The 57,671-nt window shown below is 63.1% G+C and carries 49 protein-coding genes and 2 tRNA genes (1 of these 51 running past the window's edge); 34 read left to right on the forward strand and 17 right to left on the reverse strand.

From position 1 onward, the window contains the following. From ACYP01_RS17460 to ACYP01_RS17485, 6 genes are all read left to right on the forward strand, one after another. Positions 1 to 248: acyl-CoA dehydrogenase family protein (locus tag ACYP01_RS17460; protein WP_459681477.1), on the forward strand; the 248-nt coding region annotated here is incomplete at its 5' end. Between the two features lie 166 nt (positions 249 to 414). Beyond that, positions 415 to 2,094: an energy-dependent translational throttle protein EttA gene (gene ettA / locus ACYP01_RS17465; protein ID WP_007730925.1), complete on the forward strand. Its 1,680-nt coding sequence runs from the start codon at positions 415 to 417 to the stop codon at positions 2,092 to 2,094. A 4-nt stretch (positions 2,095 to 2,098) separates the two neighbouring features. After that, entirely contained in the window at positions 2,099 to 2,518 is a 420-nt protein-coding gene (locus ACYP01_RS17470; RefSeq protein ID WP_003944475.1) for an acyl-CoA thioesterase, read from the forward strand. Between the two features lie 99 nt (positions 2,519 to 2,617). Beyond that, positions 2,618 to 7,465 carry an NAD-glutamate dehydrogenase gene (locus tag ACYP01_RS17475; protein ID WP_459681480.1) on the forward strand — a complete coding sequence of 1,616 codons (4,848 nt, stop codon included), beginning with the start codon at positions 2,618 to 2,620 and terminating at the stop codon, positions 7,463 to 7,465. Continuing rightward, positions 7,462 to 7,881, forward strand: coding sequence for an acyl-CoA thioesterase (locus ACYP01_RS17480; protein WP_029255682.1), 420 nt, complete (start codon positions 7,462 to 7,464; stop codon positions 7,879 to 7,881). Before ACYP01_RS17475 ends, ACYP01_RS17480 begins: the two co-directional genes overlap by 4 nt. Next, on the forward strand, positions 7,874 to 8,560 hold the full coding sequence (locus ACYP01_RS17485) for a hypothetical protein (protein WP_373936782.1): 687 nt from the start codon (positions 7,874 to 7,876) through the stop codon (positions 8,558 to 8,560). The genes ACYP01_RS17480 and ACYP01_RS17485 overlap by 8 nt, the downstream gene beginning before the upstream one ends. Before the next feature lie 28 nt (positions 8,561 to 8,588). Here ACYP01_RS17485 and ACYP01_RS17490 read toward each other — a convergent pair whose 3' ends face one another. After that, complete coding sequence (locus tag ACYP01_RS17490) at positions 8,589 to 10,187, reverse strand: glycoside hydrolase family 13 protein (RefSeq protein ID WP_050654620.1); 1,599 nt, start codon at positions 10,185 to 10,187, stop codon at positions 8,589 to 8,591. Between the two features lie 170 nt (positions 10,188 to 10,357). Between ACYP01_RS17490 and ACYP01_RS17495 the strand changes: the two genes are divergently transcribed. Then, entirely contained in the window at positions 10,358 to 10,786 is a 429-nt protein-coding gene (locus ACYP01_RS17495; RefSeq protein ID WP_232509016.1) for a cupin domain-containing protein, read from the forward strand. A 4-nt stretch (positions 10,787 to 10,790) separates the two neighbouring features. Here ACYP01_RS17495 and ACYP01_RS17500 read toward each other — a convergent pair whose 3' ends face one another. Beyond that, positions 10,791 to 11,198: a globin gene (locus tag ACYP01_RS17500; protein ID WP_003944464.1), complete on the reverse strand. Its 408-nt coding sequence runs from the start codon at positions 11,196 to 11,198 to the stop codon at positions 10,791 to 10,793. Between the two features lie 182 nt (positions 11,199 to 11,380). Here ACYP01_RS17500 and ACYP01_RS17505 point away from each other — a divergent pair, with 182 nt between their 5' ends. From ACYP01_RS17505 to ACYP01_RS17515, 3 genes are all read left to right on the forward strand, one after another. Next, positions 11,381 to 12,079: an HNH endonuclease gene (locus tag ACYP01_RS17505; RefSeq protein WP_003944465.1), complete on the forward strand. Its 699-nt coding sequence runs from the start codon at positions 11,381 to 11,383 to the stop codon at positions 12,077 to 12,079. 118 nt (positions 12,080 to 12,197) lie between these two features. Next, the gene (gene ctaJ, locus ACYP01_RS17510; RefSeq protein ID WP_007730943.1) at positions 12,198 to 12,461 is read left to right on the forward strand and encodes an aa3-type cytochrome oxidase subunit CtaJ; all 264 of its coding nucleotides are present in this window, start codon (positions 12,198 to 12,200) and stop codon (positions 12,459 to 12,461) included. Further along, the gene (locus ACYP01_RS17515; RefSeq protein ID WP_003944512.1) at positions 12,448 to 12,927 is read left to right on the forward strand and encodes a DUF5130 domain-containing protein; all 480 of its coding nucleotides are present in this window, start codon (positions 12,448 to 12,450) and stop codon (positions 12,925 to 12,927) included. The genes ctaJ and ACYP01_RS17515 overlap by 14 nt, the downstream gene beginning before the upstream one ends. A gap of 71 nt (positions 12,928 to 12,998) precedes the next feature. Here the strand turns inward: ACYP01_RS17515 and pepN are convergent, their stop codons facing one another. Next, positions 12,999 to 15,578 carry an aminopeptidase N gene (pepN, locus tag ACYP01_RS17520; RefSeq protein WP_459681485.1) on the reverse strand — a complete coding sequence of 860 codons (2,580 nt, stop codon included), beginning with the start codon at positions 15,576 to 15,578 and terminating at the stop codon, positions 12,999 to 13,001. Positions 15,579 to 15,643: 65 nt separating this feature from the next. Then, entirely contained in the window at positions 15,644 to 16,879 is a 1,236-nt protein-coding gene (locus ACYP01_RS17525; protein WP_158170132.1) for an NAD(P)/FAD-dependent oxidoreductase, read from the reverse strand. A 166-nt stretch (positions 16,880 to 17,045) separates the two neighbouring features. On the opposite strand from ACYP01_RS17525, the gene ACYP01_RS17530 reads away from it, so the two are divergent. Further along, positions 17,046 to 17,669, forward strand: a complete 624-nt coding sequence (locus ACYP01_RS17530; RefSeq protein WP_003944541.1) for a DsbA family oxidoreductase — start codon at positions 17,046 to 17,048, stop codon at positions 17,667 to 17,669. Here the strand turns inward: ACYP01_RS17530 and ACYP01_RS17535 are convergent. Next, positions 17,657 to 18,535 (reverse strand): M48 family metallopeptidase, encoded by an 879-nt coding sequence (locus ACYP01_RS17535; protein WP_054826987.1) that lies wholly within the window; start codon positions 18,533 to 18,535, stop codon positions 17,657 to 17,659. The two genes, ACYP01_RS17530 and ACYP01_RS17535, sit on opposite strands and share 13 nt — an antisense overlap. Before the next feature lie 100 nt (positions 18,536 to 18,635). Here ACYP01_RS17535 and ACYP01_RS17540 point away from each other — a divergent pair, with 100 nt between their 5' ends. Both ACYP01_RS17540 and ACYP01_RS17545 read left to right on the forward strand, forming a co-directional pair. Then, a complete protein-coding gene (locus ACYP01_RS17540; RefSeq protein ID WP_003944571.1) occupies positions 18,636 to 19,109 on the forward strand; it encodes a ribose-5-phosphate isomerase in 474 nt (157 codons plus the stop codon). Between the two features lie 15 nt (positions 19,110 to 19,124). Further along, complete coding sequence (locus ACYP01_RS17545; RefSeq protein WP_003944531.1) at positions 19,125 to 19,922, forward strand: Fpg/Nei family DNA glycosylase; 798 nt, start codon at positions 19,125 to 19,127, stop codon at positions 19,920 to 19,922. Here the strand turns inward: ACYP01_RS17545 and ACYP01_RS17550 are convergent. Continuing rightward, positions 19,919 to 20,686, reverse strand: coding sequence for a DUF1542 domain-containing protein (locus tag ACYP01_RS17550; RefSeq protein ID WP_314676466.1), 768 nt, complete (start codon positions 20,684 to 20,686; stop codon positions 19,919 to 19,921). The two genes, ACYP01_RS17545 and ACYP01_RS17550, sit on opposite strands and share 4 nt — an antisense overlap. A gap of 194 nt (positions 20,687 to 20,880) precedes the next feature. Then, positions 20,881 to 20,954: transfer RNA gene (locus ACYP01_RS17555), tRNA-Gly, on the reverse strand. Between the two features lie 408 nt (positions 20,955 to 21,362). Here ACYP01_RS17555 and ACYP01_RS17560 point away from each other — a divergent pair. The 5 genes from ACYP01_RS17560 to clpX all read left to right on the forward strand — a co-directional run bounded on the left by ACYP01_RS17560 (position 21,363) and on the right by clpX (position 26,070). After that, a tRNA-Pro gene (locus tag ACYP01_RS17560) sits at positions 21,363 to 21,436 on the forward strand. A gap of 132 nt (positions 21,437 to 21,568) precedes the next feature. After that, positions 21,569 to 22,942, forward strand: a complete 1,374-nt coding sequence (gene tig / locus ACYP01_RS17565) for a trigger factor (RefSeq protein ID WP_007730958.1) — start codon at positions 21,569 to 21,571, stop codon at positions 22,940 to 22,942. A gap of 216 nt (positions 22,943 to 23,158) precedes the next feature. Then, positions 23,159 to 23,746, forward strand: a complete 588-nt coding sequence (locus ACYP01_RS17570) for an ATP-dependent Clp protease proteolytic subunit (RefSeq protein ID WP_007730960.1) — start codon at positions 23,159 to 23,161, stop codon at positions 23,744 to 23,746. Positions 23,747 to 23,794: 48 nt separating this feature from the next. Beyond that, positions 23,795 to 24,457 carry an ATP-dependent Clp protease proteolytic subunit gene (locus tag ACYP01_RS17575; RefSeq protein ID WP_003944539.1) on the forward strand — a complete coding sequence of 221 codons (663 nt, stop codon included), beginning with the start codon at positions 23,795 to 23,797 and terminating at the stop codon, positions 24,455 to 24,457. A gap of 332 nt (positions 24,458 to 24,789) precedes the next feature. Then, positions 24,790 to 26,070, forward strand: coding sequence for an ATP-dependent Clp protease ATP-binding subunit ClpX (gene clpX, locus ACYP01_RS17580; protein WP_003944582.1), 1,281 nt, complete (start codon positions 24,790 to 24,792; stop codon positions 26,068 to 26,070). Positions 26,071 to 26,171: 101 nt separating this feature from the next. On the opposite strand, the gene ACYP01_RS17585 is transcribed toward clpX, so the two are convergent. The 3 genes from ACYP01_RS17585 to ACYP01_RS17595 all read right to left on the reverse strand — a co-directional run bounded on the left by ACYP01_RS17585 (position 26,172) and on the right by ACYP01_RS17595 (position 30,681). Further along, positions 26,172 to 27,509 carry an MFS transporter gene (locus ACYP01_RS17585; RefSeq protein ID WP_003944496.1) on the reverse strand — a complete coding sequence of 446 codons (1,338 nt, stop codon included), beginning with the start codon at positions 27,507 to 27,509 and terminating at the stop codon, positions 26,172 to 26,174. A 203-nt stretch (positions 27,510 to 27,712) separates the two neighbouring features. After that, positions 27,713 to 29,935: a glycoside hydrolase family 3 C-terminal domain-containing protein gene (locus tag ACYP01_RS17590; RefSeq protein ID WP_459681492.1), complete on the reverse strand. Its 2,223-nt coding sequence runs from the start codon at positions 29,933 to 29,935 to the stop codon at positions 27,713 to 27,715. Between the two features lie 71 nt (positions 29,936 to 30,006). Then, on the reverse strand, positions 30,007 to 30,681 hold the full coding sequence (locus ACYP01_RS17595) for a TetR family transcriptional regulator (RefSeq protein ID WP_019749082.1): 675 nt from the start codon (positions 30,679 to 30,681) through the stop codon (positions 30,007 to 30,009). 127 nt (positions 30,682 to 30,808) lie between these two features. Between ACYP01_RS17595 and aroQ the strand changes: the two genes are divergently transcribed. Genes aroQ through ACYP01_RS17610 form a run of 3 tightly spaced genes read left to right on the forward strand, consistent with a single transcriptional unit; the run spans position 30,809 to position 34,046 of the window. Beyond that, on the forward strand, positions 30,809 to 31,258 hold the full coding sequence (gene aroQ / locus ACYP01_RS17600) for a type II 3-dehydroquinate dehydratase (protein WP_003944454.1): 450 nt from the start codon (positions 30,809 to 30,811) through the stop codon (positions 31,256 to 31,258). Further along, positions 31,258 to 32,136, forward strand: a complete 879-nt coding sequence (locus tag ACYP01_RS17605) for a shikimate dehydrogenase (protein ID WP_459681495.1) — start codon at positions 31,258 to 31,260, stop codon at positions 32,134 to 32,136. Before aroQ ends, ACYP01_RS17605 begins: the two co-directional genes overlap by 1 nt. Beyond that, the gene (locus tag ACYP01_RS17610) at positions 32,133 to 34,046 is read left to right on the forward strand and encodes a TIM barrel protein (protein WP_459681497.1); all 1,914 of its coding nucleotides are present in this window, start codon (positions 32,133 to 32,135) and stop codon (positions 34,044 to 34,046) included. The genes ACYP01_RS17605 and ACYP01_RS17610 overlap by 4 nt, the downstream gene beginning before the upstream one ends. Here ACYP01_RS17610 and fdhD read toward each other — a convergent pair. Together fdhD and ACYP01_RS17620 are read right to left on the reverse strand one after the other, a co-directional pair. Further along, positions 33,997 to 34,866, reverse strand: a complete 870-nt coding sequence (gene fdhD / locus ACYP01_RS17615; protein ID WP_003944453.1) for a formate dehydrogenase accessory sulfurtransferase FdhD — start codon at positions 34,864 to 34,866, stop codon at positions 33,997 to 33,999. The genes ACYP01_RS17610 and fdhD overlap by 50 nt on opposite strands. 1 nt (position 34,867) lies before the next feature. Next, positions 34,868 to 37,177, reverse strand: a complete 2,310-nt coding sequence (locus ACYP01_RS17620) for an FdhF/YdeP family oxidoreductase (protein WP_176742005.1) — start codon at positions 37,175 to 37,177, stop codon at positions 34,868 to 34,870. A 121-nt stretch (positions 37,178 to 37,298) separates the two neighbouring features. On the opposite strand from ACYP01_RS17620, the gene ACYP01_RS17625 reads away from it, so the two are divergent. From ACYP01_RS17625 to ACYP01_RS17635, 3 genes are all read left to right on the forward strand, one after another. After that, positions 37,299 to 38,306: an iron-siderophore ABC transporter substrate-binding protein gene (locus ACYP01_RS17625; RefSeq protein ID WP_003944558.1), complete on the forward strand. Its 1,008-nt coding sequence runs from the start codon at positions 37,299 to 37,301 to the stop codon at positions 38,304 to 38,306. 63 nt (positions 38,307 to 38,369) lie between these two features. Continuing rightward, positions 38,370 to 38,984: a GNAT family N-acetyltransferase gene (locus ACYP01_RS17630; RefSeq protein WP_003944518.1), complete on the forward strand. Its 615-nt coding sequence runs from the start codon at positions 38,370 to 38,372 to the stop codon at positions 38,982 to 38,984. A 12-nt stretch (positions 38,985 to 38,996) separates the two neighbouring features. Continuing rightward, complete coding sequence (locus ACYP01_RS17635) at positions 38,997 to 41,030, forward strand: S9 family peptidase (protein ID WP_204855920.1); 2,034 nt, start codon at positions 38,997 to 38,999, stop codon at positions 41,028 to 41,030. Between the two features lie 71 nt (positions 41,031 to 41,101). Here the strand turns inward: ACYP01_RS17635 and ACYP01_RS17640 are convergent, their stop codons facing one another. Next, on the reverse strand, positions 41,102 to 41,803 hold the full coding sequence (locus ACYP01_RS17640) for a hypothetical protein (protein WP_459681503.1): 702 nt from the start codon (positions 41,801 to 41,803) through the stop codon (positions 41,102 to 41,104). 172 nt (positions 41,804 to 41,975) lie between these two features. Here ACYP01_RS17640 and ACYP01_RS17645 point away from each other — a divergent pair, with 172 nt between their 5' ends. The 9 genes from ACYP01_RS17645 to proB all read left to right on the forward strand — a co-directional run bounded on the left by ACYP01_RS17645 (position 41,976) and on the right by proB (position 54,439). Continuing rightward, complete coding sequence (locus tag ACYP01_RS17645) at positions 41,976 to 44,657, forward strand: valine--tRNA ligase (protein WP_037131571.1); 2,682 nt, start codon at positions 41,976 to 41,978, stop codon at positions 44,655 to 44,657. Then, positions 44,654 to 46,093 (forward strand): bifunctional tetrahydrofolate synthase/dihydrofolate synthase, encoded by a 1,440-nt coding sequence (gene folC, locus ACYP01_RS17650; RefSeq protein WP_459681506.1) that lies wholly within the window; start codon positions 44,654 to 44,656, stop codon positions 46,091 to 46,093. Before ACYP01_RS17645 ends, folC begins: the two co-directional genes overlap by 4 nt. Then, on the forward strand, positions 46,090 to 46,530 hold the full coding sequence (locus ACYP01_RS17655; protein ID WP_003944448.1) for a DUF4233 domain-containing protein: 441 nt from the start codon (positions 46,090 to 46,092) through the stop codon (positions 46,528 to 46,530). Before folC ends, ACYP01_RS17655 begins: the two co-directional genes overlap by 4 nt. An 18-nt stretch (positions 46,531 to 46,548) precedes the next feature. Next, positions 46,549 to 46,968, forward strand: coding sequence for a nucleoside-diphosphate kinase (ndk, locus tag ACYP01_RS17660; protein ID WP_003944527.1), 420 nt, complete (start codon positions 46,549 to 46,551; stop codon positions 46,966 to 46,968). Between the two features lie 448 nt (positions 46,969 to 47,416). Then, positions 47,417 to 50,665 carry a translation initiation factor IF-2 N-terminal domain-containing protein gene (locus tag ACYP01_RS17665; protein ID WP_459681509.1) on the forward strand — a complete coding sequence of 1,083 codons (3,249 nt, stop codon included), beginning with the start codon at positions 47,417 to 47,419 and terminating at the stop codon, positions 50,663 to 50,665. A gap of 319 nt (positions 50,666 to 50,984) precedes the next feature. Further along, the gene (rplU, locus tag ACYP01_RS17670) at positions 50,985 to 51,296 is read left to right on the forward strand and encodes a 50S ribosomal protein L21 (RefSeq protein ID WP_003944533.1); all 312 of its coding nucleotides are present in this window, start codon (positions 50,985 to 50,987) and stop codon (positions 51,294 to 51,296) included. Positions 51,297 to 51,338: 42 nt separating this feature from the next. Next, the gene (rpmA, locus tag ACYP01_RS17675; RefSeq protein ID WP_003944532.1) at positions 51,339 to 51,608 is read left to right on the forward strand and encodes a 50S ribosomal protein L27; all 270 of its coding nucleotides are present in this window, start codon (positions 51,339 to 51,341) and stop codon (positions 51,606 to 51,608) included. 231 nt (positions 51,609 to 51,839) lie between these two features. Beyond that, a complete protein-coding gene (gene obgE / locus ACYP01_RS17680; protein WP_276116697.1) occupies positions 51,840 to 53,291 on the forward strand; it encodes a GTPase ObgE in 1,452 nt (483 codons plus the stop codon). A gap of 44 nt (positions 53,292 to 53,335) precedes the next feature. Continuing rightward, the gene (proB, locus tag ACYP01_RS17685; RefSeq protein WP_003944552.1) at positions 53,336 to 54,439 is read left to right on the forward strand and encodes a glutamate 5-kinase; all 1,104 of its coding nucleotides are present in this window, start codon (positions 53,336 to 53,338) and stop codon (positions 54,437 to 54,439) included. Here the strand turns inward: proB and ACYP01_RS17690 are convergent. Beyond that, positions 54,412 to 55,269 (reverse strand): NAD-dependent protein deacetylase, encoded by an 858-nt coding sequence (locus ACYP01_RS17690; protein ID WP_042450219.1) that lies wholly within the window; start codon positions 55,267 to 55,269, stop codon positions 54,412 to 54,414. The genes proB and ACYP01_RS17690 overlap by 28 nt on opposite strands. A gap of 92 nt (positions 55,270 to 55,361) precedes the next feature. Here ACYP01_RS17690 and ACYP01_RS17695 point away from each other — a divergent pair, with 92 nt between their 5' ends. Beyond that, positions 55,362 to 55,841, forward strand: a complete 480-nt coding sequence (locus tag ACYP01_RS17695) for a VOC family protein (protein WP_042923819.1) — start codon at positions 55,362 to 55,364, stop codon at positions 55,839 to 55,841. Between the two features lie 44 nt (positions 55,842 to 55,885). Here ACYP01_RS17695 and ACYP01_RS17700 read toward each other — a convergent pair whose 3' ends face one another. The 3 genes in view from ACYP01_RS17700 to ectB are tightly spaced (at most 15 nt apart) and all read right to left on the reverse strand, a layout consistent with a single transcriptional unit that may run on beyond the window. Then, positions 55,886 to 56,818, reverse strand: a complete 933-nt coding sequence (locus tag ACYP01_RS17700) for a D-isomer specific 2-hydroxyacid dehydrogenase family protein (protein WP_459681514.1) — start codon at positions 56,816 to 56,818, stop codon at positions 55,886 to 55,888. Between the two features lie 9 nt (positions 56,819 to 56,827). Continuing rightward, positions 56,828 to 57,226 (reverse strand): ectoine synthase, encoded by a 399-nt coding sequence (locus ACYP01_RS17705; protein ID WP_459681516.1) that lies wholly within the window; start codon positions 57,224 to 57,226, stop codon positions 56,828 to 56,830. A 15-nt stretch (positions 57,227 to 57,241) separates the two neighbouring features. After that, positions 57,242 to 57,671: the 3' portion of a diaminobutyrate--2-oxoglutarate transaminase gene (ectB, locus tag ACYP01_RS17710; protein ID WP_003944528.1), read on the reverse strand. The gene runs 833 nt beyond the window's last position; 430 of the gene's 1,263 nt are visible here — the last part of the coding sequence; the start codon falls outside the window, past its right edge; the stop codon is at positions 57,242 to 57,244.

Here is a 57,671-nt window from a genome sequence, read left to right on the forward strand (position 1 = left end):
TCGAGCTTCGTGCGATCGGTCGGCGTACGCAGACTGCTGCGGCGTGGCGTGCGGTGCGTGCGGTGGACGAGATCTTTGCTCGTTCCGGTGGTGGGGCTTTGCAGTTGAACACGCCGATGCAGCGGTTCTGGCGTGATGCTCATGCCGGTCTCGCGCACGCGATCCATGTGCCTGGTTCCATTTTCCATGCGTCGACGCTCTCGCAGCTCGGTGGCGAGCCGAAAGGCATCCACCGGGCAATGATCTGAGCCGTCCTGGGGACACCCGGAGGTGTCCCCATCGCGGTTTTCGTGGGGGTCGATGAGCATGTCGGCGAATCTGGTCGATGACCTCGGACTGTCCGCAGAACCCGCATCGGTGTGAGCGCCAACGCGCAATGTGGGTTATAGGACAAACACCGATAGGCTGGCGGTCATGGCTGAGTTCATTTACACGATGAAGAAGGTGCGCAAGGCGCACGGTGACAAGGTCATCCTCGATGACGTCACGATGAGCTTTTACCCCGGCGCGAAGATCGGTGTCGTCGGACCGAACGGCGCTGGTAAATCCAGCATCCTCAAGATCATGGCCGGACTGGACCAGCCGGGCAACGGCGAGGCATTCCTGGCTCCGGGCGCGACCGTCGGCATCCTCATGCAGGAGCCGGAGCTCGACGAGACCAAGACTGTTCGCGAGAACGTCGAGGACGGTCTCGGAGAGACGATGGTCCAGCTCAAGCGGTACAACGAGATCGCCGAGCTGATGGCCACGGATTACTCCGACGAGCTCATGGAAGAGATGGGCGAGCTGCAGGAGAAGCTCGATCACGCAGATGCGTGGGAGATCGACTCGCAGCTCGAGCAGGCTATGGACGCCCTGCGCTGCCCCCCGCCGGAAGAGATGGTCACCCACCTCTCCGGTGGTGAGAAGCGACGCGTTGCGCTCTGCAAGCTGCTGCTGAGCAAGCCCGACCTGCTGCTCCTCGATGAGCCCACCAACCACCTCGACGCCGAATCTGTCCTGTGGCTCGAGCAGCACCTCGCTGCTTACCCCGGCGCAATCCTCGCCGTGACTCACGATCGTTACTTCCTCGATCACGTCGCGCAGTGGATCTGTGAAGTCGACCGCGGACGCCTGTACCCGTACGAGGGCAACTACTCCACCTACCTGGAGCAGAAGGCTGCACGCCTCGAAGTTGCCGGCAAGAAGGATCAGAAGCTGCAGAAGCGCCTCAAGGACGAGCTCGCATGGGTTCGTTCCGGCGCCAAGGCCCGCCAGGCCAAGAACAAGGCTCGTCTCGATCGCTACGAGGAAATGGCGAACGAAGCAGAGAAGACGCGCAAGCTCGACTTCGACGAGATCCAGATCCCGGCACCGCCGCGCCTGGGTGACGTGGTCGTGGAGGTCTCGAACCTCGACAAGGGCTTCGACGGTCGCGTTCTGATCAAGGATCTCTCGTTCACGTTGCCGCGCAACGGAATTGTCGGCGTCATCGGCCCCAACGGCGTCGGTAAGACGACGCTGTTCAAGACCATCGTCGGTCTCGAGGAGCCTGACGCCGGTGAGGTCAAGATCGGTCAGACGGTCAAGCTGAGCTACGTCGACCAGAACCGTTCCGGAATCGACCCCAAGAAGACGGTCTGGGAGACCGTGTCCGACGGGCTCGATTTCATCGTCGTCGGCCAGACCGAGTTCCCCTCGCGCGCGTACATCAGCTCGTTCGGTTTCAAGGGCCACGATCAGCAGAAACCGGCCGGCGTCCTCTCCGGTGGTGAGCGCAACCGCCTGAACCTGGCGATGACGCTCAAGCAGGGCGGCAACCTGATCCTGCTCGATGAGCCCACCAACGACCTCGACGTCGAAACCCTCGGCTCGCTGGAGAACGCTCTCGAAGAGTTCCCCGGCTGCGCCGTCGTGATCTCGCACGATCGCTGGTTCCTGGACCGGACCTGTACCCACATCCTCGCGTGGGAAGGTGGCTTCGGCGACAACGAGGCAGCTTGGTACTGGTACGAGGGCAACTTCGAGGGCTACGAGGCGAACAAGGTCGAGCGACTCGGCCCCGACGCCGCACGCCCGCACCGCGTGACTCACCGCAAGCTCACCAGGGACTGATCCGGTGTCCGACGTATACACAGCGCAGATCCAGGTCCGGTGGGGCGATTCCGACCGGTTGGGTCACGTCAACAACACGCGTTACGTCGAGTACATGCAGGAAGCGCGCATCCAGTTCCTGGAAGCGAAACTGGCGCCGCTCGGCGGCCGGCCGGGATACCTCGTGGTTCGAAAGATGACCGTCGAGTTCCTCAAGCCGGTCACCGATCGGTCCGGTCCCTTGAACGTGGAGATCTTCACGACTCACGTCGGGACTTCCTCGTTCACGGTTCGGCACGTCATCCGTGACAACGCGGGTGTCGAATGCGCTTTCGGCGACGCGTTGATGGTCGGATTCGACACGGTGTCCGAAAAGTCCAGACCGCTGGCGGACAGCGAACGCGCGGTGCTCGAAGCATCGCTTGTTCAGATGACGACATCGTAGATTTCGTTTCTCAGTTCACCCTAGGTACTGGTTGCCGCGGCTAGTCTCGAGTCAGAGATTGGTCGCGGCGATCAGAACCCACAAGGATGTGAGCCAGGAATGACAGACCGTGTACGGCAGCAGGGCACAGGCCTCGACGAAGCGACGTTGTTGACGCGTCTTCGCGAGGCCTTTTTCACGCATATCGACGAGGGTGACAGCGACGACGTCATCAACGGTCGATCGGATCGAGTCCTGCTCGCGCATCTTGCGCTCGGGAGGCAGCGGACCCCGGGCACGGCCGTATGGCGTGTGTACCGCCCGTCAGGATCCGAGGGTCTCGGCGCTGCCGTCCAGATCGTCACCGACGACATGTCGTTGCTCGTCGAGTCCGTTACCGCGATGCTCAACCGACAAGGTGTGGGAATCAGTCAATTCGCCCATCCGATCCTGACGGTTGAACGCGATGACTCGGGCAATCTGATGTCCTTGGGCGACAGCGGTATCCAAGAATCCTGGATGCACGTCCAGTTGGACTCCGAAGTCGAGGATTCCGCTCTCGACGCGATCGAAGCACACCTCGGCAAGGTGCTCGCGGACGTCCGCCAGGTGGTTGGTGACACCCCGGACATGAAGGCATTGCAACTGCGCGTTGCCGACGAGTTGGAGAGTGCCGCAGAAACTGCCTCCGGGAGGATCACCCCCGAAGAATTCTCCGACACCGCCCGGCTGCTGCGGTGGATGGCGGACGGAAACTATGCCGTGCTCGGATACCGGCGATTCGAGGGAACGAAGGACGGTTCACGTACGGTCGCCGGCAGTGGACTCGGCGTGCTGCGCTCCGACGCGGTCACCGAAGGCCCGATGAGTTTGCCTCCCGTCGCAGATCTCCCGGATCGACCGCTTCTGGTCCTGACGCAGGGATCGTTCCCCGCCACGGTGCACCGCGCTGTCTACCCGTACTTCGTGGGCGTGTCGATCCTCGACGACGAGGGAAACATCGTGGGAGAGCACAGATTCCTGGGCGTGTTCACCGTGGTCGCACTCCACGAGAACGTCCTCGCGATTCCTCTGATCGAGCGCCGCGTCCGCGAAGTCATCGCGCGTGCCGGTGTCGACCTGCATTCGTACTCCGGTCAGGCGATGCTCGAGGTCATCCAGTCGTTCCCACGCACCGAGTTGTTCTCGAGCGATGCCGTGACCTTGTTCGAGACTGTGCACGCCGTGCACAGTATCGGCCTGCGTCGACAGGTGCGTCTCTTTGTCCGCGAGGACACGTTCGGACGCTTCGTGTCCTGTTTGGTGTACCTACCCCGCGACCGGTACACGACGCGGGTGCGACTGGCGATGCAAAACCTGCTGTGGCGCGAATTCGGACCAGGCACAGTCGATTACACCGCCCGGGTTACCGAGAACGATCTTGCGCTGTTGCACGTGACGATCCGGCGCGATCCGGACAGTGAGCCGGTTCATCTGGATGTCTCCGAGGGCAACCGCGAGCGAGTTCAGGCCCTGCTGACCGAAGTCAGTCGTAGCTGGGACGATCGCATCAACGACCTTGTTCGCGACAGTCCGGGTGTGGATCCGGAACTGGTGCAGCGGTATTCGCGGGTACTTCCCGATGGATACAAGGAGGACTTCGAACCGTCACGTGCGCTGGCCGACATCGCCAGGCTCGAGGCGTTGGCGCCAGGCGCGATCGACGTGCTGCTCTATCGTGCCGTGGACTCCGCGCCCGGTGCCTGGCGCTTCACGCTCTTCGTCGGCGGCGACGGTATCTCGTTGAGTCAGGTGCTGCCGGTGCTGCAGTCACTCGGCGTCGAAGTTCTCGACGAGCGGCCGCACGTCGTGCAGCGACTCGACGGCGTTCAGTGCTGGATCTACGATTTCGGATTGTCGGTACCGGCGGATCTTCGGGCGTCGGTCGAGATCGACCTCGATGCGCAGGTGCCGCTCGAGACCAGTACCGCCCCGCTGACCGAGGTCCAGAAGCGATTCACGGCTGCATTCGGTGCAGTCTGGTTCGGCCGGGCAGAAGCTGACCGATTCAACGAGTTGGTGCTGCGGGCCGGAATGTCCTGGCGGCAAGCCGTGGTGCTGCGTGCTTACGCAAAGTATCTGCGCCAGGCCACATTTCCGTACAGTCAGTTCCACATCGAAGGAATCGCGCTTACACACCCGCAGACCGCGTTTGCATTGGTGCAGTTGTTCGAGGCGATGTTCGACCCCGAGAAGCAGGACGACATTCGCGTCGCCGAATTGGACGAGCAGTTGCGTGCGTCCATCGACGAGGTACTCAGCTTGGATGCCGATCGCATTCTGCGTGGAATGTTCTCCTTGGTGAAGGCGACCTTGCGTACCAATTTCTACGTCGTCGACGCCGATGGCCGCTCTCGCGACTACCTGTCGGTCAAGCTCGATCCCTCACGGATCAGCGAGTTGCCCAAGCCGCGGCCGGCTTTCGAGATCTACGTGTACTCACCCGAGGTCGAAGGCGTCCACCTGCGATTCGGCGCAGTCGCGCGCGGCGGGCTCCGCTGGTCCGACCGGCGCGAAGATTTCCGCACCGAGGTGCTCGGCTTGGTGAAGGCTCAGGCCGTCAAGAACGCGGTGATCGTGCCGGTCGGCGCCAAGGGCGGCTTCGTCGTGAAGAATCCGCCCCTGCCGACGGGTGATCCGGCCGTTGATCGAATGGCGACGCTGGAAACTGGCAAGGCCTGCTACACCACGTTCATCTCCGGATTGCTCGACATCACCGACAACGTGCACGCGGCTACCGGCGAAGTTGTGACGCCGGATCGAGTGGTGCGCAAGGACGATCAGGATCGCTACCTGGTGGTCGCCGCGGACAAGGGCACGGCGACGTTCTCGGATCTCGCCAATTCGGTTGCCGCCAAGTACGACTTCTGGCTCGGCGACGCGTTTGCCTCCGGTGGCTCCGTGGGATACGACCACAAGGGCATGGGTATCACCGCTCGCGGCGCCTGGGAAAGCGTCAAGCGGCACTTCCGCGAACTCGGGGTCGACACGCAGACGCAGGATTTCACGACGGTAGGCGTCGGCGACATGAGCGGAGACGTGTTCGGCAACGGAATGCTCCTCAGTCGGCACATCCGTCTGGTGGGTGCGTTCGACCATCGACACATCTTCCTCGATCCGAACCCGGATGCAGCGAGCTCGTTCGTCGAACGTCAACGACTGTTCGAGTTGCCTCGGTCGTCGTGGGCCGACTACGACAAGAGCCTGATCAGTGAAGGTGGCGGCGTCTGGGACCGCACGGTCAAGTCGGTTCCGATCGCCGAAAGCGTCCGGATCGCACTGGGTCTGGCCGAGGGGGTCACGAAGCTCTCGCCGCCGGAATTGATGCAGGCGATTCTGTCGGCACCGGTGGACCTACTCTGGAACGGCGGAATCGGTACGTACGTCAAAGCGTCGACCGAGACCAATGCGCAGGTTGGCGACAAGAGTAACGACGCGGTGCGTGTCGACGGTCAAGACCTGCGGGTCAAGGTGATCGGGGAGGGCGGCAACCTCGGCGTGACAGCTCTGGGACGAATCGAGTTCAGCGCCAACGGCGGTCACATCAACACCGACGCCATCGACAACTCGGCCGGCGTCGACTGCTCCGATCACGAAGTGAACATCAAGATTCTTCTCGATTCGCTCGTGCGCTCGCAGTTGCTGCCGTCACCGGAACGGAATCCGTTGCTGGCGTCGATGACCGACGACGTGGCTGCGCTGGTGTTGGCGGACAACATCGCCCAGAATGCGCTGCTCGGAATCTCCCGCGTGACGGCGCCGCAGATGCTCGGTGTTCACCGCCGTCAGTTGACGGATCTGACCAAGGCACGTGGCCTTGACCGCAAGCTGGAGGCGTTGCCGACCGACAAGGAGATCGAGCGTCGACTCGAGGCCGGTGTGGGTCTGACGTCGCCGGAACTGGCGACGCTGACGGCGCACGTCAAGCTTTCACTCAAGGACGATTTACTTGCAACCGAGTTGCCGGACAACGATTTCTTCGCCCAGCAGATCCCGCAGTACTTCCCGACCGCTGTTCGCGATCGGTTCGAAACGGAGATCAAGGCCCACCCGTTGCGTCGGCAGATCGTTGCGACGATGCTCGTCAACGAAGTGATCGACAACGGCGGAATCACCTACGCCTACCGCTTGGCCGAGGAGACCGGAGCGAGCAGTACGGACTCGATTCGTGCCTACGCCGCTGTGCGGGAGGTCTTTGCACTCGACGAGGTGTGGTCGCGAATCCGTTCGGCGGGCGTCAGTGCAGAGATCGAAAACGAGTTGATCGTGGAATCATGCCGACTGCTCGACCGGGCGTCGCGATGGTTCCTGGCCAATCGGCCCCAGCCGATCGCCGTCGGCGCCGAGGTTGCGCGTTACTCGGCGGCGTATCGGGCGACGGCACCTCTGGTTCCGGGGCTGCTTGCGGGCCATCAGCTCGACGATCTGCTGGTGCGGGCTCAATCGGTGATTGATCGCGGGGCTCCGGAAGCGTTGGCGCTGGACGTGTTCCGACTGCTGGACGTCTACTGCCTGCTCGACATCGCGGATATCGCCGACATCGCAGATCACGACATCACCGAAGTCGCGGAGCTGTACTACGCCTTGGACGCGCATCTGGGAATCGACTGGTTGCTGAGCGCGGTCTCGGGACTCGAGCGCGGCGATCGATGGCACTCGCTCGCGAGGCTCGCGTTGCGAGACGACCTCTACAGTTCGCTTCGGCAACTGACGATGGAGGTTCTGGCCGGCGGCGAGCCGGGGGAGTCGCCGCAGGAGAAGATCGACGAATGGGAATCGACCAACGCCTCGCGGCTGAGTCGGGCGAGGGCAGCTCTCGTCGAGATCTTCGAGTCTGGGACGCTTGACCTCGCGACGCTCTCGGTGGCGGCGCGTCAGGTTCGTAGCATGGTGCGCAGCATGGGCACCCGATCGGAGGTAGGACGTTGAGCGAAGGATTCCACGCCGAAGTTGTGGTTCGGTGGTCCGACATGGATGCCTTCCAGCACATCAACCACGCACGGATGGTGACGTTGCTCGAAGAGGCGCGGATTCCTTGGTTGTTCGAAGACTCGCGCCCGACGGTCACCCTGCGTGACGGGGCTGTGATTGCCGATCTCCATGTGCGGTACCGCGGGCAACTGCGGCACGAAGATTCACCGCTCGATGTCTTCATGTGGGTGGAAAAGGTTCGCGCGGTGGACTTCACCATCGCGTACGAGGTTCGGCCGCGTGGCGCCGATCTCAGCGTTCCGCCGTCCATCGTGGCATCGACTCAGATCGCGGCCTTCGATATCGACACTCAACGTCTGCGCCGCCTCAGCGGGCCCGAGCGGGAGTACTTGGAGAGCTGGCAACGTGCATGAACGTGTCCTGACCGTGCCCGAGGAGGCCGAGCGAAAGAACTTGGCCGGCTTCATCGGTCACGCCTTGCGTTTGGACGAGTCCGCGGTCATCCGAATGCGTCGACGCGGCGATGCGCACCTGAGTGTCTGGGCGTCAACGGGTTTCGACGCTCTGGCGACGCGAACCGTGGCGGGCACCATCAACCCTGACGACACGTCGGCTGCCGGCGATCAGTTGCTCTCGGCGGTGGAGCAGGCGACAAGTGAGCTGATCGATCCGGGGTTCGCCATGGATTCGGCGTGGCGTGGGGCGTTGCCGCCGATGGACGGCTTCGAGCACCTGGACGACGTACCCGCGCGGGTGCTGATCGAACTGGCGCAGCGGGGCAACGCCTTGGCGCTCGAGCATGGAAGTAGTCACGGTCCGCCGGCGTCGTTGCTCGATCAGGACGTGCTCGAGGTCAGTGGTCCGTCCGGCACGGTCGGGATCTCGATGCGGGTTGTTTTTGCCTTGACCGCAATGGGATTCGTTCCGCGCGCCGGGTCCGAGGCGATGACCGCCGACATCGACCTCGAGCAGATCGACGCCTCGGAACTGGTTCGGGTGCGGGCGAGCAAATCCTGGGTGCGGCTCGATGCACGGTTCGGTTCGATCTACCGTCACCGCGGTGGTTCGATACCGCTGATGGTCGCACGATAGGAGTTCAGGTGGCGGGTGCGGTGTTCTCTCAGATCAGCCACGCCGCAGCGTTGACGGGTAGTTGACCGTCGACGAGTGGTGCGCTGCTCAACAGCAGCTGCCCGCTCGGCAGTGCGATCGGCACCTCCGTGGTGTTGAGAGCACAGATCAGACCACCGCGTCGACGGAAAGCGAGGCAGCCGGGGGGACTGCCGTACCAATCGATGTCGGCGCCGGAGAACTCCGGCCTGGCGCTACGAAGTTCGAGGGCGGCGCGATAAAGCGAGAGCATCGAGTCGACGTCCTCGATCTGCGCCTCCACCGTGAGTGTCGACCACTCGCGTGGCATCGGCAACCAGGTGCTCGCGCCGGTGGTGAATCCGAACGGGGGTTCGCTTCCTTCCCACGGAAGGGGCACTCGGCAGCCGTCGCGTCCTCGCTCGGCATGTCCGGATCGTTCCCAGACCGGGTCCTGTAGTGCCTCGTCGGGCAGGTCGACGTTCGGCAGGCCGAGTTCGGCTCCGTTGTAGATGAAGCTCGCGCCCGGAAGCGCCAGTTCGACGAGGATCATCGCCCGTGCGCGTTGGGTTCCGATCTCACCCCCGCCGTAGCGCGTGACTTCACGTTCGACGTCGTGGTTCGACAGCGTCCACGTGGGCACACCCCCGACCTCGGCGACGGCCGCAAGAGAGTTCTCCACGGCCTCCCGGACGGACTCGGCGGAGAATTCGGTTTCTGCAAGTCGGAAGTTGAATCCGAGATGCAGTTCGTCTGGCCGGATGTATTCGCCGAACTTCTGGTTGTCCTTCACCCAGATCTCGCCGACGGTCATCGCCTCCGGGAACTCGTCCATGACCTTGCGGATGCCGCGGTGGATTTCGTGAACTGCCGGGTTGTTGAACCGCGGGTCGTCGTCGGAATTGCGCATGAGCTCGTTGAGCTCCCAGTCGTGGTCCGGCAAACCGTCGGGCTTGGCCATTCCGTGGGCCACGTCGATGCGGAATCCGTCGATTCCGCGCTCGAGCCAGAAGCGCAGAGTCTTGGCGAGGTCGTCGAAGACCTCGGGGTTGTCCCAGTTCAGGTCGGGCTGTTCCTTGGCGAAGATGTGCAGGTACCACTGGCCGGGTGTTCCGTCGGCTTCGGTGACGCGGGTCCACGCCGGGCCGCCGAAGATGCTCGGCCAGTTGTTCGGCGGTTCGTTGCCGTTCTCACCTTTGCCGTCTCGGAAGATGTAACGGGATCGCTCCGCCGAATCGGGCGCCGACGCCAGGGCTGCCTTGAACCACTCGTGCTGATCACTCGTGTGGTTCGGGACCAGGTCCATCGTGACCTTGATTCCGCGTTCGTGGGCTGACGTGATCAGCGAATCCATCGTCGCCAGATCGCCGAACAAGGGATCGATGTCGCGAGGATCCGAGACGTCGTAGCCGTGGTCTGCCATCGGTGACTTCATCACCGGGCTCAACCAGATTGCATCGATGCCGAGCAGTTCGAGGTAGCCGAGTTTCTCCTCGACTCCGCCGAGGTCGCCGATACCGTCGCTGCCCGAATCGGCAAAAGAACGCGGATAGATCTGATAGAAGACCGCCTCGTTCCACCACGGGGCTTCGGGCCGGCTTACAGAGGACGAATCCGCGGGGGTGCTCACAGCAGTTCATAGTGCCAAACGTCTGGCACTCTCACGACTTGGACACGGCAAAAGCGGGACTCTTTACCTAGCCTTGGTGTACTTTGCATTCACGCGGTGACACCATGTGGCAACTTTGGTGTTACTGCCGGGGGAGAAGAATTCGGGAATTCAACCAAGGGGGCTTGGCCTTGACTTTGTCGGCAATCGAAGCGGTCAGTTTGGATCATGTACTACTCGAAGATGATCCGATCAACCGCGACTGGGTAATCTTCGGCACACCGGTTGCACGGTCGGCGCAATGGTCGGCGAGTAAAGACGGGACCACGACTACACACGTCTGGGATTGCACGAAGGGGCGCTTCCGCTGGTACTTCCACGCGGACGAAATCGTGCACATCATCGAAGGGTCGGTCACCGTTCAGGCCGACGGAATCGCCGAGCGAACCCTGAGTGTCGGCGATGCCGCACTCTTCCGTGCGGGCAGTTGGTCGGAGTGGGAGGTCGAAGAGTACGTGCGCAAGCATGCAATCTTGAGTTCGCCCCTGCATCCCACGGTGTCGTTCGGGGTACGAGCAGTCCGCCGGGTCGCGCGCGTGTTCAGGCCGAAGGCTAAGTAGACGGTCAGATAGCGGAGTTCACCATGGACGCGGCAGCCATCTCCATGTAGTCGATCAACTGCTTGCGGTGCACCGGGCTCAGAGTCTTCTCGTCGATGGACGCGATGGCGACGTGCATGCACCGCAGCCACGCATCACGCTCGATCGGGCCGATCACGAATGGATTGTGGCGCATCCGCAGACGCGGGTGTCCACGCTCCTCCGAGTACGTGTGCGGTCCGCCCCAGTACTGCTCGAGGAACATCCGCATCCGCCGCTCGGCCGGGCCGAGATCGGCCTCGGGGTAGAGCGGGCGCACAACCTCGTCCTTCGCGACCTCTTCGTAAAATCGCGCGGTGAGCTTGTGAAACGTCTCGGCTCCGCCGACGGCGTCGTAGAAGGTCTGCTGCACGTCGTGCTGTACGTCATTCATGGCAAGTTCCATTGTGCCTGACGGCCGTAGTGGTCGGTTTCCGGGTCGACGACGGTTGTATCGAGTCGGAGTGCGTACCCATTCACCGGAAATTCACCGGCCGTCCTGGCAATTTTGTTCGAAATGGGAGTGCGTAACGCGATCATCCGTGGTCAACTTGGGGGCAGTCTCCCGGAGGTCGTATGAAGAACCGACATGCTGCACGCAATCACCGACAACTCCAGCCCACTAGCGCGCGGAACGACCACGCGTTAGGGGCTGTTCTGGAAGTTGTTCCTGACGGGTTCGCGCACACTGCCGACCCACTCTTTTCCGACGAGCATTCTCACCTCGAGATGTTCCCTCCCGATCGCGTAGTCCCCGAGTGGGTGAAACGTCGGGTGCTACTGCTCAACGTCACGTACGAACCGCTGACCGCCCTTCCTGCCAGGCGCGCGGTCGTACTGATGGCCTGCGGCAAGGCCGATACCGTCCACGAGGACGAACAGGGCCCGGTAGTCCATTCCGCGGACTGGTCGGTGCAGGTTCCCTCGGTCATTCGATTGCGCACCTACGTGCGCGTTCCGTATCGCGCCCGCATCCCCATGACTCGTGCCGCGCTGATGCATCGTGACCACTTCCGATGTGCGTACTGCGGAGCCAAAGCCGAAACCATCGACCACGTCGTTCCTCGCAGCAGAGGTGGCGGGCATTCGTGGGAGAACTGCGTCGCTTGCTGTGCCCCCTGCAATCACCGCAAGGCCGACAAGATGCTCAGCGAACTCGGATGGACCCTCCGTGCGGAATTGGTCCCGCCGTCCGGACCTCACTGGCGTCTGCTCGCGGCGACCAAGGAATTGCATCCGGCGTGGATGCCGTATCTCGGCGTGGGCGCAGCCTGAGCAATGTGTCGGCGTGGGCGCAGCCTGAATTGACTCCTAGCGTCACCGAAACGAAATTGCCCGAGAATTTGTGGCCCTGACGCTTTCCTTCCTGGCGTTCTGGGCTACGTTATCTGGTGTGAGCATTCTCGAGGTAGTACTGATATACGTTGGGATTCCGGCCTTGATCACCGCGTTCTTCGCGGCTGCGTCCTTCCTCGGGAAGAAGACGCCGGGACCGGTTCCGCCGGCGTTCCATCTCGGTGAGTCGTGGGATCACGCTCCCGTGCTGTGGAGTGCTGTCGACGAGGTCACCGTTCGCGGTGGCCATCACGGCAGTGCACACGCAATCGAAGCCGGTTCGGCTGATCTGATCGGAGGGTCCGCAAGTGGCAAGTGGTGATCATTCGACCGCGCTCGCAGTAGCGCCCGAGGACCTGCCCGTCGGCAGCGTCGTCACGTCCAGTGGACGCGTATCCGGTGTGCATCGCATCGGCGAGCCGTTCACCGACGATCTTCCGTTCGAGACCATGGATCTGGTCGCGCTCGACGTCGCGATGACCGAAGCGACGCGGGCCACCAAGGTGCGGTTCAACGCGTACGTCGGTGATCTCGGTTCTGATCCGGCAGCGGGTGCCGACGCATTGTTCCCGACCACGCCCGAAGCCGAGCGTTCCGTCCTGATCGCCGTTTCGCCCAACCAGCGCACCGTCGAGGTTCGCAGCGGTCGGGCAATCGCCGATCGGGTCACCGATCGTGTTACCCAGCTCGGAGCAACGGCAGCTGTTGCATCCTTCAGTGAAGGCAACCTGATCGACGGACTGATCAGTGCCATCCGCGTTATGGCAGCCGCAATTTCAGCGCCGTAACTGTTTGTCAGACACAGGCCGGTGCCCGCGTCGATTCGTGAGAATCGACGCGGGCACCGGCCTTTCGCATGTCAGCTCGCGTCGAACTTTCGTGCTGCGAGTGAACGAACCACGCCGGCCTGGCCTTCGACGACCAGGCGACGCAACGCGGGAGGGATGTCGCCTTCGAGGAACCGGTCTGCTGCCGCTACGGATTCGTCCGAGATCGACCACGACGGGTACAGCCCGATGACGACGGTCTGTGCCACTTCGCTCGAGCGTCGTTCCCACACCGCCGCGATATCGGCGAAGTAGCGGGAGACGAAGGGCTCGAGCAATTCGTCCTGGCCTTCGCGAGCGAACCCGCCGATGATCGATCGCGCGGTGATGTTGGGCACGGAGTCGTCGCCGACGACCTTCGCCCAGACCTCTTCCTTGACAGCGGCCTGCGGACGTCCGGCCGCGGCCGCCGCGGCTTGACGAGCGCCCGCAGCGGTCGGGTCACGCTGAGCTTCGGCGTCGATGAACGGAGTTGTGGTTCCTTCGGCGTCGATCTCACCGGCGGCCGCGAGTGCCCCGACGATGCGCCAGCGCAGGTCCGTGTCGACGATCAGGCCGTCGAGCCCAACGGTGGAGGGATCGGCGTCGAGCAATTCGCGCAGTACCTCGGTGTGCCACGGGGAGAGTGCTGCGCCGGTGAGTGCGTTGACGAATGCCAGCTGGTGGTCGGACCCGGCCTCTGCCTCACGTGCGAGTTCGAGCAACCGATTGGCGAAGCTCGCCGCGCCTTCGGCCTCGGCCCAGGCCGGATCTGCGTAGGAGCCGATGGCGGTTTGGGCTTGGAGCAAGAGACGTTGCACCACACCGACTTCGGTCTCCGAACTGATGCCGCGCTCGACCAGCGCGACGAAGTCGCGTGCCTTCAGTTCGGCTTGACGGGTCATTTCCCACGCCGCCGACCAGACCAGGGTGCGGGGGAGTGAATCGGTGATGTCGCCGACCCGCTCGATCGCCGTCGCCAACGATTCGGGATCGAGTCGCACGGAGCCGTAGGTGAGATCGTCGTCGTTGACCAACACGAGTGCACCGCGGGCGACGCCGACAAGTTCGGGGACATCCGTGCTTTCCACAGCATCGAGGTCGAGTTCGACGCGATGGCTTCGCACCAACTTGCCGTCGACGTCGTCGTAGATGCCGATGGCGATCCGGTGGATTCGACGCTCGCCGGCGCCTGGTGCAGCACCGTCCTGCAGGACGGCGAAGCGGGTGAACTTTCCGTCTGCGTCGACATCGAAGTCGGGGCGCAGGATGTTGAGGCCGGTGGTCTTGAGCCACTGCCGACCCCAGTCGGAAAGGTCACGGCCCGAGGACTTTTCGAGTGAGCCCAGCAGATCGTCGAATGTTGCGTTTCCGAATGCGTGCTCACGGAAGTACTCACGCAGTCCGGCGAGGAACGGCTCGAGTCCGACGTATGCCACCAACTGCTTGAGGACGCTCGCGCCCTTGGCGTAGGTGATGCCGTCGAAGTTCACCTCGACGGCTGCCAGGTCCGGAATGTCCGCGGCAATCGGGTGCGTCGACGGCAACTGGTCCTGGCGGTACGCCCACGACTTCTCGACGTTGGCGAACGTCGTCCAGGCGTTCGTGTACTCCGTGGCCTCGGTCTGGCACAGGACCGAAGCGAAGGTCGCGAACGACTCGTTGAGCCACAGGTCGTCCCACCACGCCATCGTGACGAGGTCGCCGAACCACATGTGCGCCATTTCGTGCAGGACCGTTTCGGCGCGACGTTCGTACGAGTAGCGGGTGACCTTGGAGCGGAAGACGTAGTCCTCGAGGAATGTCACGGCGCCGGCATTCTCCATCGCGCCGGCATTGAATTCGGGGACGAAGAGCTGGTCGTACTTACCGAAGGCATAGGGAACACCGAAGTTGCGGTGGTGGAAGTCGAATCCCTGCTTGGTCTCGGTGAAGAGCCGCTCCTCGTCCATGAACTCGGCCAGTGAAGCGCGGCAGAAGATTCCGAGCGGGATGTCGCCGTGCTCGTCGGAGTAGTTGTCGGTCCACTGCGCGTAGGGACCGGCGATGAGCGCCACCAGGTACGTGCTCATCTTCGGGGTGGTCCGGAAAACGTGCTTGCCGGGATCGGCGGCGAGGGTCTCGACGACCGCGGAGTTGGAGATGACCTTCCACGACGTGGGAGCGGTGACGCGGACGTCGAACGTGGCCTTGAGATCAGGCTGATCGAAGCACGCGAACATGCGCTTGGCGTCAGCCGTCTCGAACTGTGAATAAAGGTAGACGGCGTCATCGGTCGGGTCGACGAATCGGTGCAGCCCTTCGCCGGTGTGGGAGTAGATGCAATCGGCCTCGATGACCAACTCGTTGTCGGCAGCGAGGTCCGGCAGGCTGATGCCAGTCGACTCGTCGTAGCCGGAGACGTCGAGCGCGGTGCCGTTGAGGACCGCGGAATGGACTCTGGCCGCGACGATGTCGATGAAGCTGCTTGCTCCGGCCGTGGCGGTGAACGTGACGGTGGTCTTCGAGGAGAACGTCTCCTCGCCGGGTGCGTCTTTGCCGTCGGTGAGATCGAGTTCGATCAGGTAGTTCTCGACGGTCAGGATTGCTGACCGTTGCGCTGCGGTTTCGCGTGTCAGGTTCGGTGCGACCACAAAGATCTCCTCGTAGATGGTGCGGATCTATTACGTCCATCCCATCACGAAGAGAACGACTTCACTCAAGCGGACACTTCTGCCAGCGGAATCTCCGGGTCGGCCAACCGCTCCGGATCGACGGGACGCGAAGACGCGACCAATTCCTTGATGGCGTCACCGGCATCCCAGATGTTCACGTTCATGCCGGCGAGCACCTTGTTCGCGGAATCCAGCCAGAATGCCAGGAACTCGCGCTTGTCGACGTCGCCGCGAGTGACGACACGGGAGTAGCCGCCGTGCGGTGCGTGACCTACGTATTCCATTCCGAGGTCGTACTGATCGGTGAAGAAATACGGCATGCGGACGTACTCGGCGGGCCGTCCCAACATGGTCTCTGCGGCCGTCTCGGGTTGGTTGAGTGCGTTTGCCCAGTGCTCCACCCGAATTCGTGCATTCAGAATCGGATGCTGTGCGGCCGCGATGTCACCCACCGCGACCACGTCGGGGTCGCTGCTCTGCAGACCGGCGTCGACGAGAACCCCGTTGTCGACGTCGATACCCGCCTCCGATGCCAACTCGGTGTTCGGCAATGCGCCGACAGCGATCAACACGGCGTCGGCCGGAATCACGGTTCCATCGCTCAAAGTGACACCCGAGGCGTGACCGCCGTCGACAGAGATTGCGGTGACGTCCGTGCCGGTGCGTAAGTCCACCCCGTTCTGGCGGTGCAGCGCGGCGAAGACCTCACCCATTTCCGGGCCGAGGGTCGATTCGAGCGGAAGGCCGGCATGTTCGAGCACGGTGACCTCGACGTCGAAACCGCGAGCCGACGCGGCAATTTCGAGGCCGATCCAGCCTGCACCGACCACGACGAGCTTCTTGTCGGCGGCCAGGGTGCGCAGCAGCGCAGCGGCCTGATCGACTGTTCGCACGTAGTGAACACCCTCGGCGTCGGACCCCGGGATGTCGAGGCGCCGCGACCGCGAACCGGTGGCCAAGGCGAGCTTGTCGTAGCTGATCGTGGAACCGTCCGGAAGTGACACGGTGTGCGCAGCGGGGTCGATGGCCGTTGCCGTCGTTCCCGGGCGAAGATCGACATGATGGTCGCGGAACCACTCGCCGTCGTGGACGGTGAATTCGGGGAGCGTCTTCTTGCCTGCGAAGAACTCTTTCGACAGCGGCGGACGCTCGTACGGGAGGTGGTCTTCTTCACTCAATACGGTGATCTCACCGTCGAAATCTCTGTCACGCAGGGCTTCTGCGATCTTTGCGCCCGCGAGCCCGCCGCCGACGATCACGAATCTCCGGTTGGTGCTCATTACTGAACCACTCCTTCGTACTCGTTTCTTTTCGACACTACTGCGATCGGGAGGTGGTTCGGGGGAAAGCGCGGGAAGGATTGCGGGTTCATGATTGTTGGGAGAACGGGAGTATGTCCCCGAACTGATATGACCTGACCGACATGAACTGATAGGGAGTTTCTTCGTGAGCGCAACCTCGAGCAAGACCACGGACACTGCTGACTTCTGGTTCGATCCGCTCTGCCCGTGGTGCTGGATCACCTCACGCTGGATTCTCGAGGCCCAGCAGGTACGCGACATCGAGGCCAAGTTCCACGTGATGAGCCTTGCGGTTCTCAACGAGGGCCGTGACCTTCCCGACGAGTACCGGGAGATGATGACCAAGGCCTGGGGCCCGGTCCGTGTCGCCATCGCTGCAGCGCAGCTGAAGGGTGACGAGATCCTGCTGCCGCTGTACACGGCTATGGGGACGAAGATTCACAACGAGGGCAACAAGGATTTCGCCGACGTCATCAAGTCGTCCCTCGCCGAGGTCGGCCTGCCACCTGAACTGGCCGAGGCCGCCGACACCGACAAGTACGACGAGGCTCTGCGCGAGAGCCACCACAAGGGCATGGACGCCGTCGGACCCGACGTCGGAACCCCGACGATCCATGTCAACGGCGTGGCGTTCTTCGGCCCCGTGCTCTCACGCATCCCGCGCGGCGAGGACGCAGGCAAGGTGTGGGACGGCGCAGTCGCGCTGGCCGGCTACCCCCACTTCTTCGAGCTCAAGCGGACCCGTAACGAGGATCCTCAGTTCGACTGAGCGGCAGTGAGCGCCGGATTTCGGTAGAGCTGACCCGGCCGGAAGAACAGATGCCCTGAGTGCGTGCGGTTGCGAAGCGCAGCCGCACGCCAGGTCAGCACCGGATGCGACGACAAGATGTTGACGAACCACGGGAAAAACCCGGATTCGAGTGTCGCCCGATCGGCCAGTTCGTCGAACCCGACCAGACCCACCAGATACTTTCCCGCGCCTAGGACGCCCATCGCGCCCGGTGCACCCTGCGGACGCATGTGAAAGCCGAAGTTGTCCGCCGTGTACTCCATGGAACGCGACAGCGAAGACCCGATCACCGGAATGTAGTTCGACGCGAACTGTCCCCACTGGCGCCAGTACGACGCATGCCCAGCAGCGATGTGGCCGACCTCGTGGCCGATGATGAATGCGAGCGCATCGGGCTCGCGTGCCTGCCCACCGACTTCGAACAGGTCGCTGTAGACGACGACGAAACGGCGAAATCCGTGCCCCGACGCGAACGCGTTGATCCGTCCGTTCCCCAGCACGACGTAGGCATCCGGCGGAGTTTTCATGCCGAACCGTGCCGCAGCCTCGGCAACCAGCTGATACCCCTCCGGAAACTGTGAAGGCGTCATCTTGATTCCGTTGACCTGTTGCGATCCGTACAGCTGACCTCGCGCGAGGAACAGCAGGATCGGAGCCGCGAGCACCACGAGGATCCACGTCGACAGATCACCCGCAGCGATCAGAACGATCGCCACCACATAAGTGACGACCGTCGTCAGCACCGCGAGCACGAGTAGCGGGATTTCCCACGGGTGGCGAACGGCGTCACTGCCCGGTGACACACGAAGGGCGGGTGCAGCGGCCTGGCCGTTGACGGGGTACATGGGCACCACGATAGGTGTGCTCGCGCGGCGATGCGTGTTCCTGAAAGTGTGACGTCGACCCGGGTGCGCCCGGCTGGTCGGGCCTGAGAGAATTGTCGCCATGCGCGTATACCTGGGTGCCGACCATGCCGGATTCGAACGAAAGAACGAGATCATCGAACACCTGAAAGCGAACGGCCACGAGGCCATCGACTGTGGTGCTCACGAGTACGACGCCGTGGACGACTACCCGGCTTTCTGCATCGAAGCCGCAAAGCGCGTCGTCGCCGACGAGGGCAGCCTGGGAATCGTCCTGGGTGGCAGTGGCAACGGCGAGCAGATCGCAGCGAACAAGGTTCCCGGCGCACGGTGCGCCCTCGCTTGGAGCGTCGAAACGGCGAAGCTGGCACGTGAGCACAACAACGCTCAGCTGATCGGCATCGGCGGACGTATGCATTCCCTCGAGGAATCGCTTGCCATCGTCGACGCTTTCCTCGCCACCGCATGGTCGGGTGAAGAGCGCCACCAGCGTCGTATCGACATCCTGTCCGAGTACGAGAAGACCGGCGTCGCACCGGCTCTGCCGCAAGCCTGATCCGAAAGTTGTTCCGTGCCTGAAGGTCATACCCTGCACCGGCTGGCACGGTTGCATGCCCGCAAGTTCGTCGGTTCACCGGTCCGCGTCCTCAGTCCGCAAGGCAGATTCGCCGAGGACGCGCGCCTGGTGGACGGACACGTACTCACGTCCTCGGATGCCTGGGGAAAGCACCTCTGGCACACGTACGACAACGGTCTGACAGTTCACGTACACCTCGGGTTGTACGGAAAGTTCACCGACGCCGCCCTGCCGATGGAAGAACCGGTAGGCCAGGTCCGGATGCGAATGGTCGGTGCCGATTTCGGCACCGACCTTCGTGGTCCCACCGCCTGCGAAGTCCTGCTACCTCCTCAGGTCGCCGCGATCGAGGCCAGACTCGGGCCGGACCCACTGCGCCGCGACGCGGATCCAGAGAAGGCCTGGTTGCGAATCTCCAAGTCCAAGACGGCAATCGGCGCCCTGCTGATGGACCAGGCGGTCCTGGCGGGTGTCGGCAACGTCTATCGCGCCGAACTTCTCTTTCGTCACGGAATCAACCCTGAACGACCGGGGAATCTCGTCTCTCACGGCGAGTGGACCGCGATGTGGGCAGACCTTGTCGAATTGATGAAAGTCGGCGTCAGGCGGGGGAAGATGCACGTCGTTCGCGCCGAGCACGACAACGGAGATCCGGCGTACGCGAAGGATCGTCCGCGTACCTATGTCTACAGAAGAGCAGGATCGCCGTGCCGCGTGTGCGGCACACCGATCCTGCATTCCGTCATGAAGGCACGAAACCTGTTCTGGTGCCCGGTGTGTCAGTCGGCTTAGAAGTCGAAGCCTCCGAAGTCTCCGCCACCGAAATCGCCGCCTCCGAAGTCCCCGTAGTCGCTGCCTCCACCGTCTGCGGTGAAATCGGTGTTGTCGATACTTCCTTGATCCGCGCCGGCGTCCATGCCCTGATCTCCCGAGTCGCCCAGATCTCCCGAGTCGCCGGCTCCGGTATCGCCACCCTGGGCGAAAGCCTCTGCGCCGTAAGGAACCCCGGCCATGCCGGAGAACATGGTCGAGAACAGCATCATCGAACCCAGACCCCAGGCGCCGGCGACGAGTGCAGGCTTCCACCAGGGTTCGGAGTACCAGCCGGCCGGGACCGGGCGTCCGGCGACTCGGCCACCGGGGTAGTAGTTGGGTGTGTGCGACGACGGATTGGGTGATGCCGCGACCTTGCGGCCCTCGAATTCGACCTCACGGTCTTCGGTGACCGAACCGGCAGCCTTCTGTCCGTCGATGGAAGGAACTTCCGGTCCCGGATCCATGCCCATCGCCACCCGTGCCGCGCGGATGTAGTAAAGCCCTTCCAGTGCAGTCTGTTTCGCGAGACGTGCTTGGACCGGCGTTGCGGCCTGATCGATCTGCGAGCCTGCGGCGTTGTACCGTTCGGCCGCGTCGGCGAGGGCTTGGCGCGACGCGTCGTCACTGCCGGTCAGGTTGTAGACCTGACCGCCGAGGCGTTCGATCGCCTGCCGGGCATCGGCTTTCGCATCGTCGAGTTGTGTTGCGCTGTGGCCGGAACCGCGTTGCTGGCTTTTCATGACCAGAAATACGACTACGGCCAGAACGACGAGTATGAGAAGAATCGTGGTCACGAGTGGCCTCCCGAGCAGAATCGATCCGGACAACTCCAGGATACGGACTGCAGGGGAGTGGTCTGAGTGGACAAAGTCGGAACACAAAAAATCCGCACCGGCTGGGCCGATGCGGATCTTTTGTGGAGTTTCCCTCCTGATGGAGGGGATGACGGGAATCGAACCCGCGTGATCAGTTTGGAAGACTGAGGCTCTACCATTGAGCTACATCCCCGTGCATACGACAACTCGGGATCGCCGTGTTCGTCGTCTGCGATACGAAACTGTACCCAATGCCCCACCGGATTTCATAATCGGGGGGTCGGAGAAGTTCGAGACCGTCGTTCACCTGGGGAATTGGCGAATTGCTCGGCGAGTCGGGGTGTCTCGGCCGCAGGCGCGGCTTCTGATTCCGGCTCTGAATGGCAGTTGAGGCAAGGCTGTATGTGGCTGCCGTATGTGGCTGCCGTCGGATGACATACTGACGGGGTCGACAGCCGGGCCGTGTACAAATGGCGGTCGGGTTCGTGAGAGAGTAGTGAGCGCGATAGGGTTGTGCGCGGTCACCGATGGTGGCTGCCTTTGTGGCCCGCTGTCTAAGTGGCCTCGGATGGCCGTATCGTGTGTTTCATGTGATCGGAAACGGGATGTAGCGCAGCTTGGTAGCGCATCCGCTTTGGGAGCGGAGGGTCGCAGGTTCAAATCCTGTCATCCCGACAAGTACGTACATGGCACTTCACCTCCAGTAAGTCCGGGAGTGAAGTGCCGCGCCAGACAGCAGTACCGAACACACAGCAGTACCGATTCAACACAAGTTGTGAGCAAGACCAGACGAAGGAGCGAAGTTTCGTGAAGAGCACCGTCGAGCAGCTCAGCCCGACGCGAGTCCGTATCAACGTTGAGGTGCCCTTCGCGGAACTCAAGTCTGATTTCGACAAGGCCTACAAGGCCCTCGCGCAGCAGATTCGTCTCCCCGGCTTCCGTCCCGGCAAGGCTCCGGCCCGCCTCCTCGAAGCGCGTGTCGGTCGCGGCGCTGTGCTCGAGCAGGTCGTCAACGACGCTCTGCCGTCGCGTTACTCCGAGGCTGTCACCAGCGCCGGCGTGAAGGCCATCGGCCAGCCCGAGATCGAGGTCACCAAGATCGAAGACGGCGAACTCCTCGAGTTCACCGCCGAGGTCGACGTGCGCCCGGAGATCGAGCTCCCTGACTTCAGCTCCATCAACGTCGAGGTCGATCCGATCGAGATCACCGACGAAGCCATCGAAGAGCAGCTGCTTTCGCTGCGTCAGCGTTTCGGCACCCTCACCGGCGTCGACCGCGCAGTCGAGGACGGCGACTTCGTCTCCATCGACCTGTCGGCCACCGTCGACGGCGAGAACGTTGCCGAGGCAACCGCGAGCGGACTGTCGCACGAGGTCGGTTCGGGCCAGCTCATCGAGGGCCTCGACGAAGCCATCATCGGCCTCAAGGCGGGGGAGTCCAAGGACTTCACGTCGACGCTGGTCGCCGGCGAGTACGCAGGCAAGGAAGCTGTTGTCACCGTGACCGTGCAGACGGTCAAGGAGCGCGAGCTTCCGGCTGAGGACGACGAGTTCGCTCAGCTCGCCAGCGAGTTCGACACCCTGGAAGAACTGAAGGCTGACCTCCGTGAGCGCGTCGCACGCGTCCGCAAGGTCGAGCAGGCCGGTCAGATCCGCGACAAGGTTCTCGAGCAGCTGCTCGAGACCGTCGAGGTTCCGTTGCCGGAGGCCGTCGTCAAGGCTGAGGTCGACGCTGCACTGCACGACGCCGTTCACGGTCTCGATCACGACGAAGAGGCACTGAACAAGCTCCTCGAAGAGCAGGGCAGCAGCCGCGAAGAGTTCGACAAGGATGCACAGGAAGCCGCTGAGCGCTCCGTCAAGACGCAGCTCTTGCTCGACTCGATTGCCGATGCGGGCAACGTCACCGTCGGTCAGGACGAGCTCACCGAGCGCATCCTGTTCCAGGCGCAGCGTTACGGCATGGCTCCTGAGCAGTTCATCCAGCAGATCCAGCAGGCCAACCAGCTCGGCGCCGTCTTCGCAGACGTCCGTCGTGGCAAGGCTCTCGCGTCCGTCGTCGAGTCGGCCGGTGTCAAGGACACCTCCGGCGCAGTTGTCGACACCGCAGAGCTGTTCGGCAGCAGTGAGGCCGAAACCGAAGCGGACGAGTCTGATTCCGCCGAGAGCGAAGACAAGTAAAAACGCAGGCGGACGGGTGTTTTCACCACGATCGACTGCACTGAGTTTTCCGCTTTGAGCGAAGTAGGGCGGCACCGGGACTCCGGTGCCGCCCTACTTCGTTACTGTCTGTGTCAGTAGAAGTGTTTCGCATAGACGATCCACCGCACAAGTAGATCCACATAGAAGGCAGGTACCGTGACTTCCAATCACCTGGAGACTTTGCAGAGTCCCGCCATGACTTCAGCGACCGCTGGGTTGAACCTCAGCGACTCGGTGTACGAGCGCTTGCTGCGAGAGCGCATCATTTTCCTCGGTACCCAGGTCGACGACGACATCGCCAACAAGCTGTGCGCACAGATCCTGCTGCTCTCGGCCGAGGACCCGACGCGAGACATCTCGCTCTACATCAACTCGCCCGGTGGATCCGTGACCGCAGGTATGGCGATCTTCGACACGATGCAGTTCGCCGAGTGCGACATCGCCACCTTCGGCATGGGCCTTGCGGCGTCGATGGGTCAGTTCCTGCTCTCGGCAGGCACCAAGGGCAAGCGCTACGCACTGCCTCACGCCCGCATCATGATGCACCAGCCGTCCGCCGGCATCGGTGGTTCCGCCAGTGACATCGCGATCATGGCCGAGCAGTTCAAGCACACCAAGCGCGAAATGGCCGAGCTGATCGCTCAGCACACCGGCCAGACGGTCGAGCAGATCACCGCGGACTCCGACCGTGACCGTTGGTTCACGGCGAAGGAAGCTCTCGAGTACGGCTTCGTCGACCACGTCGTCTCCCGTGCGAATCAGGCCGGCGGCACCGGCAACTGAGCCGGTTCGCCCATCCTTTCGCTGCCCAATTCATACTTTGGAGAACTGATGACCAATCTTTTCGGAGCTAACTCGCTGGGCGGCCAGGCGCCGTCGGGCCCCCAATCGCGTTACATCCTGCCCCAGTTCACGGAGCAGACCAGCTACGGCGTCAAGACGTCCGACCCGTACAACAAGCTGTTCGAGGAGCGCATCATCTTCCTCGGCTCGCAGGTCGACGACGTCTCCGCCAACGACCTCATGGCGCAGTTGCTGGTTCTCGAATCGCAGGATCCGGACCGCGACATCACCATGTACATCAACTCGCCCGGTGGTTCTTTCACCGCGCTGATGGCGATCTACGACACGATGCAGTACGTCCGTGCCGACATTTCCACCGTCTGCCTCGGTCAGGCTGCTTCGGCAGCTGCCGTGCTTCTGGCCGGCGGTACGCCGGGCAAGCGCTTCGCGCTCCCCAACTCACGCATTCTGATCCACCAGCCGGCTACGGGCGGCATCCAGGGTCAGGTTTCCGATCTGGAGATCCAGGCTGCGGAGATCGAGCGTATGCGTCGGCTCATGGAGAGCACGCTGTCGCTGCACACGGGTAAGGATCCGGAGACCATCCGCGTCGACACCGATCGCGACAAGATCCTCACGGCCGAGCAGGCCAAGGAGTACGGCATCATCGACGACGTGCTGGCTTACCGGAAGCTCAGCGCACAGAAGTAGTCGATTTCCGCCTCGTGTCGAGGATCTGTATCCCGATTCCCGACACGAGGCGGACACGTCGAGAAGTGCCTGGTGGAGCGCTCGCCAGGCTGAAATCTCGACTCTTTTCTTTTTTATCCGCAGGCGAAACGCCGAGAACAGGTCGACCCCGTTCGGGATCTGCGGGTACCGTCACTTCACGGGCTGGTTCTCGACCGGCGTTCTGCGATTGTTCGACCAGATTTGTTCGATCAGTTTGTCTGATCTGACAACTACCGAAGTACTGCGGAGCGTCTCGACCGATCGAGTGGCGGCGAGTGCACGTACATGATGGAAAGTAGGGACCTCACGAGATGGCACGCATCGGCGACGGCGGGGATCTGCTCAAGTGCTCTTTCTGCGGTAAGAGTCAGAAGCAGGTCAAAAAGCTCATTGCAGGACCCGGGGTGTACATCTGCGACGAGTGCATCGACCTCTGCAACGAGATCATCGAAGAGGAATTGGCCGAATCGAGCGAAGTCAAGCTCGACGAGCTTCCCAAGCCTGCGGAGATCCGAGAATTCCTCGAGAACTACGTCATCGGTCAGGACTCCGCCAAGCGGACGTTGGCCGTGGCCGTCTACAACCACTACAAGCGCATTCAGGCCGGCGACAAGGGCCGTGACGCGCGGGGTGAGACGGTTGAGCTCGCGAAATCCAACATCTTGATGCTCGGCCCCACCGGCTGTGGCAAGACGTATCTCGCTCAGACTCTCGCGAAGATGCTCAACGTCCCGTTCGCCATCGCTGACGCGACGGCGTTGACCGAGGCCGGTTACGTCGGTGAGGACGTCGAGAACATTCTGCTCAAACTGATTCAGGCTGCCGACTACGACGTCAAGCGCGCCGAGACCGGAATCATCTACATCGACGAGGTCGACAAGATCGCCCGTAAGAGCGAGAACCCCTCGATCACGCGTGACGTGTCCGGCGAAGGCGTTCAGCAGGCGTTGCTGAAGATCCTCGAAGGTACGCAGGCGAGCGTCCCGCCGCAGGGTGGCCGTAAGCATCCGCACCAGGAATTCATTCAGATCGACACCACGAACGTGCTGTTCATCGTCGCGGGCGCTTTCGCAGGTCTCGAGCGGATCGTCTCCGATCGTGTCGGCAAGCGCGGTATCGGTTTCGGCGCCGAGGTTCGGTCGAAGGCCGAACTGGATACGGTCGATCGTTTCGCCGAGGTCATGCCGGAGGATTTGATCAAGTTCGGTCTGATTCCCGAGTTCATCGGCCGTTTGCCGATGATCGCGTCGGTGACCAACCTCGACAAGGAATCGCTCGTTCAGATCTTGTCGGAGCCCAAGAACGCTCTCGTCAAGCAGTATCGTCGCCTGTTCGACATGGACGGCGTCGAACTCGAGTTCACCGAAGAAGCGCTCGACGCTATTGCCGATCAGGCGATCTTGCGTGGAACCGGTGCGCGTGGCCTGCGCGCCATCATGGAAGAGGTTCTTCTTCCCGTGATGTACGACATTCCCAGCCGTGACGACGTCGAAAAGGTGGTCGTCACCGCGGAGACCGTCAACGACAACGTACTTCCGACCATCGTTCCGCGTAAGCCGGAGCGTGGCGAGCGTCGCGACAAGACGGCGTAGAAAATTCAAAACGACTGTGGCCCGGTATCTCTCGCGAGATGCCGGGCCACAGTGGTTCGTGTAACACAGTCGTTCGTGCAGGATGTCTGTCGGGTATTCGGCTAGATCGGGTTGCCGAGTTCCTTGAGGGGAGTGCGGAACGTCTCCTTGGCGGTGAACGCCGAGATCGCGCAGATGACGCACGCCACCGAAGTCAGAATGGCGACGGGCATCCAGTGTGTCTTGTCGCCGCCCATGAGGGCGTTGCCGATGGCGGGGGCAAAGCCTGCGAGGGCGAAGCCGACCTGGGTTCCGATTGCGATGCCCGAGTAGCGGACCTTGGTGTTGAACATCTCGGAGTAGAACGACGGCCAGATGGCATTCGGGGCAGCGTAGAAGACGGACATCAATCCGATTGCGGCGAGGAAGATCAGGGGAACGTTGCCGCTGGCGATTGCGCCGAAGTACACGTAGATGAACACGGCGCTACCGAGGGCCCCGCCGATGAACAGCGGCCTGCGACCGATCCGGTCGGAGAGCATCGCCCAGGCGGGCTGACTGAGCAGGGCTACGGCGTTGGCTGCGATGGCAACCCAGAGCATGGTCGACTTCGGAATCCCCACTTCTTCGGTGGTCGCGAAGGCGAGTCCGAAGACGGAGAAGATGGTCGAGACGACGGCGATGAAAGCGCAGCAGATCACGCGAATCAGATTTGCGCTGTGGGTGCGAAGAAGATCGGCAACAGGCAATTTGGCGACGGTCTTGGATTCCTGCTGCTCGGTGAACTCTTCGGGCTCTTCGAGCTTGAGACGCATGATGTATGCCGCGACCAGAACGATCAGGCTGCCCCAGAACGGGATTCGCCAACCCCACGTGTAAAGGATGTCGTCGGGGAGCGCGGCGATGGGCAGGAATACGAGGCTGGCGAGGATGAAGCCGGCCTGGGTGCCGTTGAGGGTCCAACTGCAGAAGAACGCCCGTCTGCCTTCGGGGGCGTGTTCGAGCGTCAGTGAGCTGGCACCGCTCTGTTCACCCGCGGCGGAGATGCCCTGGGCGATTCTCATCAGGACAAGAAGGATCGGTGCAAGAACTCCGATCGAATCGGCGCTGGGAATACATCCGATGAGGAAGGTGGCTGCGCCCATCAGAATGAGCGTGAGCAGCATGATCTTCTTGCGGCCGACGCGGTCACCGAAATGGCCGAGGACTACAGCGCCGAGGGGACGCGCGACGTACGCGACGCCGAAGGTGGCCAGCGAAAGCAGAGCCGCATGTCCGCTGTCCGGGAAGAACACAGTGGGGAAGATGAGCGCAGCGGCGGAGGCGTAGATGTAGAAGTCGTAGTACTCGAGCATGCTGCCGAGAAACGACGATGTTGCGGCGCGCTTGACCTTGGTCGTGTCCGGTCTGGCCAAGGATCCCGCCTCGGGCCCGGACGGTGTAACCGTGCTAGCTGACATGCTCATCTCCTGGGTGGAAGCGTCGTGGAGGCTCTACATCCGCCGATGGTGTTCGTCGAGAGTGTTCGTATCGAGAACGTCTGTGCGGAGAGCGATACAAGGAATGTAACCGACGCCACAGCGACTACACAAGATTATTAACCAAATAGTTCATAAAAATCTACTGGCGGTCACGCCGCTCGTCGAAACCGCAGTTCAGGGAGTTAGGGGGCCGGCTGTGCTGCGGCCGCCACCAACTGCTCCACCTGTTCCTCGGTGATCCCGAGGCCGAAGGTGGCGAGTTTTCCGAGCGGCATCGAGCCTGCGAGTGCCATCATCTCTGGGCTGACCGCCTGTGCGCCGTCGCCCGCTGCGGCAGCCATGGCGGTGCCGAGAACTGCGCTGCCGACGGGATGGGCGAGCCATTCGCCGATGGTCGACATGGCGTCGAGCGTGCCGACGCCGACGTTTCCGGCCAGCGTGATCGTGTCGGTGGTCGCGATGTCCCGAGACGAGAAGCCGACGCGGATCTCGTAGTCGCCGGCCTCGATCGCCCAGTCCTGCGCCGCGACGGACCAATAGGCAAATGCCCTGGTGTCGAGCGTGATGGTCACACTCGCGGATTCGTCGGGGTCGAGGTGCACCTTGGCAAAGCCTTTCAATTCCTGCGCAGGACGATCGACGCCTTTCGAGGCGTCGTGAACGTAGACCTGAATGACGGTGCTGCCCGATCGGTCGCCGCTGTTGCGCACGGTGACGGTCACTTCGGCGGAGTTCTCACCGGCCTCGACGGAGGTATCGGTGATGTCGAAGGTGGTGTAGCTCAGCCCGAACCCGAACGGGTACGCCACTTCGCGCAGCGCGGAGTCGTAGTAGCGGTATCCCACGTACAGGCCTTCGCCGTAGCGGACGTGCTGCTGTGATCCCGGGAAATGCAGATACGACGGATTGTCTTGGAGGCGAAGCGGAATGGTCTCCGTCAGGCGGCCGGACGGATTCGTGATGCCGAACAGAAGATCGGCAATCGCCGAGCCGCCCGCCTGGCCGAGTAGCCAGCCCTCGAGGATTGCGGCGGCATGATCCTTCCAAGGCTCGATCGCAACCACACCGCCGTTGGCGAGCACGACGACCGTGTTCGGGTTCGCGCCGTGGACCGCTTCCAGCACGGCGATCTGGTCAGCCGGCAGTTCGATGTCGGTTCGGTCGAATCCTTCGGATTCCGTGGCGGACGGTAGTCCGAGGAACAGCACCGCGACGTCGGCGCGGCGTGCGGCGTCGACAGCCTCGGTGACCATGTCGTCGTCCGGAGTGCCGTCGAAGGTGAAGCCCGGTGCGAAAGTGACGCGGTCGGCGCCTTCGAGGTCGAGGATCGCGTCCAAGGCATTGTCGAGCCTGGTCGGGACCACCTGTGAACTGCCGGCTCCCTGGTACCGCGGGCTGCATGCGAATTCGCCGATCACCGCGACGGTTTGCCCGCCGGGGGTCAGCGGCAGTATTTCTCCGTCGTTGGCCAGCAATACAGCGGACTCCGCCGCAGCGGTCCGTGCCAGTTCGTGGTGACGCTCGACGTCGTACGTGTAGCCCTCGGTGCGCGCGGCGGCGGTGCGTGCCACCAGCGTCGCCAGGCGCTCGGCGGCAGTGGTGAGCACTGATTCGTCCAGGTCGCCGCCGCGCACGGCGTCGACGATCTGGGTATCGGTTCCGGTCGGCGGCATTTCCAGGTCGAGGCCCGCGGCGAGTGCCGCCACGCGGTCGTTGACCGCTCCCCAGTCCGAAACGACGAGGCCGTCGAAGCCCCACTGTTCGCGGAGTACCTCGGTGAGCAGCCAATGGTTCTGGCTCGAGTACACACCGTTGATCTTGTTGTACGAGCACATGACCGTCGTCGGGGCCGCAGTCTTGACGGCGTACTCGAAGCCGGCCAGATAGATCTCGCGCAGCGTCCGTTCGTCGACGTCGGCACTGACTCTCATCCGGTCGTGTTCTTGGTTGTTGGCAGCGAAGTGCTTGAGCGAGGTTCCGACGCCGCGAGACTGGATGCCGGTGATCAGCGCTGCCGCGACGCGGCCGGAGAGGAATGGGTCCTCGGAGACGTATTCGAAATTCCTGCCACACAAGGGTGATCGTTTGATGTTGATGCCTGGGCCGAGGAGGACCGAGACTTGTTCGGCTTTGGCCTCGTCGCCCAGAGCCTCACCGACCTGGCGGATGAGGTCGAGGTTCCACGACGAGCCCAACCCGACCGCCGGTGGGAAACATGTCGCTGGAATGCTGTGGCCGAGTCCGAGTGCGTCGCCGCCCTCGGGTTGTTTCCGGACTCCGTGCGGACCGTCGGTCAGGAGTATCGATTCGATGCCGGCAACGGACTGGCTGTGCCAGAAATCCGAGCCGGACGTCAACGACGCCTTCTCCTCGAGTGAAAGCCCGTCTACGTAATTCTCGGTCACGTCATTCCTCCCGGTGGCAGCTGTGAGTTCCACTCACCACCGTAGGGGGATTTTTCGGACTTCGGGGTGGGTCAGGACGGCGCCTTCGAGGTCAGGAACGCAACAACCATGTCGCCGAGCATTGTTCGAAGATGCTCACGATGCGTCGAGTCGGTCAGATCGCGGTCGAAGAGCGCTTTGAAGGTGTAACGATTGGCGATACGAAAGACGCAGTAACTGCTGATCAACATGTGAATGTCGAGAGCATCGACGTCGGAGCGGAATGCCCCAGACTGCTGTCCGTCGTGGAGGATCTGCGAGACCAGGTCTGCGGCGGGGGCGCCGAGGCCGCTGAGTAGCTCGGATTTCTCGATGTGCTCGCCGCGGAGCATGTTCTCGTTGGCCACGAGCCGAATGAAATTCGGGTGTTGTTCGTGGTGGTCGAAGGTGAGTTCGGCCAAGGCGCGGACCGCTGCGGTGGGGTTCAACCCCTCGAGGTCGAGTTCGCGTTCCTGTGCGCGAATGACGCTGTACGCATGCTCGAGGACGGACTTGTACAGCCCTTCCTTGTCGGTGAAGTAGTAGTAGATCATGCGCTTGGTGGTGTGAGTCTTGGTTGCGATCTCGTCCACTCGGGCGCCGGCAAAGCCTTTGTCGGCAAACTCCTCGGTGGCGACGGCGATGATGTTCACCCTGGTCAGATCGCTGTTTCGGCGTCGCTTCTCCGGCTTCGACACCACGGAGTTCACTGACTGCTCGGAAACCATGTGCTCACTCTATCTGTCAGCAGTTTGTCGACTTTGCTTGTCGAGTCCGCGCCGGGGGAGTAACGTCCAGTGAACTAACTCACTAGTTCGTACATTAGTTTCGAGCGTCAACCCCGAGGTGCCCCTGATGACTTCATCTCTACCGGTTCTGGTCCTCAACGGGCCCAACTTGAATTTGTTGGGCCAGCGCCAACCGGAGTTCTACGGGAGAGACACGCTGGACGACGTAGTTTCCCGCTGTGTAGCGGCGGCCGAGAAGTTCGGGGCGATGGTCGAGGCAAAGCAGTCGAACCACGAGGGCCAACTGATCGATTGGATCCACGAGGCCAGGGGAAACGTTGCGGGCATCGTCATCAATCCCGGCGGGTACTCGCACACCTCCGTTGCGTTGCGTGACGCTCTGGTCACACTCGATGCCCCCGTCGTGGAGGTGCACATCAGCAACATCCACAGTCGCGAAGAATTCCGTCACCACTCGTATGTCTCCGGCATCGCCGACGCCGTCATCTGTGGATTGGGAATCGACGGATACAGCGCTGCAGTCGAATTCGTCTGCATCCGAGAAGGGAAGAACTGATGAGCGATTCGATGCTCTGCGGTCTGATCGGCACCGGAATCGGAGCCTCTTTGACTCCGATCATGCACGAGGAAGAAGGGCGCAGGCAGGGTCTTCCGTACGTCTACCGCATCCTCGATCTCGACGTGATGGGCATGGCGACGTCGGACATCGGTGAACTTCTCACCTATGCACGACGTTTCGGGTTCCGCGGCCTCAACATCACTCACCCGTGCAAGCAGTTGGTGATCGAGCACCTCGACGAGCTCTCGCCGGATGCGAGCCGGCTCGGAGCGGTGAACACGGTCCTCTTCGACGCCGGCAAGGCGATCGGACACAACACCGATTGGTCGGGCTTCGGCCGAAATTTCGACGACGGACTTCCCGGAGCACAGCTCGATCGCGTCGTGCAGCTCGGTGCCGGCGGAGCCGGTGCGGCGGTTGCCTATGCCGCGCTCACCCGTGGCGTCGGGACGCTGACGTTGGTCGATTCGAGCCTGCCTCGCGCGGAGGAACTTGCACAAACCTTCGCCCAGCAGTTTCCGGCCCAGGTAGTCGAGGCGCGGCACACGAGCGACCTCGCCGAAGTGCTCGGCAAGGCAAACGGATTGATCCACGCGACGCCGATGGGAATGGCGGCTCATCCCGGAATGGCATTCTCGCCAAATCTGCTTCGCCCTGATCTGTGGGTGGCCGAAATCGTCTACCGCCCACTCGAAACCGAACTGTTGCGTCAGGCAAGGCTGATCGGAGCCCCGACGCTCAGCGGAGGCGGAATGACTGTCTTCCAGGCCGTCGACGCGTTCCGGATCTTCACGGGCATCGAGCCCGACAGTAAGCGGATGCTCGCGCACATGACGGAACTTGTACACGGCGAACAGACTGCGGCAGCGCTGTGAGTGCCCCGGTCCGGACGTCGATCGCGACGGTATCGCTCAGTGGCACTCTCGAGGAGAAGCTCGACGCCATCGCTGCTGCCGGCTTCGACGGCTTCGAGGTGTTCGAGCCGGATTTTGTTGCTTCGCCGTGGTCCCCGAAGGAATTACGAACGAGGGCTGCGGATCTGGGCTTGACCCTCGATCTGTATCAGCCGTTCCGTGACTTCGACACGGTGGACGAGGCCCAATTTGCTCGGAATCTTGTTCGAGTGCAACGCAAATTCGAGCTCATGGATCAACTGGGGTGCGAGACGCTCCTGGTGTGCTCCTCGCCCCTGCCGACCGCAAGTCACGACGACGGTCAGTTGACAGAGCAATTCGGAGCTCTCGCCGAACTGGCGTCCGAGCACGGCAAGAAGGTTGCCTACGAGGCGCTCGCGTGGGGTGCCCACGTCAACACGTACGGCCATGCGTGGCAGATCGTCGAGGGCGTCGACCATCCTTCGCTCGGTACCTGTCTGGACAGCTTTCACATCCTCTCGCGCGGTGACGATCCCGCCGGAATTCGCGAGATTCCCGGCGAGAAGATCTTCTTCCTCCAGTTGGCGGACGCTCCGTTCTTGGCGATGGACATCCTCCAGTGGAGCCGGCATCACCGAAACTTCCCGGGGCAGGGCAGCTTCGATCTCAGTGCGTTCGCTCAGCATGTCTACGCCACCGGTTACGACGGACCGTGGTCGCTCGAGATCTTCAACGACGTATTTCGCCGCGCTGACACCCAGCGGACGGCAATCGACGCTCATCGGTCGCTCCTGCATCTGGAAGAACAGGTCGCTGCCGCGAACCCTGCCGCCGGTGGACCCACGCTGTTCACCGCCCCGGAGCGCACCCCGCTCGAAGGGATCGTGTCTCTGCGAATCGCTGCGGGTCCGGCTAAACAGGACCAGGTGCACTCGATGCTCTCTCGCGTCGGTTTTCATCTTGTCGGACGGCACCACGATCACGATTTGCAGTTGTGGCGGCACGGACCGCTCACCGTTGCCGTGGATGCGACTGCGGGCACGGTGTGGACGGCGCCCGGGCTGCCTGCGGATCTACCGGTTCTCACTCAGATCGGCATCAGGGCAACCGAACCCGAGGTGTGGGGAGAGCGCGCTCTGGCTCTCGAAGTGCCGGCGACGCGCGTGCAGTTGCCCGGTTCGAGCGACGAGAACTCCGAGGTACCGGACGTCGTACGCTTGAAGGTCACCGATGCGACATCGATCGACCTTCGTGGCCCTGGCAGCGCTGCAGCGTGGGAATCGGCATTCGAGATCTACCCGCTGCCCGCCGAGCGCAATCGTGAACAGGGCGCAGTGTTCACCGGGATCGACCACGTGGCACTGGCAGTTCCGGCGGAGAGTTGGGACGGCATCATGCTGCTCCTGCGGTCCGTGTTCGAGATGCAACCGCACGAGGGGCAGGACGTCACCGATTCGGTCGGACTCATGCGGAGCCAGGCACTCACGCTCGTTCAGGACGGTGACGGACATACCCTGCGGATCTCACTGAACATGGTGGAGGGCAGTCGAAGCGGGCTGCCGACGGTCCGTCGCGGCGGCGTCAGCCACGTCGCTTTCGCGTGTGAGAACATCTTCGGTGCCGCTGCGTCCATGCAGGACTGGGGCTTTGCTCCGCTACCCATTTCCCCGAACTACTACGACGATCTGGACGCACGTTTCGGTCTGAATTCAGAACTGCTCGACCGGATGCGCAGCGCCGGAATCCTTTACGACGCTGACGCCCGCGGTGAGTTCTTCCACCTGTTCACCCCGACGGTCGGGGGAGACCTGTTCTTCGAGGTCGTGCAGCGAGTGGGTGGATACGAGGGCTACGGGGAAGTCAACTCCGCTGTGCGACTGTCGGCTCAGTTGCGTGCGAGTTCGACGTGACCTCGACTCGGTGCGGGTGCGAGTAGACGTTCATCGAATCGCCGCGGATGAAACCGGCGAGAGTCAGCCCGGACTCCTGCGCTAGTTCCACGGCCAGCGACGACGGCGCGGAGACAGCACCGAGGATCGGAATGCCGGCCATGACGGCCTTCTGGACGAGTTCGAACGACGCCCGCCCGCTGACGATCAAGATCGTGTCGTAGAGGGGCACTCGGCCGTCGGTGATAGCCCAACCGATCACCTTGTCGACGGCGTTGTGACGGCCGACATCCTCGCGCAGTGCCAGGAGTTCGCCGGTGGCGGTGAACAATCCGGCCGCGTGCAGGCCACCGGTGCGCTCGAAGATCCGTTGGCTCTCCCGCAGTGTGACCGGCATGGCCGACAGGATGGTCGAGGTGACGGAAGTCGTGTCACCGACCAGCGGATGTCGCGTCGTGGTTCGGACGGCATCGAGTGACGTCTTGCCGCACACGCCGCACGCGGAACTGACGACAGTGTTCCGATCGGTGGTGTGATCGGGCAACGGCACTCCGGGAGCGAGAGCGATGTCGAGGACGTTGTACGTGTTCGCACCGGATTCGTCGACGCCGTCGCAGTAGCGGACGACGCTCACGTCGTCGCGGGTGGCGATGACACCTTCGCTGAGAAGGAATCCGTGCACGAGGTCGACGTCGTTGCCGGGGGTCCGCATCGTCACTGCCAGCACCTGACCACCAACTCTCATTTCGAGTGGTTCCTCGACGGCCAGCGTGTCGGGGCGCGTGACGACCCGATCTCCCGAGATTCGAACGACCGGTGTTCGTGCGGTGACTCGTCCCATCTCAGGCGCCCGATGCTTCGAGTCGAACGGTGACGGCCTTCGACACCGGCGTGTTCGACTTGGCTGCAACGTGTTCGAGGGGAACGAGCGGATTTGTCTCGGGGTAGTACGCCGCAGCATTGCCGCGCGGGGTGTCGTAGGAGACGATGCGGAATTCCGTGACCCGACGCTCTTCGAGTGTGCCGTCGGGTGTTGTCCACTCGGACACGATGTCGACGAGATCGCCGTCACGGAATCCGAGCGCGGTGATGTCTTCGGCGTTGACGAGGATGACCTTGCGTCCGCCCTTGATGCCGCGGTATCTGTCGTCGAGGCCGTAGATCGTGGTGTTGTACTGGTCGTGGCTGCGCATCGTCTGCAGAATCAGGCGCCCACTCGGAGTGGGTATCCAGTGCAGGTCGTTCACGCCGAAGTTGGCTTTGCCGGTGTGCGTGCGGAACTCACGCGAGTCACGCGGCGGGTGGGGGAGTTGGAATCCGTCTGGCTCTCGAACGCGGGAGTTGTAGTTTTCGCAGCCTGGCACTACCCGTGAGATGGAATCGCGGATCAGATCGTAGTTGCCCTCGAAGGCCGACCAGCGGACGGAGTGATCGTTGCCGAGTAGTTCGCGGGCGAGTTGGCAGATGATGGCGACTTCGCTACGCAGGTAGGGGCTGACCGGTGTGAGGCGTCCGCGCGACAGGTGCACCATGGACATCGAATCCTCCACGGAGACAAGCTGCTTTCCGCCGGCTTGGACGTCGAGGTCGGTGCGTCCGAGGGTGGGGAGGATGATCGCGGTCTGCCCGTGGACCACGTGACTGCGGTTCAGCTTGGTGGACACCTGCACGGTGAGTTCGCATTGACGCAACGCTGTTTCGGTCGCTGCGGTGTCCGGGCTTGCCTGGATGAAGTTGCCGCCCATCGCCATGAAGAAGCTTGCCTTGCCTGCGTTCATGGCGCGGATCGCGTCGACGGTGTCCCATCCGTGCTTGCGGGGACTCGAGATCGAGAACTCGGTGTCGAGCGCGGCCAGGAACTCTTCCGGCATCTTTTCCCAGATGCCCATCGTGCGGTCACCCTGGACATTGGAGTGTCCTCGCACCGGACAAACGCCAGCACCGGGTTTGCCCATCATTCCACGCATGAGCAGCAGGTTGACTGCTTCTTCGATGGTGGCGACTCCGTGTGTGTGCTGAGTGATCCCCATGGCCCAGCAGGTGACGGTTCGCTCGGATCGGGCAAGTGCGGCCGCCGTTTCCTCGAGCTGTGCCATCGACAGACCCGTTGCCTCGAGTACCGTCTCGAGATCGACCGCGCGGATGTGCTTCTCGTATTCGTCCCAACCGGCGCAGTACCGGTCGACGAAGGCACGGTCGACGACCGTCCCGGGAGCGCGATCTTCCTGCTCGAGTAGCAGCTTCCCCAGGCCTTGGAACAGCGCCATGTCGCCGCCCAGTCTGATCTGCAGGAACTCGTCCGCGATGTCGACTCCGTGCCCGATCACGCCGGACACCTTCTGTGGATCCTTGAACCTGCGCAATCCCGCCTCGGGCAGAGGATTGATGGCAATGATCTTGGCGCCGTTGCTCTTTGCCTTCTCGAGTGTGGAGAGCATTCGAGGGTGGTTGGTGCCGGGGTTCTGTCCGGCGATGAGGATGAGATCGGCGTTCTCGAGGTCGGGAACCGTCACCGAGCCTTTGCCGATGCCGATGGATTCGGTCAGTGCGCTTCCGGACGACTCGTGACACATGTTGGAACAGTCGGGCATGTTGTTGGTGCCGTAGCTGCGAATCATCAACTGGTAGAGAAACGCGGCTTCGTTGGACGTGCGACCGGAGGTGTAGAACACCGCTTCGTCCGGCGATGCGAGGCCGTTCAGATGTTCGGCGATCAGTGCGTACGCGCCGTCCCAGTCGATCGGCCGGTAATGGGTTGCTCCCGGCGTCAGGACCATCGGGTGCGTCAGTCGCCCCTGCTGTCCGAGCCAGTAGTCGGTCTTGCCATCGAGATCGGCGATCGAGTGCTCCGCGAAGAATTCGGGTGTGACGGTGCGAAGCGTTGCTTCCTCGGCAACAGCCTTCGCTCCGTTCTCGCAGAATTCGGCGGGCTTGCGATGTCCGGGAGTCTCCGGCCACGCACACCCCGGGCAGTCGAAGCCGTGGCGCTGGTTGAGTCTGGTGAGCGTTCGGGCGGTCCGCAAGGCTCCCATCTGCTCGATTCCTCGTTGCAGCGACACCAGAACGGCCGGAACTCCGGCGGCGTAGTCCTTGGGGTGCGTGACTTCGAGATCCGATTCGTCGATGTCCTTCGAGGGGCCCTGGCGCGTCATGTCTCCATAGTGGCCCGAACGGCGCGGTACTGCCATCGAATGGGCCGGTCGAACTAGCCGGAATGAAGCTTTCATCGGCTAGCCTTACCTACCGAACCAGCAGACTTTAAGGGGTAGGAACATGGATCGAACGGACGCAGGTCGGCTGACCCGGCGCGGATTTCTGATCGGCACGTCGGGAGCGTTGCTGGCATTCGCCGCAGCCTGCTCCAGTTCGAACGACGAGGACACACCTCCCAGCGGTGACTCTGCGGGATCGATCACCCACAAATTTGGGGCTACCGAGCTGCCCAAGGATCCGCAGCGGATCGTCAGTGTCGGATACAACGATCAAGATGCGATCCTCGCCCTCGGTGGGACTTTGGTCGGAACCTTCGACTGGTACGGCGATTACCCCTACGGTGTGTGGCCATGGGCGCAGCCGCTGCTGAACGGGGCGACTCCCGAGATCATCGGAACCGCGGGCACCACCATTCAGATGGAGAAGGTCGCTGCCACGACACCCGACCTGATTGTCGGCACCTACTCCGGGCTCACTCAGGCGCAGTACGACAAACTCAGTGCCATTGCGCCGACGGTGGCGCAGCCGAAGGAGTTCGCGGATTACGGAATCCCCTGGCAGAACCAGACGACCATCATCGGCGAAGCGCTGGGGCAGCAAGGGAAGGCCACCGAGCTGATCGCCGGCGTCGACAAGAAGTTCGCCGACGTGAAGACGGCCAATCCGGCGTTTGCCGGCAAGACCGTTCTGGTCGGCGCGTTGAAGGGGCCGGGGCAATTCGGGGTCTACGGACCGGAAGACCCCAAGGTGAGGTTCTTCACTGAACTCGGATTCGTGAATCCGCCTGTCACCGATCAGATCACGGGTAACTTCGCCGAGATCAGCACCGAGCAACTCTCGCTTGCGGACGTCGACGTACTCGTCTGGTACGCCGGTGGTGGCTACGGCGACAAGCTTCGGGCGGAATTGGACAAGACCCCGATCTACCAGGAACTTGACGTCGTGAAGGACGGCCGCGCGATCATTCTGGAAGACGCTGCTGCCGAAGCCATGACGTGGAGCACCGTACTGAGCTTGCCGTATGCGCTCGAACAGATTCCGCCGCGGATTGCGGGCTTGCTCGTCTGATCGGTTCAAGGACAGCGCTGTTCAAAGTCCAGGGATTCGGACAGTCGGCGGTACTCTCGCCTCATGGGTGTACACGTGCGGCCGGCTGTCCGATCCGATATTCCGGCGCTGTCGGCGGTGTTGGCCGAGGCGTTCGAAGATGATCCTTTGATGGCCTGGATGTTGCCGGACGAGGACTCCAGGGCTGAGCGCCTGACGAAACTGTTTGCCGCAGAAGCTCGTTACCACCACTTCGCCGGTGGCGGTGTCGAGGTGGCCACCGATGACAACGGCGTGATCGGCGGGGCAACTCTGTGGGATCCGCCGGGGCGGTGGAAGCAGTCGTGGATTTCCGGGCTCGTGAGCCTGCCCGCAATGGTGCGTGTCTTCGGCAGGGGGCTACGACACGCGGCCGAGGTCAGCTCCGTTCTCGAAGGAGCACACCCGAATTCGCCGCACTGGTATCTCGCGACCGTCGGGACCGGCAGCGCGGCGCGCGGTGGGGGATACGGCAAAGCGCTACTGAACTCTCGGTTGGAGCGTTGTGACCGTGAACATGTCGACGCTTACCTCGAGAGCAGCAAGGAATCGAACATCCCGTACTACAACCGCTTCGGTTTCGAAGTGACCCGTGACATCGTCATGCCAGGCGGCGGGCCGACGATCTACGCAATGATGCGTCAACCGCGGGGCGCGTGATACGAACTAGTGGTGACCCAGATTCCCGAGCTCCACGCAGGCACACCGTTCGACGAACTCGACGACTACATCGCTCTGGCCAGGTTGTCCGGCCTGGTGTTGTCACCTGACGGCTCGCTGCTGATCTGCGCGCGCGCCGTTCTCGACGACAAGAGCGCCGAATACGTGTCCTCGTTGTGGGAGATCGACCCGGAAGGCCGGCGTCCTGCGCGTCGGTTGACCTGGGGTTCGACCAGCGAGTCCGGTGCTGCCTTCGCGTTCGACGGCGACGTGCTCTTCACTGCCACGCGAGCCGTGCCGGGCGAGAGTGATCCGCAACCAGCACTCTGGCGCCTACCAGCGGCGGGCGGAGAAGCTCAGCTGCTGATCTCGCGTCCCGGTGGTGTCTCGTCGGTATCAGCGGCGAAGGCGGCGCCGACGTTCGTGGCCCAGACGTCGGTCATGGCTTCGGCGATCAGCCTCGACCAGGACGATCAGGTGCGATCGGCGCGCAAGGACAAGAAAGTCACGGCGATGCTGCACACCGGTTATCCGGTGCGCCACTGGGACCACGACCTGGGCCCCGATCATCCGCATCTGGTTGTGGCCGAGACGGATTCGAAGGAATCCGTCGAGTTGCGGGACATCACGCCAACTGCAGGCGCGGCGCTGCGAGAGACGTCGACCACGATCTCCGACGACGGTCTCTTCGTCGTGACCACGTGGACTGTCGGCGATCCGAGTGCCGCCCGCCGATCGACGTTGGTTCGGATCGACACGGTGACCGGCGACCGAACCACCCTCGTCGACGAGGCGGACGCGGACGTCTACAACCCGGTGCTCTCGCCGGACGGAACCAAGCTCGCGTTCATCCGGGAGACTCTCACCACGCCGGAGTCCGCGCCGCGAATGACTCTGCAGCTCTACGACTTCGGATCCGGTGCCGTGACCGGCGTCGCCGACGGCTGGGATCGCTGGCCCACCTCCCTGGCCTGGCTACCCGACGGATCCGGGCTGGTGGTCACCGCTGACGACGGCGGCCGCGGTCCGATCTTCACGATCGACCTGTGGGGCCAACCAGTGCGCCTGACAGCCGACGACGCGGCGTACACCGACGTTCGAGTGGCGCCGGACGGTGAGTCGATCTACGCGTTGCGAGCCTCGTACGAAGCGCCCCCACACGTGGTGCGGGTCGATCTGCGATCAGGTGAGATCACCGCACTTCGTGGGCCCGACACTTTGCCGGAGCTGCCGGGAACACTGACCGAGATCACCGCGCGTGCCGAGGACGGTTCGACGGTGCGTAGCTGGTTGGCGCTGCCGACGGGCGCCGCGCCGCATGCACCGGTGCCATTGCTTCTCTGGGTCCACGGCGGCCCACTCGGTTCGTGGAACACCTGGTCCTGGCGGTGGAATCCGTGGCTGCTCGTCGCCAAGGGCTATGCAGTACTGCTACCAGATCCCGCGCTCTCGACCGGATACGGCCAGGACTTCGTCCAGCGGGGGTGGGGTCAGTGGGGCAAGGCGCCCTTCACCGATCTGATGGCGATCACCGATGCTGCTGTCGCCCAGCCCGAGATCGACCCCAAGCGAACAGGCGCGATGGGTGGTTCGTTCGGCGGTTACATGGCCAACTGGATTGCCGGACATACCAACCGTTTCGACGCCATCGTCACCCACGCGAGTCTGTGGGCACTCGATCAATTCGGCCCGACGACGGACGCTGCCTGGTACTGGCAGCGCGAGATGTCGCCTGAGATGGCCGTCGAGAATTCGCCGCATCTGTACGTCGCGGACATCACGACTCCGATGCTGGTCATCCACGGCGACAAGGACTACCGGGTTCCGATCGGTGAGGGCTTGCGACTCTGGTACGAACTGCTTGCCGAGTCAGGTCTGCCCGCCGACGACGACGGGAAAACGGACCATCGCTTCCTCTACTTCCCCGACGAGAATCATTGGGTGCTCAAGCCGCAGCACACCAAGATCTGGTACGAGGTGGTCACCGCGTTCCTCTCCGAGCACGTTCTCGGCGAAGATGTCGCGCTACCGGAGATTCTGGGCTGAACCCGCGCGTGCCTCGTTCGGATGAAACACCGAACGAGGCACGAGCGTCTTCGCGTGGATCCGGACCGGAATCAGGCGCCGGGGCAACGAACGGTGTACGACCACTCGGTGTGGTCAGGGCCCGTGACGCGAACCAGAACGGACGACGCCCCACCGGCGGGCACGTTGACGACAGCTGAACCAGTTCCCTCGTTGATGTTGTCGCCGATGTATCCGGTGCTGTGGATCAACCGTCCTTCGTAGTACACCTCGATCAGGTCCGGGACGTTTTCGGTCTCGTAGCCGAGCACGAACGAGGTCGGGCCACCGCGGCCGAGTTCGTGCTTGGTGCTGGTGATTCCTGCGCCGCCCGAGACGGTCGAGGCGTCGCAGCGCTGCGTGGGCGCAAACGATCCGCCGCCGCCGCTGCCGCTGGCCAGGCCACTGAGAATGTCCCTGACGTTGCCACTGGCCAGGCCGTTGACGATGTCCGTCGCGCTGGTCGAGCCGGCGTTCAGGCCGCCGAGGACGTCGTTGAGGTTCCCAGTGGCGATCCCGCCGACGATGTCACCCACGCTGCCGCTGGCGATGCCGTTTGCGATGTCGTTCCCGATATCGCCGACGCTTCCGTTGATCGTGGCGCTGCCACTGTCGATGCTTCCTTGCACACTTTCTTCGATGCCGGGGGCAGCGGACGCAGTCGCCGGAAGCACGAGGGCAACCGCCGCTCCGATCGTCGCGGCCGCCGCCAAGGTTCGAACGCCGGAACGGCGAGAACTCCAGTTGTTCAACATATTTGCTCCACGGGTAGTTGGTCGGTCGTCCTTCAGAGCGATCCTGTCAGCGGAGCGGATCGGTGAATATCGTTTGTTCGGCTGACCCCGGACTGCGGGGCAGTCGTTCGTGTGCGCTGCCGCGGCCGACGGGCGAATTCGTTCACGACGGGGGAGTCATTAGGATCAAGTGGTGACCAGTGCAGCTCCAGAGAACCCCCAGACCCCCGCCGACGCCCTACCCAAGAGCTGGGACCCCAGCGCGGTAGAGGCCGATCTGTATCAAGGCTGGGTAGACGCCGGGTACTTCCAGGCCGACGCGACCAGCGACAAGCCCGGCTATTCCATCGTGCTGCCGCCCCCCAACGTCACCGGCAGCCTGCACATGGGCCATGCCCTGGATCACACCCTCATGGACGTGCTCAGCCGTCGCAAGCGGATGCAGGGCTACGAGGTGCTGTGGCTGCCAGGCATGGACCACGCCGGCATCGCCACGCAGTCCGTCGTCGAGAAGCAACTCGCTGCCGACGGAAAGACCAAGGAAGATTTCGGCCGCGAGCTGTTCATCGACAAGGTCTGGGACTGGAAGCGCGAATCCGGTGGAACCATCGGTGGCCAGATGCGGCGCATCGGTGACGGCGTCGACTGGAGTCGTGATCGTTTCACGATGGACGAGGGCCTCTCCCGCGCCGTCCAGACCGTCTTCAAGCGCATGTTCGACGAGGGCCTGATCTACCGCGCCGAGCGTCTCGTGAACTGGTCGCCGGTGCTGCAGACCGCGATCTCCGACATCGAGGTGAAGTTCGAGGACGTCGAGGGTGAGCTGGTTTCCCTGCGCTACGGCTCGCTCGACGACAACGAGCCGCACGTCATCGTCGCGACCACTCGCGTCGAGACGATGCTCGGTGACACCGCAGTGGCGGTCCATCCCGAGGACGAGCGCTACAAGCACCTCATCGGCACCACTCTCGACCATCCGTTCACCGGGCGTCAGATCCCGATCATCGCCGACGACTACGTCGACCCCGAGTTCGGAACCGGCGCTGTGAAGATCACGCCGGCTCACGATCCCAACGACTTCGAGATGGGCCTGCGGCACAACCTGCCGATGCCCACCATCATGGACAAGACCGGCAAGATTGCCGACACCGGAACCGAATTCGACGGAATGGACCGCTTCGAGGCTCGCGTCAAGGTTCGCGAAGCTCTCGCCGAGCAGGGACGCGTCGTCGCCGAGAAGCGCCCGTACCTGCACAGCGTCGGGCACTCCGAGCGCAGTGGCGAGGCCATCGAGCCTCGTCTCTCGTTGCAGTGGTGGGTCAAGGTCGAGACGCTCGCCAAGGCTGCGGGTGACGCGGTTCGCAACGGGGACACCGTCATTCACCCGGCGAGCCAGGAGCCACGCTGGTTCGACTGGGTCGACAACATGCATGACTGGTGCATTTCCCGTCAGCTCTGGTGGGGTCACCGCATTCCGGTCTGGTACGGCCCCGAGGGTGAAGTTGCGTGCTTCGGTCCTGACGAAACGGCGCCGGAAGGCTGGGTCCAGGATCCCGACGTCCTCGATACCTGGTTCTCCTCCGGACTGTGGCCCTTCTCGACGATGGGCTGGCCGGACAATACGCCCGAACTCGAAAAGTTCTATCCCACCAGCGTTCTCGTCACCGGCTACGACATCCTGTTCTTCTGGGTCGCCCGCATGATGATGTTCGGCACCTACGTGTCCGAGGACGAGTCGATCACCGCCGGTCCGGGTAAGTCCGGCGCGCAGATGCCGTTCAAGGACGTGTTCCTGCACGGACTGGTCCGCGATCAGTACGGCAAGAAGATGTCGAAGTCTCGCGGCAACGGTATCGACCCACTCGACTGGGTCGATCGTTTCGGCGCCGACGCCCTGCGATTCACACTTGCACGCGGCGCCAACCCGGGCAGCGACCTGTCCGTCGGTGAGGATTCGGCGCAGTCCTCGCGCAACTTCGCGACCAAGTTGTTCAACGCGACCAAGTTCGCTCTGATGAACGGCGCTGCTCCCGCGCCGCTGCCCGCTCGAAGCGAACTGACCGACGCCGATCGTTGGATCCTCGACCGTCTCGACACGGTCCAGGCCGAGGCGGACGCCGCATTCGATCGCTACGAGTTCAGCAAGGCGTGCGAAGGCCTGTTCCACTTCGCGTGGGACGAGGTCTGTGACTGGTACCTCGAACTCGCCAAGGTGCAGTTCGCCGCCGACGAGGCCGTCGCCGCGAACACCCGCGCCGTGCTCGGCAACGTTCTCGATGCACTGCTCCGCCTCCTGCACCCGGTCATTCCGTTCGTGACCGAAACCCTGTGGAAGGTGCTCACCGGCGGCGAGTCCGTCGTCGTCGCCGAATGGCCCACGTTGTCCGGTGAGGCAGTCGACGCCCAGGCCGCAACCAGGATCGAAGACACGCAGAAGCTGATCACCGAGGTGCGACGATTCCGAAACGATCAGGGACTCAAGCCTTCCCAGAAGGTCCCGGCTCGTGCGTCCGGGCTCTCGGAGGCCGGCATGGACGGCCAGTTCGCCTACGTGGCGGCGCTGGCCAAGCTGACCGAACCCGAAGAGGGATTCACCGCGTCGATCTCCGTCGAGGTGCGCCTGAGCCAGAGCACCGTCACTGTCGACATCGACACCTCGGGCACCATCGACCTCGGCGCCGAGAAGAAGCGGCTCGAAAAGGACCTCGCGGCAGCGCAGAAGGAACTCGTCACCGCTGACAACAAGCTGGCGAACGAGGCCTTCCTGGCGAAGGCGCCCGATGCCGTCGTCGACAAGATCAAGACACGTCGCCAGATCGCCGTCGAAGAGATCGAGCGCATCACGGGACGTCTGAAGGAGTTGGCCGACAAGTGAGTTCGTACGAGCCGTCCCAATTCGACGCTCAGAGTTCGGTTCCGACTCCGGTCGACATCGCCGAACTGGCGCTGGTGGAAGCAGAACTCGACAAGCGTTGGCCCGAGACCAAGATCGAGCCGTCACTGACTCGTATCGAGGCGCTCATGGATGTCCTGGGCTCGCCCCAGCACAACTATCCGTCGGTGCACGTCACGGGAACCAACGGTAAGACGTCGGTGACGCGCATGATCGATTCGTTGATGACGGCTCTGCATCGTCGCACCGGGCGAACCACCAGCCCTCATCTGCAGATCGCGACCGAGCGGATCAGCATCGACGATCATCCGATCTCGCCGCGGCTCTACGTGGACACGTTCCGCGAGATCGAGCCGTACGTGCAGATGATCGACGCACAGTCGGAGGAAGCCGGGGGACCGGCGATGAGCAAGTTCGAAGTGCTCACCGCCATGGCCTATGCGGCCTTCGCGGAGGCGCCGGTCGACGTCGCCGTGGTCGAGGTCGGCCTCGGCGGACGCTGGGACGCCACCAATGTGATCGACGGACAGGTTGCGGTGATCACCCCGATCAGCCTCGATCACGCCGAGTACCTGGGCACCGACCTGGCCGGGATCGCGGAGGAGAAGGCCGGGATCATCAAGAAGGGCCGCGAGGACCTGGTTCCGGTGGACACCGTCGCGATCATCGCCGAGCAGACTCCCGAAGTCATGGAGGTATTGCTGCGGCGTGCTGTCGAGGTGGAGGCCGCGGTCGCTCGTGAAGGCTCGGAGTTCAAGGTGCTTGCTCGCCAGATCGCGGTAGGCGGACAGCAGCTCGAACTTCAAGGCTTGAGCGGTGTGTACACCGACATCTTCCTCCCCCTTCACGGTGAGCATCAGGCGCGCAACGCCGCTCTCGCGCTCGCGGCTGTCGAAGCGTTCTTCGGTGCCGGTCCGGATCGACAACTGGATCAGGACGCAATCCGCAACGGGTTCGCCTCGATCGTCAATCCTGGTCGCCTCGAACGTGTTCGGAGTGCGCCGACCGTATTTCTCGACGCCGCCCACAATCCTGACGGTGCCCGCGCTCTCGCGGCCGCACTGGCCGCCGAGTTCGACTTCCGCAAGCTCGTGGGAGTGGTCAGCGTCATGGCGGACAAGGACGTCGACGCCATCTTGACTGCATTCGAATCCGTCTTCGACGAGATCGTCGTCACCCACAACGGGTCACCCCGGGCGATGGACGTCGAAGAACTGGCGAACATCGCCGTCGCGAAGTTCGGCGACGAGCGCGTCGTCGTTGCGCCGGTGCTTGCCGACGCGTTGGAAGTCGCGATCGAAATCGCCGAGCAGGTCGCCGAACCCGGTGAGGCCGTATCAGGGGCGGGTGTGGTGGTGACGGGATCCGTCGTGACCGCAGGCGCCGCCCGCACGCTGTTCGGAAAGGACCCCGCGTGAGTACCCCGTCAGATGCCAATCCCGAGTCCGGAGACCACGAGCCCGGAGACACTGCCGGCGAGTTCGGGCCGCCGACCAAGGACCCGTGGAAAAGCTTCCGCGGAGTGATGGCCGGAACCCTGATCCTCGAGGCGATCGTCGTGCTGCTGGCTTTGCCGGTTGTCGCGGTCGTCGGCGGAGGCCTCACCGCGGCCTCCGCGGGATTCATAATCGGGTTGGCGGTACTGATGATTCTGGGTGCGGGCATCCAGGGCAAGCCGTGGGCGATGGGGTTCAACGTCGCGCTGCAGGTGATCCTTCTGTTCGGTTTCTTCGTCCACCCGTCGATCGCCGGTGTCGCGATCACCTTCGGGATCGTCTGGGGATACCTCGTCTACCTGCAGAGAGACATCAAGCGCCGGATGGACAAGGGCCTGCTTCCCGGTCAGCGGGACTGACCATTTAGGCTGTCCGCTGTGACTGAGCGCACCCTCGTACTGATCAAGCCCGACGCCGTTGCCCGTGGATACGTAGGAGAAATCCTCAGCCGTATCGAGCGCAAAGGCCTGACAATTGCAGCACTCGACCTCCGCGTAGCTTCCGAAGAGGTGGCTGGTAGCCACTACGCAGAACACGCCGAGCGTCCGTTCTACCCGAGCTTGTTGGAGTTCATCACCTCCGGTCCGCTGGTGGCCGCAGTGCTCGAAGGCCCCCGCGCCATCGCTGCTTTCCGTCAGTTGGCCGGCGGAACCGACCCGGTCGACAAGGCTCTTCCGGGTACGATCCGCGGCGACTTCGGACTCGAAGCGCAGCAGAACCTCGTTCACGGCAGCGACTCCGTGGAGTCGGCAGAGCGTGAAATCGCTCTGTGGTTCCCCGCGCTGTCGTCCATCTGAATCTCCGATCGGGCCTCTGGCCCACATGAACGGGCCTTCGGCCCACATCTCCACAGCGAATTCTCGGCACGTATCCCACATCGGTGCGCCCTTTGCAGTTGCAGGCGCGTTGGTGTGGGATACTGCTTTCAGTTGAACCGCAATTTGTTTTACGCACGTTCAACCGGATGACACCTAGGTTCGATGCCCTTTCATCGCTGCTCCAGGTCAACAGGAAATCCCTGGACCTCTGCACGCTGGATGATCAGGCGCTCGCGCACAGGACAACGGCCATCCAGCCAGGCACTTCATGTGCTCGCAGTGAATAACGGGCATTGCGGACCATGCGGAGCGAGACCTTACAATCTCGTACTCACTTCTGAGTGCGAGTACACACAGCACGCTCCCGCGTGGCCGCGTGACAACTCGACTTCTGGGTTGGACGCGCCCGGGGGCTGAGGAGACTTACGTGGCCGATCAATCCCCAACCGAATCAGATTCCAGCACCACCCCGGAATTTCCCGACAAGATGCGCGTACACGCGCTGGCGAAGGTGCTCGGCGTCACCAGCAAGCAGGTCCTTGCCGAAGCCGCAGCGCTCGGTACCGAATTGCGCAGCGCGCAGTCGAGTCTCCACCGTGACGTCGCTCAGCGGATTCATGCCTCGTTGACTTCCGCGGCCGAGGCCATCGAGCCCGTCGTCGCCGAGCTCGACACCCTCATCGACCCGGTTGTCGAGGCGCCGGTTGCCGAGGAGCCTGCTGCAGAAGCTCCCGTGGAGGCTGCTCCTGTTGCAGAGGCTCCGGCCGAGAAGCCTGTCAGGGCTCGTCGCACTCGCAAAAAGGTCGTCGTCGAAGAACCTGCAGCAGAAGAAACAGTGGATCCGGCTGTCGCCGAGATCAGCGCTGGACTCGACGCCGCTGCTGCGCTGCAGAGCAAGGAAGCCGAGCAGTCCGATCTGTTCACTTCCTTCGAGGCGCCGCAGACCCATCAGCCCGAGGTGGCTCCCGCCGCGCCGCAGGTCCCGCTGTTCCTGCAGCCGGATCTCGAAGCCGCCGAGGTAGCTCCGCGTCGCCGTCGCGCACGCCGCGAGCCTGCTGCACCGGCGGTCGTCGAAGAGAAGCAGACAACCGCGGAAGCCGAGACCGTCGTTCCCGAGGCAGCGCCGGTTGCAGTTCCTGCCGTCGAAGAGCCGGCTGTGACCGCACCGCAAACCGAGGGCGAGAGCGCCGAGTCCGAGGACGAGGACGACGATCAGCCGCGTCGCCGTCGTCGTGGACGCCGTGGACGTGGACGTGGTCGCGGTGAACAGGGTGGCGAGCAGGGTTCGGACGAAGAGTCGGACACCGCTACCGAATCGGAGCAGGAATCTGCCCCTGCGGCAGTCGAGAAGCAAACCGACGACGCTGCCGGCGAAGAATCCGGTGAGAAGTCCGAGTCCACCGCTGATGCGGATTCCGAGAATGCCGACGATTCCGATCTCGATGCCGACGGATCGAGCCGCCGTCGCCGCCGTCGTCGTCGTCGCAAGACCGGCACCGACGGCGCCACCGACGCGACTGCGACGTCCGAGGACGATCCGCCGAACACCGTCGTTCACGAGCGCGAACCTCGCAACAAGACCCGCGTCAAGGACGAGGTCCAGGGCATCAGTGGTTCGACACGTCTGGAAGCGAAGCGTCAGCGTCGCCGCGACGGTCGTGACGCCGGCCGACGTCGCCCACCGATCCTGACCGAGTCGGAGTTCCTCGCGCGTCGTGAGGCCGTCGATCGCGTCATGGTCGTGCGCGATCGGGCAGACAGCGGTCAGCCGCATGCGACTACACAGGTAGCAGTCCTCGAAGACGGAGTGCTGGTCGAGCACTTCGTCACCAACTCGGCGTCCGCGTCGATGGTCGGCAACGTGTACCTCGGACGTGTCCAGAACGTGCTCCCCAGCATGGAAGCTGCGTTCATCGACATCGGACGTGGCCGCAACGGTGTTCTCTACGCCGGTGAGGTCAACTGGGAGGCTGCCGGTCTCGGTGGCAACTCGCGCAAGATCGAGCAGGCCCTCAAGCCGGGCGATCAGGTGCTCGTTCAGGTCAGCAAGGATCCGGTCGGTCACAAGGGTGCTCGACTGACCACACAGATTTCGCTTGCCGGTCGTTTCCTCGTCTACGTGCCCGGTGGTACGTCCACGGGTATCAGCCGCAAGCTTCCGGACACCGAGCGCAAGCGTCTCAAGGAAATCTTGCGCGACATCGTTCCCGCCGACGCCGGCGTGATCATTCGCACGGCGTCCGAGGGCGTCAGCGAAGAAGAGTTGGCGCGCGACGTGACTCGTCTGCAGGCTCAGTGGGCCGGCATCGAGGAGCAGGCTGCGGCTGCGGACACCGGTAAGTCCGGCAACCCGCAGGCGCTGTACGAAGAGCCTGACATGCTGGTCAAGGTCATTCGTGATCTGTTCAACGAGGACTTCTCCAAGCTGGTCATCGAGGGCGAGAAGGCGCACACGACGGTCGAGAACTACATCAACTCCGTTGCGCCCGACCTGCTTCCGCGGCTCGAGAAGTACACGCCGAACAACGGTATCGACGTCTTCGCGGCTCGCCGTATCGACGAGCAGTTGGCCAAGGCACTCGATCGCAAGGTGTGGCTGCCGTCCGGCGGCACCCTGGTGATCGACCGCACCGAGGCCATGACCGTCGTCGACGTCAACACCGGAAAGTTCACCGGAGCCGGCGGAAACCTCGAAGAGACCGTCACCCGTAACAACCTCGAAGCGGCCGAGGAGATCGTTCGCCAGATGCGCCTGCGGGACATCGGTGGAATGATCGTCGTCGACTTCATCGACATGGTTCTCGAATCGAACCGGGACCTGGTCCTGCGTCGGCTCACCGAATGCCTGGGTCGCGATCGCACGCGCCATCAGGTGTCGGAGGTCACGTCACTCGGGCTCGTGCAGATGACGCGCAAGAAGTTGGGCACCGGATTGGTCGAGGCCTTCTCGACCACCTGTGAGCACTGCCACGGCCGCGGCATCATCGTCCATTCCGAGCCCGTCGAGGTGAAGTCCTCGGACGACGGAGGATCGCGTTCGGGCTCGCAGCGCAGTGATTCCGGTACCTCGCGCAAGAACAAGCGTGGCCGCGGAGACAAGTCGGCTTCGACCGAGTCCAACGGACAGGAAGCTCCGGCGCCGGAGGTTCCGGCTGTCGACGCGACCGTCAAGCGGGCTCATCCGGTGGCATTGGCGATGGCCTCGCATCACCACGACGACGACGAGACCGTCGCGGCCGACTCGATCGAGTCTGATTCCGCCGGTACGTCTTCGGGGGACGATGCATCCAAAAGTGCCGATCGGCAACAGGATCGGCCGATCGATACTCCTGCTGCTTCTGAGCGCCATGACGTTTCTGTTGTGGACTCTGCTGCGGAAGAAGTATCCGCAGTGGACAACGAGTCGGCAGCACCTTCGACCGAAGCAGCTCCGCGAGGTCGTCGGCGTAGTCGCCGGGCGTCGCGGGCAGCGTCGGCACCGGTTGCCGAGGCAGCTCCCGAGGTGGGCACGGTCTTCGTGATTCCGACTCCGGAACCCGTGACAGAAGCGGTCGTGGAAAACGTTCCGGCTCCGGCCACCGAAGCTCCGGCTGAGGAAGAAGTTGTCGTCGTCAAGCGACCCCGTCGCAGGCGTGCAGCAGCACGTCCCGCAGGGCCTCCGGTAGACGGAGAGTAAGAACTACCGGCTTTCGGTCGGTTGGATGACTTCGCGATGAGCGAGGACATCCAACCGTTATCCGAAGTTTCAGCTGGTAGAAGCAGTACAGAGTAGTAAGCACCACCCCTCGGCGGGGCGGTTTGACCCTGACGGTTGCTTTCCCGTAACCTTGGAGGGTCGCCACCCGGCGGTAGAGATTCCGTGTGCCTAGAGTGCGCGTGAATGTCCCGGTACGTCAGTGCCGAGCCGAGGTGACATAAACCAGACCAGTCGCGATGCATTTGAAGCCTCAGGCAGCAGCGCGAGCAAGTTCGAAGAAGCAAGGGGTAGCCCTCCGATGGCAACGTACGCGATCGTCAAGACCGGCGGAAAGCAGTACAAGGTCGCTGTTGGTGACCTCGTCAAGGTCGAGAAGATCGAGGGTGAGCCCGGCACTGCTGTCTCGCTTGCTCCCGTTCTCGTGGTCGACGGATCCGACCTGACCACCGACGCGGCCAAGCTGGCCAAGGTCGCAGTCACCAGTGAGATCGTCGAGCACACCAAGGGCCCGAAGATCCGCATCCACAAGTTCAAGAACAAGACCGGTTACCACAAGCGTCAGGGCCACAGGCAGCCGATCACGGTGCTCAAGGTCACGGGCATCAAGTAACCAGTTCTTTCTAGCTAATTTCACCCGAGGAGGGTCAATAGCATGGCACATAAGAAGGGTGCATCCAGCTCCCGTAACGGTCGCGATTCAAACGCCCAGCGCCTCGGCGTGAAGCGCTTCGGCGGCCAGTCGGTCAGCGCAGGCGAAATCCTGGTTCGCCAGCGCGGCACGCACTTCCACCCCGGCGTCAACGTCGGCCGTGGCGGCGACGACACCCTGTTCGCTCTCGCTGCCGGTGCAGTCGAGTTCGGCCAGAAGCGTGGACGCAAGACCGTGAACATCGTTCCGGCCGTCGTTGCGGCTGAGGTCTAGTCTTTCTCGCTAGTTGTGCGTCATCGGTTCTACTTCGGTAAGCCGGTTCTGCTTTCGGTAAGAGAGTGACGCGTTCCAAGCTCCCGATAGGGGCGGACCAGGGTTGAAATAACCCGGTCCGCCCCTATCGTTTGTTTAAGCAGTACCCGTTTTGCCCCGAGCAACCCTGCTCACCAGAAGTTCAGCTCATCGCGTGAGACCCGCAATTGACTGAGGAAGGATCCGGCAGTCATGTCCCGATTCATTGACCGTGTTGTGCTGCACGTCAGCGCTGGAAAAGGCGGCAATGGTTGCGCCTCCGTACACCGCGAGAAGTTCAAACCGCTCGGCGGTCCGGACGGTGCCAACGGAGGTCGCGGTGGCGACGTCATCCTTGTGGTCGACGAGAACATCCACACCCTCCTCGACTTTCACTTCCATCCCAACGCGAAGGCGACCAACGGCAAGCAGGGCGCCGGCAGCAACCGCGAGGGTGCAAACGGTGAAGACCTCATCCTCAAGGTTCCGGATGGAACTGTGGTTCTCGATACCGACGGCAACGTGCTTGCCGACCTCGTGGGAGTCGGTTCGCGCTTCGACGCCGCTCAGGGCGGCCGCGGCGGACTCGGCAACGCAGCGCTGGCGTCGAAAGCCCGCAAGGCTCCCGGTTTCGCACTCCTCGGTGAGGACGGTGTCGAGCGTGACCTGGTTCTCGAACTCAAGTCGGTAGCCGACGTCGGTCTGCTCGGATTCCCCTCTGCCGGTAAGTCTTCGCTGGTGTCCGTTCTCTCTGCGGCCAAGCCGAAGATCGCCGACTACCCCTTCACCACTCTGGTCCCCAACCTCGGCGTCGTCTCGAGCGGTGACACCACCTTCACCGTCGCCGACGTGCCCGGGCTGATCCCCGGTGCAAGCGAAGGCCGCGGTTTGGGCCTGGACTTCCTGCGCCACATCGAACGCTGCGCCGTATTGGCGCACGTGATCGACTGCGCCACCCTCGATCCGGGACGTGACCCGATATCCGACATCGACGCCCTGGAAGCAGAGCTGGCCGCGTACACGCCCGCGCTCTCCGGCGACTCGGGACTCGGTGACCTCGACAAGCGCCCGCGCGTCGTCATCCTCAACAAGACCGACGTTCCCGAGGCCGCCGAATTGGCCGAAATGGTCACGCCTGAGATCGAAGCTCGCGGATGGCCGGTCTTTACCATCTCAGCGGTGAGCCGAGAAGGATTGCGACCGTTGACATTCGCGCTGGCGAAGATGGTCCGCGACTACCGCGAAGCTCATCCGAAGCCCGAGCCGAAGCGCCAGGTCATTCGCCCGGTCAAGGTCAAGGATTCCAGCTTCACCATCGAGAAGGATCCCGATATTCCCGGTGGGTTCGTCGTCCGAGGCACCCGCCCGGAGCGGTGGATTCGTCAGACCGCCTTCGACAACGACGAGGCCGTTGGTTACCTCGCCGACCGTCTTGCTCGATTGGGCGTCGAGGACGCATTGGTCAAGAAGGGCGCTCAGCCAGGAGCTTCCGTCACCATCGGTGACGTCAGCTTCGAGTGGGAGCCGATGACGCCGGCCGGTATCGATCTGACCCGCACGGGCCGTGGAACCGACCCGCGTCTCGATCAGGTGGAGCGCATCGGCGCCGACGAGCGCAAGCACGCGCGTCGTGTCCGCCGCGGCTTGCTCGACGAAGACGTCTGACCCACGCGATTTCAGGACGAAAACCGAAGAGAGGGAACGGGACTGTGCTCGGGTCCACCAGGGAGTCGATAGCGTCGGCTCACAGTATCGTCGTGAAGATCGGGTCGTCTGCGCTCACCAGTCTGGTGGCGGGACTCGATACTCACCGACTCGATCTGTTGGCCGATGCCATCGAGGCTCGCATGCGTGCGGGTTCCGATGTCGTCGTCGTCTCGTCCGGTGCCGTCGGCGCCGGACTGGCGCCGCTGGGACTGACCAAGCGGCCTCGGGATCTCGCGACCAAGCAGGCTGCGGCCAGCGTCGGTCAGTTGGCTCTGGCTCACGCCTGGGGTACGTCGTTCGCCCGTTACGGGCGTACCGTCGGGCAGGTTCTACTCACGGCTGACGACATCGCTCGACGGACGCAGCACCGCAACGCCCAACGGACACTCGATCGTCTACGGGCATTGCACGCGGTGGCGATCGTGAACGAGAACGACACCGTTGCCACCACCGAACTTCGATTCGGTGACAACGATCGGCTGGCTGCACTGGTTGCTCATCTGGTCGGCGCCGACGCGTTGATCCTGTTGTCGGATGTGGACGGACTGTACGACGGGGATCCCCGAAAGGGCGATGCCACACTGATTCCCGAGGTGAACAGTCCCGAGGATCTCGACGGTGTGGTTGCCGGTTCGGGTGGCGCCCTCGGTACCGGAGGCATGGCGTCGAAGCTCTCAGCAGCACGCCTGGCCGCTGATTCCGGCGTGCCGGTTCTGCTCGCGGCAGCATCGGACGCTGCGCAGGCACTCAGTGGTGCCGATGTCGGAACGGCATTTGCGCCCCGGCCGACGCGATTGTCGGCCCGCCGATTCTGGGTTCGTCACGCCGCTGACACATCGGGTGACCTCCACCTCGACGAAGGCGCCGTCCGCGCGGTCGTGTCCAAGCGTCGAAGCCTGCTGTCCGCTGGCATCGTCGGTGTATCCGGTGACTTCCACGCCGGCGACGTCGTGTCCCTGATGGGGCCGGGGGAGAAGCCCGTCGCCCGGGGTGTCGTTGCGTTCGACGCTGCGGAGATCGAGGAGATCCTGGGGCGCTCCACCACCGATCTACCGGCCGACATGCAGCGTCCTGTGGTTCACGCGGACGACTTGGTGGCGCTGTAGCTTTCGTGCTCGACGAGGGCGGAAAGTGCTTCAGCGCAACCGACTTCGAGCTTGAGGTCGGCGAATTCGTCGCCGCGAGTCGTGCCTCGATTGACGATGGCGATCGGCTTCCCGGTCTTGGCGGCATGCCGGACGAAACGCAGGCCGGACATCACGGTCAACGACGACCCGGCTACCAACAGTGCGTCGGATTGGTCGACGAGGCTGTACGCACGGGCGACGCGTTCCTTGGGGACGGATTCGCCGAAGTAGACGATGTCCGGTTTGAGTAAGCCACCGCACACGGCGCAATCCACGACGCGAAAGTGTGCGGTGGATTCGATCACGGCATCTGCGTCGGGTGCGATTTCGACTCCTGTTGCAGCAGCGACTGTTTCGGCGAATCCAGGATTGGCTTCTTCCAGTCTCTCCGCGAGAGTGGTGCGGGAGATCAGCCGCTGGCAGCTCAGGCATCGAACCTGCGCGTAGGTGCCGTGGAGGTCGATGACGTTTCGCGCGCCGGCCTTGGTGTGCAGGAGGTCGACGTTCTGGGTGATCACGCCGACGGCTCGCCCTGTTCGTTCCAGCGCCGCGACGGCCCGGTGGCCCTGGTTGGGGCGGGAGCTGTCCATGTATCGCCAGCCGATGTGGTTGCGCGCCCAGTAGTGCCGCCGAAACGCCGGATCGCCGATGAACTGCTGGAACGTCATCGGATTGCGCGGGGGTGAATCAGGTCCGCGGTAGTCCGGGATTCCGGAGTCGGTGGAGATGCCGGCGCCCGTCAGAACTGCCAGGCGACGGCCGGCCAGGAGCTCGGGAAGGGCGTCGAGGCGGCTGTTGTCGGTAGGCACCGTTCCAGGATAGGCGCGTGTGCGAGACGGAGGCGCGGAGGAAGTCCGAAATCTTCAATAGAACACGTGTGCGATCGCCAATACTCGTACACATGAACACAGTGAACCCAATCCCCGCTGGTTACCGCACGATCACTCCCTACCTTGCGGTGCCGGACGGCCATGCCGCACTCGACTACTACAAACGAGCACTTGGAGCTGAGATAGTCGATGCGATGAATGCACCTGACGGCTCCCTCATGCATGCGGAGATCCGGATCGGCGATTCGATGCTGCAGCTTTCGCAGGAGATGCCGGACTTCGGTCTCAAATCACCGCAGGACGGCTGGGTGCATTCGTCGATCGTCGTCTACACCGAGGACACGGACGAGTTTGTCGCTCGGGCAGTCGCCGAGGGAGGCACGCTGGTCACGGCTGTGGCCGATACATTTTCGGGCGACCGGCATGGAGTGTTTCTCGATCCGTTCGGCCACAGGTGGGCAGTATGCACGAAGGTCGAGGATGTACCTGCCGAAGAGGTCGCTCGCCGGGCGCGGGCGCTTTTCTTTCCGGAGACGCAGTCGTCACAGTAATTTGTGGCAACCGTCGTCCGAGCATTCGAGCTTCGGCGGCGTGCTCAGTATCCGGCTACTGGGTCCACGAGGGCAGCCAGCGCCTCACCCTTCGCGAAGCGGGTCACGTTCTTGGAGACGTGATCCGCGAACGCGGCGGGGCGAACGCCTGGCGGATTGGAATCGTGGGGTGTGATGATCACATTCGTCAGATCCCACAGTGGGTGACCGTCCGGGAGGGGTTCGGGATCGGTGACGTCGAGACCGGCGCCGCCGATCTGTTCCGACTCGATGGCCTCGACCAGTGCGTCGGTGTCGACCAGTGATCCGCGCGCGACATTGATCACCCAGGAATGGGGTTGCATCGCCGCCAACTGCGCACGGCCCACGAGGTGACGGGTGGCCGGGGTGGCGGGCGCAGCAATCACGAAGTGATCTGCGCGAGAATAGATTTCATCCATCCTGGATGCGGGGTACGTCGAGATCGCCCCGGGGACCGGGCTACCGGAACGATTGACTGCGATGCTGTCCGCCCCCTGCGCGGCCAGCATCGGAATCAGCGCGCGGCCGATACCGCCTGCGCCGATGATCGCAACCGTCGAGCCACGAAGGGTGCCGATCTTGGGAAAGAACTCGAACTGACGCCACGTTCGAGCCTCGATGTGTGCAGGCAAGTGGCGAACTCCGGCCAAGAGAAGCATGAGTGCATGCTCGGCCACCGACGCCGAAAACGCACCGGCCGCCGAGGTCCACGTGATTTCTGTGTCCTTCGGAATCACACCGGAGTCGAACCAATCCTCGATTCCCGCCGACGGAAGCTGCACCCACCTGACCGACGCCGGTAACTCCGACGGAAAGGTCTCGGGTGAGCCCGCCCAGATCAGGGCGTCCGCAGTGTCGATCGGACTGATCAGACCACCGCCCCGAAGCACCGCGCTGTCGAGCAGTGCATCGGGGACGGGGCCGATCGCTACGCGTGGAGAGGTGTCAGTCGCCATGACTAGACGCTACGCGGGGACCTCCACCAGTGGGTAGACACCGTTCTCGTCGTGCACCTCACGCCCGGTGACCGGCGGATTGAACACGCACAGCATGCGCATCTGCGTGTCCGGCTCGACGCGGTGACGCTCGTGGCCGTTGAGCAGGTACATCGACCCCGGTGCGAGATCGTATTCCTTGTTGTTGGCGAGGTCGATCAGCTTGCCGGTGCCCTCGACGAGCCAGACAGCCTCGACGTGGTTGGCGTAATGAAACTCGTTGACCGAACCCGCCTTGATGGTGGTCTCGTGGAACGAGAACCCGACGCGGTCGCCGCCGAGGACGATGCGCTTGCTGCGCCAGTTGCCGTCCTCACTCGTGATGTCGCGGTCGGTGTCGGTGATCTCGGTGGTGGTGCGAACGATCATGGGAGAGTCCTTCCTCTAGCTGCAGACCTTGAGTGTCGCCTCGGCCAGGATGGAGAGGCCGTGCTCGAGCTCGTCGTCGGTAATCGTCAGTGCGGGAAGCAGTTTCACAACCTGGTCGGAGGGTCCGGAGGTCTCGGCGAGCAATCCCTCGTCGAATGCCAACTGGCAGACCTTGCCGGCGCGCTCGGGCTGTTCGAAGACGAGGCCCTGAACCAAGCCACGCCCGCGGTGCGAGACCTCGCCGGGGAACTGATCGGAGAGGTTGGCGAAGCATTCGCTGATGCGTGCGCCCTTCTTCAGCGTCGTCTTGGTGAGTGCGTCGTCGGACCAGTAGTGGTCGAGTGCCACCTTGGAGGTGACGAATGCCGGGTTGTTGCCGCGGAATGTGCCGTTGTGCTCGCCCGGTCCCCAGACGTCGAGTTCACGCTTGAACAGCGTGAGCGCC

This window comes from Rhodococcus sp. no. 34 (assembly GCF_054589475.1).

Excerpts from the sequence above, each read along its gene's own strand:
- rplU (WP_003944533.1), top strand. The coding sequence starts at position 50,985 with ATGGCAACGTACGCGATCGTCAAGACCGGCGGAAAGCAGTACAAGGTC.
- ACYP01_RS17605 (WP_459681495.1), top strand. The coding sequence starts at position 31,258 with ATGAGCGATTCGATGCTCTGCGGTCTGATCGGCACCGGAATCGGAGCC.
- fdhD (WP_003944453.1), bottom strand. The coding sequence starts at position 34,866 with ATGGGACGAGTCACCGCACGAACACCGGTCGTTCGAATCTCGGGAGAT.
- ACYP01_RS17700 (WP_459681514.1), bottom strand. The coding sequence starts at position 56,818 with ATGGCGACTGACACCTCTCCACGCGTAGCGATCGGCCCCGTCCCCGAT.
- ACYP01_RS17630 (WP_003944518.1), top strand. The coding sequence starts at position 38,370 with ATGGGTGTACACGTGCGGCCGGCTGTCCGATCCGATATTCCGGCGCTG.
- ACYP01_RS17550 (WP_314676466.1), bottom strand. The coding sequence starts at position 20,686 with ATGAAAAGCCAGCAACGCGGTTCCGGCCACAGCGCAACACAACTCGAC.
- ACYP01_RS17570 (WP_007730960.1), top strand. The coding sequence starts at position 23,159 with ATGACTTCAGCGACCGCTGGGTTGAACCTCAGCGACTCGGTGTACGAG.
- ettA (WP_007730925.1), top strand. The coding sequence starts at position 415 with ATGGCTGAGTTCATTTACACGATGAAGAAGGTGCGCAAGGCGCACGGT.
- ACYP01_RS17535 (WP_054826987.1), bottom strand. The coding sequence starts at position 18,535 with ATGTACCCCGTCAACGGCCAGGCCGCTGCACCCGCCCTTCGTGTGTCA.
- ACYP01_RS17505 (WP_003944465.1), top strand. The coding sequence starts at position 11,381 with ATGAAGAACCGACATGCTGCACGCAATCACCGACAACTCCAGCCCACT.
- clpX (WP_003944582.1), top strand. The coding sequence starts at position 24,790 with ATGGCACGCATCGGCGACGGCGGGGATCTGCTCAAGTGCTCTTTCTGC.
- ACYP01_RS17640 (WP_459681503.1), bottom strand. The coding sequence starts at position 41,803 with ATGTTGAACAACTGGAGTTCTCGCCGTTCCGGCGTTCGAACCTTGGCG.
- aroQ (WP_003944454.1), top strand. The coding sequence starts at position 30,809 with ATGACTTCATCTCTACCGGTTCTGGTCCTCAACGGGCCCAACTTGAAT.
- ACYP01_RS17705 (WP_459681516.1), bottom strand. The coding sequence starts at position 57,226 with ATGATCGTTCGCACCACCACCGAGATCACCGACACCGACCGCGACATC.
- ACYP01_RS17475 (WP_459681480.1), top strand. The coding sequence starts at position 2,618 with ATGACAGACCGTGTACGGCAGCAGGGCACAGGCCTCGACGAAGCGACG.
- ACYP01_RS17595 (WP_019749082.1), bottom strand. The coding sequence starts at position 30,681 with ATGGTTTCCGAGCAGTCAGTGAACTCCGTGGTGTCGAAGCCGGAGAAG.
- ACYP01_RS17525 (WP_158170132.1), bottom strand. The coding sequence starts at position 16,879 with ATGAGCACCAACCGGAGATTCGTGATCGTCGGCGGCGGGCTCGCGGGC.
- ACYP01_RS17540 (WP_003944571.1), top strand. The coding sequence starts at position 18,636 with ATGCGCGTATACCTGGGTGCCGACCATGCCGGATTCGAACGAAAGAAC.
- ACYP01_RS17695 (WP_042923819.1), top strand. The coding sequence starts at position 55,362 with ATGAACACAGTGAACCCAATCCCCGCTGGTTACCGCACGATCACTCCC.
- ACYP01_RS17625 (WP_003944558.1), top strand. The coding sequence starts at position 37,299 with ATGGATCGAACGGACGCAGGTCGGCTGACCCGGCGCGGATTTCTGATC.
- ACYP01_RS17575 (WP_003944539.1), top strand. The coding sequence starts at position 23,795 with ATGACCAATCTTTTCGGAGCTAACTCGCTGGGCGGCCAGGCGCCGTCG.
- obgE (WP_276116697.1), top strand. The coding sequence starts at position 51,840 with ATGTCCCGATTCATTGACCGTGTTGTGCTGCACGTCAGCGCTGGAAAA.
- ACYP01_RS17620 (WP_176742005.1), bottom strand. The coding sequence starts at position 37,177 with ATGACGCGCCAGGGCCCCTCGAAGGACATCGACGAATCGGATCTCGAA.
- ACYP01_RS17585 (WP_003944496.1), bottom strand. The coding sequence starts at position 27,509 with ATGTCAGCTAGCACGGTTACACCGTCCGGGCCCGAGGCGGGATCCTTG.
- rpmA (WP_003944532.1), top strand. The coding sequence starts at position 51,339 with ATGGCACATAAGAAGGGTGCATCCAGCTCCCGTAACGGTCGCGATTCA.
- ACYP01_RS17500 (WP_003944464.1), bottom strand. The coding sequence starts at position 11,198 with ATGAATGACGTACAGCACGACGTGCAGCAGACCTTCTACGACGCCGTC.